Source organism: Methylobacterium aerolatum (genome assembly GCF_022179085.1).
Lineage (GTDB): Bacteria > Pseudomonadota > Alphaproteobacteria > Rhizobiales > Beijerinckiaceae > Methylobacterium > Methylobacterium aerolatum.
Genome location: NZ_BPQE01000036.1, coordinates 1 through 57,671, shown reverse-complemented (window position 1 = coordinate 57,671; position 57,671 = coordinate 1). Strand labels below are relative to the sequence as shown.

Below are 57,671 nucleotides of genomic sequence, written 5' to 3'. Positions count from 1 at the left end.
GATGCCCGGCCGCGGCAAGAGTGACCTGCTGCAAGCCCGCCTGATCGGGCTCACGCCTCCATGTTCAGCGAGAGTGGATCAGAGCCGAAGTTGCACGCCGAAACACATCCACGAACGTAAACACCCCGCCGAAACGCCTCTATTATAAAAGGTGAAAATGCGCACTTATATTATAGTTCATAGTGCCAAGTAATCTGTCCGCTTGTCGTAATGTTGAATTTTTCTATTATTTTTGCGATAATTCATGATATAAATCAAATTTCATATTTCTAGTAATATCGTATCATCGTAATCATGTTTATAGCTACGCATAGCTTCCTTACCAATATATTTTTATATAATAATTCATATAAGATTTTTCGTTGTCGATAAGACGGATTGCGCGGACGAGCGCGGGATAATCTTGGCCGTATCAGCGGAAGACAGTGGCGTACGACGATGGTCGACATGAGGATGGGTGAGACCATCGTAAACGAGGCGATTGCCGAGGGGTCGACGGGAGCGGCCTCGTCAACGGCGACAGCCTCTCCACCGCGGAGATCACTGCAAGCGCGACAGGCGTTTCTGCGATCACCCGGGGCTCGCTGGCGGCCAGCGACAACGACGCGCTTAGCTATATCGGCGCGGGTCTGACCGTTACCTTGTTCGAGACATCACTCCGACCGAATATCGGCTACGACGCGCCGAACACGGCCTCCCACCGACCCAATACGGCCGTCCAGTCCGCCGTGAGCGGTTTCCGAAAACGGCCATTCGCCGGCTGTCCAGGAGCGGTCGTCCCTCAGCCGGCTTGGCTGCCGCCTGACACACTGCCGACCCGTTCCGCCGCGAAGCGCTCGCGGAGCCAGGCCGCGGCGGGGCCGCAGGGGCGTTGCTTGTGCCAGACCAATTCCAAGGCGATCGGCCAGTCGCCTTTGTCGAACTGCAGATCCGGAGTGACGAGGTATGGCGCGGTCAGGGACGCGGCGATGACGTGATCCGTGACAAAGGCCCAGCCGATCCCGTGCTTCACCATTTCCAGAATGACCCAATGGCTCTCCACCCACCACACCTCGGCCGCCACACGCAGACGGCGCTTCTCCGGCCCGTCGCTTCGCGCGGCGACGAGGATCTGGCGGTGGCGCTTGAGCTCCTCCCAATCGACACGCGCCTTCGCCAGCGGATGATCGCGCCCGCAGACGAGCTTCAGGGGCACCCAGCCGATGGTCTGAAAGCCGAGTTCTGTGGGCAGCACCTCCTGACGCCACATCACGCCGAGGTCGGCGGCTCCGGATTGGACCATGCGGCTGACATCCTCCATCAGCGGGAAGAGCAACTCCAGTTCCACGAAGGGGAAGCGCGCGGCGAAGTCGGCGAACAGAGCACCGAGGGCATGCTCGGGATAGAGTTCGTCGATGGCGACGACCAGCCGGTTCTCCACCCGCTGTTCCAGGCTGCTCGCCACGCCGATGAAGTGCTCCCTCCGGTCGAGTACGATCCGCGCCTCCAGCAGCAGCCGCTCCCCTGCCGAGGTAAGCACTGGGTTCCTGCCCGTCCGGCTGAACAGGGTGACACCCAGATCCGCCTCAAGGTTGGCCACCTGTGTACTGACAGCCGACTGCGCCTTGCGCAGCACCCGGGCCGCCCCGGAAAACGATCCGGCCTCGGCCGCCGCCACGAAAGCCTGAAGTTGGTCGAGAGAAACGGCCACCTATCTGTTTTCCAGATGCCTTCCAACTTGCTGGTCGACGTATCACAGATAGAAGGCAGCGAACCAGATACGTCTTTCAGGAAAAATCATGCGCAGCACACGCGACCGTATCCGCCACGCCATCCTGTTCGAGGTCGTCGGACTCGCGCTCATCATTCCGCTCGGGACCATGCTGTTCGGCCTGCACGCCTCCGACATGGGCGTGATCGGCATCGGCAGCGCCCTTGTGGCGACGGCGTGGAACTACGCCTACAACCTCGGCTTTGACCGGGCGATGCAGCGGCTGGTCGGGCACACGCACAAGAGCCTCGTCCTTCGGGTCGGTCACGCCGTGCTGTTCGAAGCGGGGCTGCTGCTGATCCTGCTGCCCCCGATCGCTTGGTACCTCGGCATCGGCCTCTTCCAGGCTTTCGTGATGGATATCGCGATCGCGGCCTTCTACGTGGCCTATGCTTTCCTCTTCAACCTCGCCTACGATCGAACCTTTCCCCTGCCGGACTGGAGCGCGGTCACAGCAGAGCCTTCCCGCTGAGCAAGCTCGAAACGCATTCGCTGCCCAAAAAGCAGACGGGCCGAAAGCCACCCAACCCGGTGAGCATTTGCGGTCGCCCGATGAGGGCAGTGCGGACGACGTGCGCGGTCGTGGATGCGGCCCATCGCGACCACATCACGGCCGGTCTCGCGCCCCTCTGACAGCGATGCCACACGATCCGCGACCGGCCGGGGCATCGGAACGTCATAACGGTGCTGGGGATGGTCGCCGGGACGGAGCGCGCGTTCATCCCGGAGGATCAAGCGGGCCGGGATCGAGGCGGAGAACGCTGCCGGGGTCTATGCGGTTAGGGGACCGGTGTCGACGATCCCTCACGATGAGATCCAAGCCCGGCACGCCGAATGCGAAGGACCGGCCTCCATCGACCGTCAGGTCGGCGTGTCGCGGATGAATGTCTACCGGACTTTCAGCTCGCTTCCAGTCAGTGGACAGGTCGGCCTGCCGACGGCTGACCGACCTTAGATTGTCTTCGAGGTTTCATCCGGTGGAGGTCTGCCAGTGCTACCCGTCGTCGCCGGAGGAGGGCGACTGCCGGAAGCAGGAGGGTGGTGTCCTGCACTTAGTTTGCTGGGTTGAAATCCCCGATCAACCGAGGGGCTGGATGCTTCGCAAACTGTCCGCCAACCATCGCTCCTTCTTTCATTCGATAGACCCGATCTCTCTGGCGAGTATCAGGGCTCTGGCTCACTCCCGCTGACGATGGAGGCGTGAGGCCGATCAGGCGGGCTTGCAGCGGGTCACTCTCGCCGCGGCCGGGCATCCGATTTGGCCCGCTCAGCGCGTCGACGCCGCGTCGCCCATTCCCCGACCACGCGCAGCGATCCTCGGAAGCCCTGTCCGTTCGCCCTGCGCCACGGCTCGGTCGCGGTGCGGTTGCCAGCCTCCCACTCGGCATCGAGCCAGGGCACCCAAGCGTCGAGCCAGCTTTGGCGGACCTGGAAGACGTCGGCACGCTCGCCGCGCAGAATCGCACTCAGCCCATTGCGGCAAGGCGTCGGCGATGGCCTTGCCATATCCAACCCCGCGGTCGCGGGCGACGATCCGCTCCAGCCACGAGGGGCGCCGGGCGAGAGCAGGCAGGACAGAGAGGGTCGGGGCATGTCTGCCCCGACTCTCGTCGTGACCGTCAAATCTGAAGCCTAAGCCGGTGCTGGACCTGACTCAGCCCCAATGGCGGTGCCAACCCCACGGCCGGTGCCAGCCCCAACGCCGATAGCCGTATCCGTAGTAGATCGGCCGCACGGCATAGGGCCGGTACACCACATTCGGACGGCAGAAACCGTAATAGGTCCGGTGGAAGCCGAAACCGCAGCCACCCTGAGCCTGCGCGCCGCCGACGCTCCCCGCGAAAGCCCCCACGGCCAGCATGGTGGCGCCGATGAGTTTCATACGCATTCGGAATCTCTCCTCGGAATACGTGTTGCGATGGGGGAGAGACTAGCCGCCGCTTCGTGTCAGTGGATCAAGTTGTGTGACGTTTTGTGTCATTCCGGAGGTCGTCGTTACGATCTGCAGTGTCAGCTTTCCAGTATTCGCCCGCGATCAGCACAAACCATCGCTTCACTAAAGTGTCCGTGCTCGCCGGTCATTTCGACTTTAGCAGCGATGTCTCGGCGAATACATAGTTTTTATCGATTCAAAACTCCCGACCCCCATGTTCCGCCAAACAGGACTTCTTGATCATCCGGAAGCCATGACCTACTGCCGGGGCACGGCGCACGGTGGGTGCGCGAAGGGAAGTGCGTCCTTGCCGAGCCTGCGATCCATCCTGTTCCGGCTGCATTGGGCGCTCGGCCTGACGGCGGGCCTCGTGCTGGCGGTGATGGGATTGACCGGCGCCCTGCTGAGCTACGAGGACGCCGTGACGGCCTGGGTCAACCGCGACCGGCTGGCCGTCGCCCCGCGCGAGGCTCCGCACCTGTCACCCGCCGCCCTGACGGCGAGCCTGGAGGCACAGCGGCCCGGCCTGCGGGTGGCGCGGCTGACGATCGACGAGGCCCCCACCGCGAGCGTCACCGCGCGCTTCGCCAGGGCGCCCGGTTCCACGGAACGTCCGAATTCGGTCTTCGTCGATCCCTACGATGGCGGGATCGTCGGCCCCGTCCGGGGGGAGGGCTTCTTCGGCACCGTATTGGCCCTGCACCGCTATCTGCTCGTGCCAGGGGACGGCAAGGGCTGGGGGCGCCAGATCACGGGGGCCTGCGCGCTGGCACTGCTCGTGTTCCTCGCCACCGGCCTCTACCTGCGCTGGCCGTCCATCCACCGCTGGCGGATCTGGCTGCGCCCCAACCTGTCGCGGCCGGGCCGTATGCGGTGGTGGTCGCTCCACGCCGTGGTGGGAACGTGGCTCCTGCCGGTCTATGCGTTGATCGCCCTGTCGGGCCTGACGTGGTCGTACGACTGGTTCAAGGACGGGGCGAACCGCATCCTCGTCGGGGCGGCGGCCTCCGGCCCACGCATGGCCGCCAAGGCGGCCCCCGCGATGGGCGGAGGCTCCGCCCTCGACACCGCCTGGGCCGATTTCCGGAGCGGGGAGGGGCGCGGGGCGGGCCTCTCGCAGATCACGATTCCCGAGGGCGGCCGTCAGGCCATCCGCATCCGCTGGTTCGCCCGCGATGACATGCGGCCCTCCATGCGCAACGAGGCGCACTACGATGCCGGGACCGGTGCGCTCCTGTCGGCCGAGCGCGCGGGCGCCCTGCCACTGGGCAAGCAGATGGCGGGCAACATGCTGGAGGTGCATCGGGGCCGCTTCTTCGGCGAGGCGGGAGCCCTGCTGTTCTGCCTCGCGGCCCTGGCGATGCCGGGCTTCGCCGCGACGGGACTGGCCCTCTACGTCCTGCGCCGGAGGGCCGCCGGGCGAAGGGGCCGCGTCGCGGACGGGCAGCACGGCAGTGAGATGCGGCAGCGCCCCGCCTCCCGCATCGATCCTGACAGTGGCGTCAGCCGAGCCTGAAGGACGGATGCGTAAACAGGGAGATTGTCTCCGCATCGATCTTTCGGCTGTTCGCCGACGCCCCCGTTCGTAACGCCACTCTAGATCTTGGCGCGGATGGCCGCCAGGACCGAGAAGGGCGCACCCGGTGTATTGCTGAATTGATTGAACGGCTGCTCGATGTAGCGGGCGTCCGTCAGATTGCGCATGTTCACGGAGAGCCGCCACCGCTCATCGAAATCGTACCAGACGGCCGCATCGACCCGCGCGTAGGCGCCGACCTTGTAGCTGTTGTTGAGGTCGCCGGTCCGCTCGCCGACATAGGTGACGCCCGCCCCAAGGCCGAGGCCCCGCAGCCATCCCTCCCGGAACTCGTAGGTGGACCACACGCTGCTGCTGAAGGTCGGCACGCCCACGAGGCGGTTGCCCACCGCGAAGACCTTGTCGCGGGTGATGCTCGCGTCGATAAAGCCGATGCCGCCGATAACGCTCCAGCCCGGCAGGATCTCGCCCGCCAGATCCGCCTCGAAGCCCTGGGCCTGCTGCTGGCCGGTGATCACCGAGAAGCCCGTGTTCACGGGATCATTGGCGGCGACGTTGTTGCGGGTGATACGGAAGCCGGCCATCGACAGTGTGAGGGTCGGCAGGATGTCGAGGCGCGCTCCGGCCTCGACCTGCTCCCCCGTCTCCGGCGCCGGGTTCGACACGTTCAGCACGTTCGCCGTCTGGGGCGCGAAGGAGGTCGCGTAGCTGGCGTAGAAGGTCAGCGGATCGAAGGGCCGGTAGATCAGACCGACGCGGGGCGAGGCGCCGAACACGTCCTGATCCGGCGGAATCGTCCGCGACGTGCGGGTGCGGCTGAAGTAGAATTGCGTTCCGAAGTCGAACCGCGCGCCGAGGACGAGTTGCAGCTCCGGCGTCAGGGCGATCTGGTCCTGAAGATAGACCCCGAAGAGTTCGAGCTTCTGCTTCAGGTCGGCTTGCAGGCTCACCGCGACCGGCCGTGCACCGAAGACGGGATTGCGGAAGCTCACCGACGGCAGGGCACCCTCCTGCGAAAACGGGTGCCGGAAGCCGTTCGAGTACTCGAAGCCCGCCAGGACGGTGTGGGCGAAGCCGAACGTGTCGAACTTCAGCACCGCCTCCGACTGCGTATCGACGGCTGCGAAGACGGAATCCACCGTCGATTCCCGCCGGGTGACTTGGGTGCCGGCGGCATTCACCCCCGTGGCGCGGGCCGCGAACACGTTGAACTCGCCCCACTGGACGTTGACAACCTGGCGGAGGGTGAGGTTCGCGTTGACGTCGTGTTCGACGCGTAACGTCATGTTGTTGAACGCGCCGTAATAGCGGGACCACGGCTCGCCGTAGAACCGCTTGATGTTGTCGAGGGGCACACGGCCGCGGAACGCGGGGAGCCCCTCGTCGTATTGCGAGTACTGGCTGGAGAATTCGGCGTTGAAATAGACCCGCGTGTCGGCGGTGGGCACCCAGCTGAAGGCCGGGGCGACGAAGTAACGAGAATTCGTGTTCCGCCCGATGTCGCGGAAGGTGGGGTCCTCCTGGGCCGCGAAGCTGATCCGGCCGGCGACCGTGTCCGAATCGAGCACCCGGCTCGAGACCGAGCCCTGCAGGCGGCGAAACCCGAAGCTGCCGCCCAGCACGCTCATCTCGCCCGACGGTTCGAGGGTCGGCCTGCGGGTGACGATGTTGACGACGCCGCCGGGATCGCCCCGGCCGAAGAGCACGGAGGCCGGTCCCTTGATCACCTCGACGCGCTCGGCATTCGCGAGGTCCCGCTCCACGGGCACGAAGGTGATGGCGGGGCTTGTGAGCACGCCGTCCACCGCGAAGACCTGGGTGCGGAAGCCGCGGATCACGTAATTCTGCGAACGCCCCTGGACCGTGCCGCCGAGCTGCACGTTGCTGACATTCTGCACGGCATCGCCGAGGCGCACATCCGCTTGGTCGGCGAGGACCTGCCTCGGGATGACGTTCACCGTCTGGGGCGAATCGCGCAAAGCCGTGTCGGTCTTCGTGCCGGTGGCCGAACGGGTGGCGCGGTAGCCCACCACCGGCCCCGTGGCGCGCTCGGTGACGGCTCCGCCCTGGCCGACGACACTTAGTTCCTCGAGCGCCACCTCGTTCGAGGCATCCTGCGCGCGCGCGGGTCCGAGGCACCAGACGGCGAGGGCGAGCCCGACGGCTCCTCCCCCGTTCCGGCGGCCCCGCCACGACATGCGGGGCTTGCTGCGGACGGTCATCATTCCCTTGCGCCTCTCGCGGCGCAACACGCGCGCCCAGGGCCTCTTCGACGAGGCTTTCGCCGCAATCAACGTGCCTGCCGTCGATGTCCTTGGGTTTCCCTTGATTGCCGCCATGTGTTCCTGAAACACAACAGGATTTGATTATATCAATTCTAAGCTGCAATACCTGCGTGTGCGCCTGTCGGATGGACCTTTCATTACGCAATCACAGATGGCTGACATCGAAACCGATTGCGCGCAATTCGTTCGGACGACGGTCCCGCAGCGGAAACAACGGCTTCACGGTGGCATCCCTGCGTCCGCGGCGGCGCTCCGCGCCCACTTGAGCACGGCAATCGCAACCGCTACCTCAGGGCGCGCGTGTGCGGTCGCCACCGTGTCGCCGGGGACCGCCCGGCCTTTCGCGGCCCAGGGAGCAACCGTGGTGTCGAGTCTCCCGCCGATCCCGCCCCTGGTCCCGGAGCCCGCGGCCGCCCCGAAGCGGCGCGTCAGCGCCCGTGGCCGCCTGCGCACCTACTTCCTCACGGGGATCATCGTTGCCGGGCCCCTGGCCATCACGGTCTACATCACGTGGTGGATCATCGCGTTGATCGATTCCTTCGTGAAGCCGCTGATACCGGCGAGCTACCTGCCGGATCATTATCTGCCCTTCTCGATTCCCGGCATCGGCCTCGTCATCGCCTTCGTCGCGGTGACGCTGCTCGGCTTCCTGACGGCCAACCTCGTCGGGCGTTCGATCATCGAGTTCGGGGAGGTGCTGCTCGCCCGCACGCCGGTCATCTCGGGGCTGTACCGGGGCCTGCGCCAGATCTTCGAGACGCTATTCTCCGCCAACGGCACGTCGTTCCGCACGGTGGGACTCGTGGAGTTTCCGGTGAAGGGCACGTGGTCCGTGGTCTTCCTGTCGGCCCCGGCCGCACCGGAGGTCGAGGGGGCGCTGCGGGCGCGGGAGGCCGGGACCAAGGATCTCGTCGGCGTCTTCCTTCCCTGCGCGCCGAACCCGACCACCGGGTTCTTCTTCTACCTGCCGCGCTCGGAGGTGGTGGAGGTTCCAATCAGCGTGGACGATGCGGCCAAGCTCGTCATGTCGGCGGGCGTGATCCAGCCGGAGGATCCGCAGACCCGTCTGCACTCGATGGCGGCAAGCCTGCGTGCGGCCCACGGCCCCGCCGCGGAGAAGCGCGAGACGGCACCTGAAGAGGCGTGAGCGACAGGAACTGCGCCAACGCCGTTCCGGTCGGATCAGGATCACGCCTCTCCATCGTTCTTGCGAGAGCAGCGAAGCCATCCAGGGCGGCGGGACGATGCCGAACGGTGCGCATCGCTGAATTGCTTCGCTGCGCTCGCGATGACGGGGAGCGGGGCGATCCGGGATACCTCGATGACGCGCAAGCATGGAGGGTGCGAGCGGGCGCAGCGGGGCACGCAGTCGCCATCACGGTGCAAGGCACCCCAAACCTTGAAGCCGCCTGTCGCGCGCGAAATCTTACCGGATCTCCGTGCGTGGAAAACGACTGCGGCTCCCGTGACTGCCTCGTGCCACCGTCACTGCGGACGGTGGGAAGCAATCCAGGGAGCCGCCACGTTTCGTGAGGGCCAGATGTCTCGGACCGTACCGATTTGCCCTTGGGACGGACAAGCGATTCAGGGTGGGTGGGGCTGCGCCTGGCGTCCCGGCTTAGCGGCTCAGGGAAGCCGTCTGCGGCGCCAGGGTCGGCGGGCTCGCCTGCGCGACGGAGACCGGCGCGGGGGCGTGGGGGGTCATCCAGCCGGTGCTCGCCTGGATGGTCAGCGCGAGACCCAGGGCCACCACCAGTCCGTTCGCGGCGATCCAAAACGGCCGCGCCGCCCGCTTCACCGCCGCCTGCAATTCGTCCGCAGTCCGGTTCGAGGCCGACTCCCGATCGGAGATGGGCATCAACCACGGCTCATTGGCGAGAGCGAAGTGACCGGCCATCTCGTTGGAGCCCGGCAGGTGCTGGAACAGTCCGTTCGACATGTCCGTCCTCCAGATTCGTCCGTGACGACCCGGGGTACCGGGCCATTCGTTCATCTGCAGTTAAGGGGCGATTGTGTCCGATGCAAGGTGCGAGGGCTGCGGTGTCTTGTGCGCCCGACATCTGCCCTCCGCTTATCTGCCCTTAAATCATTGTTCTCCTTGATGTTTCTCGCGGCTGCGGCGATCTGCGCAGACTCGCCGGAATTATTTTCTCCCGCAGACTCACCTGTCGCTTTCCTGAACGGACCCGTTCATCCGGCGCCGATCAGGCGGATCGCGGCTTCGCGTTCGAACAGGTAGAGCAGCACCCTGAGGGCCTGCCCGCGCGGCGTTTCGAGCCGGGGGTCGCGCTCGACGACGAGGCGGGCATCGTCGCGGGCCGTCTCCAGCAGGTCGCCGTCGCTCTCGATCCGCGCGAGGCGGAAGGCCGCCATGCCCGATTGGCGTGTGCCCAGCACCTCGCCCTCGCCGCGGAGCTTCAGGTCGGCCTCGGCGATCCGGAACCCGTCCTCGGTCTCCCGCATCATCTCCAGGCGCGCACGGGAAACCTGCCCGAGGGGGCCCCGGTAAAGCAGCAGGCAGGAGGACGCCTTCGAGCCCCGCCCGACGCGTCCGCGCAACTGATGCAGCTGTGCCAGACCGAAGCGCTCGGCATGTTCCACCACCATGATGGTCGCCTCGGGCACGTCGACGCCGACCTCGACCACCGTGGTGGACACGAGGAGCATCGTTTCACCCGCCGCGAAGCGGGCCATGGCCGCGTCTTTCTCGGGCCCCGGCATCTTGCCGTGGATCAGCCCAACGGCATCCCCGAAATGCTGGCGCAGGTCCTCGAAGCGCTCCGCCGCCGCCGCGAGGTCGACGAATTCCGACTCCTCCACGAGCGGACAAATCCAGTAGACCCGCTCGCCGCCCGCCATGGCCCGGCCGAGGCCGGCCACGACCTCGTCTAGGCGCTCCGTCGAAAGGGTCAGAGTGCGGATCGGCTGCCTCCCGGCCGGCTTCTCATCGAGGACCGAGACATCCATGTCGCCGAAGAAGGTGAGCGCCAGGGTGCGCGGGATCGGCGTCGCCGTCATCACCAGGAAGTCCACCGCCTCGCCCTTGGCACCGAGGGCGAGGCGCTGATGCACGCCGAAGCGGTGCTGCTCGTCCACCACGGCGAGGCCGAGATCGCGGAAGGCCACGGCTTCTTGGAACAGGGCATGGGTGCCGACGAGGATGTCGATCTCCCCCGACGCGAGGTCGGCGAGGGTCGCCCGCCGCTCCGCCGCCCGGTCGCGGCCGGTCATCAGGCGCAGGCGCAGGTGCCCGGCCAGCGGCGCGAGGCGCTCGAAGTGCTGGCGCGCCAGGATCTCGGTGGGCGCCATCAGGGCCGCCTGCCGCCCGGCTTCCACGGCCGAGGCCATGGCCAGCAGCGCCACCGCCGTCTTGCCCGAGCCCACGTCGCCCTGGAGCAGGCGGAGCATCCGGCGTGGGGCGGCGAGGTCGGCGCGGATGTCGGCCACCGCCCGGCGCTGCGCCCCCGTCAGGGCGAAGGGCAGCCCGGCCTCGATCCGGGCGGTGAGCGCGCCGTCGCCCGCATTCACCCGCCCCGCCTTGCGGCGCTGGCGGGCGCGCGTGAGGGCCAGGGCGAGCTGTGAGGCCAGGAGTTCGTCGTAGGCGAGGCGGCGCCGGGCGGGGCTGGCGGGCGGCGGTTGCAGCGGGTCGGCGGCGCGGGGAGGGGCATCCTCCGGGCGGTGTTCGGCGCGCAGGGCCTCCCCGAAGGCCGGGAAGCGGCTGCGCGCGATCCAGGCGGGGTCCTGCCACTCGGGAAGGGGAGCGAGGCGATCGAGGGCCGCCACGGCGAGCTTGTTGATCGCCCTCGAGGTCAGCCCCTCCGTGGCCCCGTAGATCGGCTCGACGGCGGGAAGGTCGGCGAGGCCTGCCTCGTCGAGGATGCGCGAGGGATGCACCATCTGGCGCAGACCCTCCCACAGGTCGATCTTGCCCGAGATATAGCGATGGGCGCCCAGGGGCAGCATCTTCTCGATCCGGGCGCGGGGCATTCCGAAGAAGACGAGGGTGATGTCGCCCGTCGTGTCCTCGACCACGACCCGGTGCGGCCGCTTGCCCGCGCCGACCGTGGCGGGGCGGTGGGCCACCACGGTGACGCCGAGGGTCACGGGCTCGCCCGCCGGGGCCTCCGCCACCGAACCCACGAGCTTGCGCGCCACGCCGCCCTGCGGAAGGTGGAAGAGCACATCGACGATGCGGGCCTCCCGCTCGGGCGTGCCGAGGAGCTTCTCGATCAACGGCGCGATCTTCGGGCCGACGCCCGGCAGCGTCCGGGCCGGGGCGAAGAGCGGATCGAGGAGGCTCGGGCGCAGGCTGGTCTCGGTCATCGCTGTCCCGCGGCGCCACCGGCACCCGCGCCGGCCCGCCCTCGCTCATGCCTTTTCCATGACCCGGGCGCCGGGCGCAAACCCGGCCCGCCGCCGCATCGTCGCGGCCTCAGGCCGAGGCGGCACGCAGGGACAGGGGTGCCCACCCGGCCTCCTTCGCGTGGTTGGCCGCCGCGAGACAGATCCGGTCCCGGCCCTGCCGCTTTGCGGCATACAGCGCCTCGTCGGCCGCGTTGAACCACGCGCGGGAGGGGACATTCGGCATGTGGCTGCCATGGGCGAGGCCGCCGCTCACCGTGAGGATCCCCTTGGGGTGCTGGGCGTGGGGCATCGCCAGGTCCGCGACGGCCGCGCGCAGGTTCTCGGCGAAGACGAGCGCCTCGGCATCCGTGCAGGGGACCAGCACCGCGAATTCCTCGCCCCCGATGCGGTAGGCGCTGCCGCCGTGGCTCGCGGCCCGGTCCATGAGGACGCCGGCGATCCTCTGCAGGACGATGTCGCCGGCGGAATGGCCGTACACGTCATTGTACCCTTTGAAGCAGTCGGCATCGAGGAGGAGCAGCGCCCAGCCCTGCCGCTCCCCGGGCTTCACCCACAGTTCCAGGGCCGATTCGAAGCGGCGCCTGTTCCACAGGCCCGTCAGCGCGTCGGTGGCGGCCAAGCGCTCGGACTCGGCCTGTGCCGCCACCGCCCGCTCCTCGGCCATGACCCGGCGGGTCAGTTCCTCCTTCAGGACGAACAGGACGGCCAGGATCGCCAGGGTCAGGCCGAAGGCGATCGACAGGCTCGGCAGGATGCGTGGCAGCCAGGCGGCGCGGATCGTCTCGGCGGGCACGGAGACGACGATGCGCAGGGGCAGGTCGCCGACCTGCGTCGAGGCGCGGAAACCCGACACCTCCGGCTCCAGGGACATCATCAGGTCTGGCGCGAGGTCGGCATTGCTGACGATGACGTTCCCGTCGATGAATTCGAGGCCGATCGTCAGCCGCGTGTTGCCCCGCAGGCGGTCGAACATCCGGCGGAAGTAGTCGAGCTCGATCGCCCCGACGATGACGCCGGCGAAGGCCCCGTCCGCATAGGCGAGGCGGCGGCTGAGGGGGATCATCGTGAGACCGCTGATCCGCGTCGTCCACGGCCGTCCGACGAACAGGCCCGCATGCGGATCGTCCCGGTGGGTCGTGAAGTACAGGCGATCCGAGCCGTCGAGACGGCGGGGCACGATGAAGCGGGAATCGAGATAGGCCTGCCCACGGTCGTTCAGCACGAAGATCGAGCCGTAGCCCTTGGCCTGGGAAATCCGATCGAACAGGGCGAGATGCCGCAACTCGGGGTCGGTCTCCTCCAGCACCGGCTTGTTCAGGCGGTCCGCGACGGTGCGCAGGGAGGAATCGTAGATCTCGAAATCGCGGGCGAGGGCCTGCCCGCTGATCTCCAACAGATTCGCGGCATCGTGGCGAACGGCCTCCTTGGCCCGCTCCCGCGCCTCGAAGATCGACCACCCCGTGTAGGCCCAGAGGGCGCCGAGCAGGACCGCTCCGACCACGAGGAGGAGGCACCGGGACAGCGCGAGATCTGAAGATGAACTGTCTCGCATGAGTCTCTCGCGGGGATATCTCCGGATTTCACCCCTCTCCATGATCGGTGAAAACCGGTTTAGGAAGCCTTTCAGCGGGCGATACGATTGATCAGTCCGTCGTGCCCGGCGGCTCGACGGACGGCGACCTCCAGCAACTGCCGTCGCGATGAGGCGGAAGCGGGCGGGCGCGGGATCGAATCCCACGCTCCACTCCCGCGCGGCAAGGTTCCCCATGGGCCGGCCGAGTCCCCCTCGGAAGGCCGAGCCCCTGTGACAGGCCGAGCCCCCTTGGCAGGCCGAGCCCCCTTGGCAGGCCGAGAGCTCGGGAACAGATAGGTGGCACTGGCCCACACGATGGCGGGGAACGACGGACCGTGACGGATTCCACATCGCAGACGACGACGCCGCGCTTCGAGGTGGCGGTGGTGGGCGCCGGAGCCGTGGGCCTCGCGGCGGCGCTGGCGAGTGCGCGGGCGGGGATACCGACGGCGCTGATCGGTCGCCATGCCCCGCTCGCGGACGGGCGCACCGTGGCCCTTCTGGACGGCTCGGTCCGCTTCCTCGGGGCCCTCGACGCCTGGGACGAGATCGCCCCGAAGGCGAGCCCCCTGTGCCAGTTGCAGATCATCGACGATACCGGCAGCCTGTTTCGTCCCCCACCGGCCCGGTTCCGCTGCGGCGAGATCGGTCTCGAGGCCTTCGGCTGGAATGTCGAGAGCGCGCATCTCGTCGCGGCCCTTCGGCAGCGGGCCCGCGCGGAACCCGGGCTGACCCTGTTCGAATCGGATTCCGCCGGTGCCGAGGCCGGCGCGGACGCCTCCCGCGTGTCCCTCGCGGATGGCCGGACCGTCGAGGCGCGGCTCGTGGTCGCGGCCGACGGCGGACGCTCGCCGCTGCGTGCGGCGAGCGGCATCCCGGTGCGCGAATGGGACTATCCCCAGGCGGCGGTGACGACGATCCTCGCCCACACCCGCCCTCACGACGACATCTCGACGGAGTTCCACACCCGCTCCGGCCCCTTCACCCTCGTGCCCATGACGGGGGGGTTCCGGTCGAGCCTCGTCTGGGTCGCCTCGCGGGAGGAGGCCGAGCGGCTCTCCGGCCTCGACGACGGGGCGCTGGCCGCCGCCGTGGAGCGGCAGGCCCGCGGAATGCTCGGAGCCATGCGGATCGACGGCCCGCGCGGTCTCGTCCCGATGCGGGGGCTGCTCGCCTCCCGGCCGGCCGCGAACAGGCTGGTCCTCGTGGGCGAGGCCGGGCACGTCTTCCCGCCCATCGGCGCCCAGGGGCTGAACCTCGGCCTCCGCGACGCCGCCGCCCTGCGGGACCTGCTGGTCCGCGCCCGCCGGGACGGGCGCGATCCGGGCGGTCGCGGCCTGCTCGACGCCTTCGCCCGCGGGCGCCGCCTCGACGCGGCCGCCCGGACGGCGGCGGTGGACGCCCTCAATCGTTCCCTGCTGACGGCCCTGCTGCCCCTCGATCTCGCCCGGGGGATCGGCTTGCTGGCGATGACCCATCTCGGCCCCCTCCGCCGCATCGTGATGCGCGAGGGCGTCCTTCCGCGCTTCGGCGCGCCGGAACTGATGCGGGCGCAGGCATCACGGCCCGCCGCTTGATTCTTGGAGGGGGAAGGGGCAGTTCGCCCTCGGAAAGAGGGATGAGCGCCCTCGCTGTCGTGGCGAGCGAGGGGCGGTGATTCAGGACAGTACCGCTCCCCGCGGGGAGACGCCGAGCGCCTGAACCGCCCTGGTCGACCCACGCATCCACATCATTGCGTCGCTGCGCTCGCAATGACGACGAGAAATTGATCGACGGGTGTGGCTCAACCCGATCCGCCACGGCTACAGACGCGCGGCTCTATACTCCGCTCGCAATCGGAAAGCATTGACGGTGATGCTTCAGTAATCCGGCTTGGCGGCAACGCAGGCGCCGAGGCGCATGGCGAGATCGACGGGGGCTCCGCCCCTGCCGTCGCCGTTTTCGCCGATCAGGATCACGGGGATGCCCTTCTCGCGCATCCGGGCGCGGAGGCGGGCGGCGCGTCGGGCATAGGCCGGGTCCCGACGGGCAGGAGCCTGGACGAGGACGGCGGCGGGCGGCGCGATCACGGCGAGGACGTCGTCGGCCGCTTCGAGCGACGCGGTGACACTCGCGTAACCGAGGCCGGCGAGTTCGCCGGAGAGCGAATGGTCGACAGCTCGTACGCCATCGTCCACCACCAGGACTTGCTGCAGCGCAACCATTAGCTTGAGCGATACCCCATCGGTTGCGGCATGGAAAGATAGCCGCGCCCAGAAACCTCTCTGAAACCCGCGACAAGCCGGTTTGGATCCCGGTCCATCGAAGGAAGAAGGGGTGTCTGAGATCGCCTGAGCGGTCGCTGAATGGGGTCGGTGCGTCAGCTAGCCGATGGGCACCACCGCGAGTTTATCCCCCGCGTAGACCGAACGGTAGGTAGTTTTCTTACGGGAAAGCCCATCCGTGAGGTTGTGTTCGCCGCAGTGCAAGGGTGCGGCGCGGGAGGCGACTCCGTCGCAGAGGAGGCGACCGTCCGGCAGGCGGGTCAGGATCGGCCCGCGCTCGTCCGACAGCGACTCGCCCTCGCCCCCGGCATCCACAGGAATGTCCCACCGCCCCCTCGGCCGCGTGACGACCGCGTCCTCGTCGAGGACCAGGACATCGAGGCGCGGCGGGCCGGTGAAGTCCTTCACCTTGGGCTCGGGCAGGTTGGCGGGGGCACGGTGCACCACGTCGATCGCGCGCACCGTCCAGGGGAGCGACATGGCGGCCACCGCCTCCTCGAAGGGGGCGGGCACCACGAGGCGGGTGGGAACCGGCCGGGCCAGCGCGATCCCGAAGGCTCCCGAATCGAAGGGGATCAGCGTCTCCAGAAGGCTTCCCGTCGCGAGGGCCGCGCCGAGCCCGGTGACGAGGCCGCGCAGGTCGTGGGGCGGCAGGAGGGTGAGGATCCGATCGGTGGCGGGCAACCGCTCGACATGGGCGGCGATCGCCGCGTCGAGGGCGGCGGCCGCGCGGTAGACCGGCCTCCTCGGATCGCCGCCGACGAAGGTCACGACGCCCCGGCTCGGCTCGGGCTCGGCGATCCCGCGTTCCAGGGCGAGGGCATCGAGGCTGATCACCCCGTCGGGTAGGCTGGGGCCGAAGGCGGCGATGAATCGCAGGCCGAAATGGCGGATCGCGGCCTGGGCCAGTTCGTCGGCCGGGCGGCGCGGTCCCCTGCGTCCCTCCGACAGGACGGCCGAAAGCTTGGCGGTCTCGATGGCCGCCGACAGGGCCTCGACGTCCCAGACCGGCGAGAGCAGGCAGGGGATGTGGCCCGCGGCCTCCACGGCGAGATGGGCCAGGGTGGCTTCCGCCCCCCCGGCGTAGCAGAGTCCGATCCGGCTTCCCGCCGGCAGACGCCATGCGGCGATCCCACGCGCGAGCCGTCCGACGATCTCCGCCGTGGCGTCGTAGGTCCAGGTGATGGCGGGTCGGCCGTTCCAGGCCCGGCGGTCGCCGGCGTCGCGCAGGGCCGAGCGGCGGGGATGGCGACCGGCGCCCGCGAAGAGGGCAGCCGCGAGCCCCCCCGCACGGGCAGACGGCGCGTCCGCTTCCCGATCCTGCGCCGCGTGCGCGTTCACTCGATCCCCCGCAAGGCTCGCTTCAGCTCCGCACACTCGTCGGCCATGGTTAATCCGAGGTTGACGATGGCGGGGAGCCCCCCCTTGCGGCCCGGCCCGGGGGGGCCTAGGGAGGCGCCGGCCGGTGTGGCTTCTCGGCATCGGCGTCATTCCTTCGCCTCAATCGGAGGGAAAGCAGCCGCCCGACTGTCCGGGTGGATCCTTCCCCTCCGCTGCGGTCGGTGGCCTGAGAGAATCGAACCGGTTTCGTACGGCGAGCCCGCTCGCGGCGCGCCTCAGGATCGATCGACGGTTGGCCGCGCAGGTTCCACGTCAGAAGTCTCGAACGTCTAGGGATTCAGAGCCGATGTCCTTCACCCGCTCCTCGCCGTTTGCGCGCGCCGCACTCCTCGGCCTTGCGGGCCTCGCGCTGGCGGCCGCCCCGGCCGTGGCTCAGCCCAAGAAGCCCGCCGCCGCGCCCGCCCCCGCCGCGCCTGCGCCTGCGCCCGCGCAGACCCCGGCTGCCCAGACCCCTGCCGCCCAGACCGGTCCGCAGATCGTCGCCCTCAAGTCGGAGCCGAGCCAAGCCGACTGGACCAAGGTGTGCGGCAAGGATCAGAACTCGGGCACCGACATCTGCTACACGACTCGCGATTTCGTGTCCGACCAGGGCCAGCCGGTCCTCGCCGCCGCGATCTACGACATGAAGAACACCGCGCAGAAGCAGGAAGTGCGGGTGGTGCGCTTCCTCCTGCCGCTGGGCCTGCTGCTGCAGCCGGGCATCCGCTTCAGCATCGACGGGCAGGCCGCGACCGCCGGCCGTTTCGCGGTGTGCTTCCCGAACGGCTGCTTCGCCGAGGCCCCCGGCATCGATGCCGGCGTGCTGGCCGCGATGAAGAAGGGCACGACCCTCAACGTCTCCGTGCAGAATCAGACCCAGCGCGAAGTGACCTTCGCCGTGCCGCTCGCCGGCTTCGGCAAGGCCTTCGACGGCCCGGCCATGGACCCGAAGGTCCTTGAGGAGCAGCAGAAGAAGCTCCAGGCCGAGTTGGAGAAGCGCAGCGAAGAGATGCGCAAGAAGCTCGAGACCCAGCAGGGCCAGGCCCCCGGCGCTCCGGCCGCCACCCCGGCCCCGGCCGCGAAGTAAGCATCACGGAACGAGAAGGCTTCGTGCGGGAGCGCCTCCGGGCGCTCTCCGGTACGCAAAAGGCCGGGCAGCGATGCCCGGCCTTTTGCGTATCAGACCCCGCGAAGGGATTTTCGCAACGTCACGCCGGGCGGCGGCCCTCAGTTCGTCGCGCGGTCACGCATCCGGTAGGTGCCGCTCGCGTCGCGCTCGAAGATTTCCTGAATGCCCGTGTGCCGCAGGGCCTCGCCGGAATGATCGGGCAGGAGGTTCTGCTCCGAGACGTAAGCGACGTATTCCGTCTCGGCGTTCTCGGCGAGGAGATGGTAGAACGGCTGGTCCTTGCGCGGGCGCACCTCCTCGGGGATCGCCAGCCACCACTCCTCGGTGTTGTCGAAGACCGGGTCGACATCGAAGACGATACCGCGAAACGGGTATAGCCTGTGGCGCACGATGGCGCCGATGCCGAACTTCGCGGTCTTGAGTGTGGTATCCGTCATATCACGTTCCGTCCTGCCGGACAGATAAGCGCGTCTGCGGACGATGTCACCGTGGCGCTCCGCGGGGGCCGGCTCATTGGCGGCCATCGGCGTCCTGGCCGAATCGTTGGGCGAAGGCCCGCGCCGTCTCCGTCCGGCGGGCGATGAGCGCGGCGTTCTTTTCGCGGACGGAGGCCACGGTCTCCGCCGAGGCGGTGTGCGGGCTCCCGCTGTCGAAGGGCGGCTCCGGGGCGTACTGGATCATCAGTTGGATCGCCCGTGCCGTCTCCTCGCCCCGGAGGTCGGCGGCGAGGCGCAGGGCCCCGTCGATCCCGGCCGTGACGCCGGCCGCGAAGATCCAGTCGCCGTCCCGGACAACCCGCTCGTCCACCGGAATGGCGCCGAAGGACGAGAGCAGGGGGAAAGCGCTCCAGTAGGTCGTCGCCCGCCTGCCCCGGAGCAGTCCGGCCGCACCGAGGATGAGCGCGCCGGTGCACACGGAGAAGACGGCCTTCGCCCCGCCCGCCTGCCGGCGCAGCCAGGACAGCACGGCCTCGTCGTGCATCACGTCCTCCTGTCCGGCACCGCCGGGAACGTGCAGCACGTCGAGTTGCGGGGCCTCCGCGAGGGTGGCGTCCGGCGTGAGGCGCAGGCCCCGGACATCCCTGACCGGCGCCATGGTCTTCCCGTAGATCCGCACCGAGGCGTTCGGCAGCCGGGCGAAGACCTCGTAGGGCCCGGTGAGGTCGATCTGGTCGATCCCCTCGAACAGCAGCGAGCCGATGGTGAGCGGCGTGTCGTGGTCGATCATAGCGGACCCCCGGTCTGAGCGCGGGAGGTCCGTAACACGGTCTAAGCGGGCAGCGTGAGGACGCCCGCCTGCCCGTCGGCGCAGCCAAACAGCAGGCGGCCGCCGCGTCCGTCCCAGGCGAGGGCGGTGATGCCGCTGCCCGCCACCGCCGGGCGCACCAGCAGCTCCGCCGCATCGGTGAAGCGGACGAGGAGGATGCATCCGTCCTCGTAGCCGATGGCGAGGACGGGGGCCTTCGGGTGGAAACTCACGCGGGAGACGCGGGCGGGCCGGACGCCGCACTCGCGCGGCGGCTTGCCGGTCGGGCCCTCCTTGGAATCGAAGGGCCAGACGATGGCCGCCTCGGCGCCGCCGGTGGCGAGCCAGTTCCCGTCCCCCGACCACGCCAGGGAGCGGACCTTGCCGGGGTAGCCCGACATCCGCATGTGGCCCCGGTCGGGCTGGAGGCGCCAGCCGTGCAGGGCATTCTCCTGCATCGTCGTGACGACGAAGCGCCCGTCGAGCGACCACGTCACGTCGATGTGGGAGCCCTTCCAGGCGAGGGGGTCGGCCTCCTTGTCGAGGTTCGGGTACCAGAGGCTGACGCCGTTGTAGTGCGCCACGGCGAGGCGGTAGCCCTTCGGCGCGAAGGCGAGCCCCCGGGCGGTAGTGGGGGCCTGGAAGGTCCGCTCCCGGCCCTTCGCATCCCGGGCCACGACGTTGCGCCCCGACGAGTAGGCCACCGATCCATCGCTGTGCAGGGCCAGGGCGTCGAGCCAGCCGCCGCCGGGGGCCTTAGCGATCTCGGCGCTCGTGCCGTCCGAGCGGGTCTCGACGACGCGGCCGTCGTCCCCGCCGGTGACGATCCGGGAGGAATCCGCCGCCGCGGCGAGGATCGCGCTGTCGGGATGGGCGGGAACGTGGGTCGCCGCGCCCTCCCGGATGAAGGCGACCTGCCCGTCGGCCAGGGTCAGGCAGGCCACGTCCCCGAGCCAGTGGGCCGACACCGCGTGCGCCCCGGCCTCGACCGGGACGACATGGCTGGTGAGCGAGGCGGTGGAGAGGGGCGAACTCATGGAAGGGCCTTTGCGGGCGGGCCGGGCGACACGTGGGGACCGACCTATCCGGGGAGTGCGGCGAGTACCAGCCCCGGACCGGTCCGGGGCCCCGAGTCCCCGCCGGTCCCGCGTCCGGTGGCACCGGATTACCGCGGAGCGAACTCGTCCGGTAGTTGTATCAACCGTTCATTAACCATTTCGACGCCTCCGTTCACCGGGACAGCGACGGGGTTAACACCCTGCTCACCTAATCTCGGCAATTCGATGCAAGTCCGGCGAACGTTGCGGAGCGGAGGCCTGTTTCTCCTGCGATCCGTCAGCGGGGCGGTTGCCCCCGTCGGATGAGTTGGAGTTGCGTCATGATTCCCTACGCCTACGCTGTTCCGGCCGTCCCGCATTTCGCCGCCGCCCCCACCACCGTGCTGGTGGTGGAGGACGAGCCCTTCGTCTGCGAGCTCGCCACCGAGGCGCTGCTCGATGAGGGCTACCGGGTGCTCACCGCCGCCGACGCCTGGGAGGCCGAGGCGATCCTCTCGCGGGAGAGCGTCGACCTGCTGTTCACGGATATCGACCTCGCCCGCAACACGAACGGGCTCGTCCTCGCGCGCCATGCCCGCGAGACGTGCCCCCACCTCGCCGTGGTCTACACCTCCGGCGGCCGGACCTGCCTCGCGGGCGGCGAGGCGGTGCCGGATTCGCTCTTCGTTCCCAAGCCCTATCGGCCGAGCCAGCTCGTGGCCCTGACCAACGATCTCCTCCGCCGAACCTCCCTCCACCCCGTCTGACTGGAACCAAGACCCATGCGGCCCTGCCTGCTCGCCCTGTTCGGCCTGACGTTGGGCGCCCTGATGCCCTGGGCGGATGCGCAGGCCGCCTGCGACGTTAAAGGCGCGCGGATCGAAGAACAGATCGCCGCCAAGCCGGAACTGCAGCAGGACGCGAACGCCCAGACCGTGCGGGATCTGCGCACCCTGCGTGACGCCGCCATCGTCCTCGAAACCTACAAGTATCCGGGCGAGTGTGAGGTGCTGCTCGGCATCGCCCGCTCCCTCCTCTCCGACCCGGCCAAGACCATCGAGCAGGGTGGCGACACCGACGAGGACAAGGCGGAGTCCATCGTGGAGGCGCGCAAGCCGAAGGGTCAGTCGGAGAAGCCGCCGGCCGAGAAGGCGCCTGCCGAGAAGCCGAAGGCGCAGTAACCGGCGCCGCCATTCGCCAAAGCTGTCATTCCGAGCGGAAGCGAAGCCTCGGTTTGACGTGGATCGCAACGTTTCAACGGTGAACGCGGGCTCCTTCCCCCTTGTGGGGAGGGGGAGGAGAGCCCGTCGCGGTCTGCAATTCAGGTTCGACCAAAGCACCCTAATGAAAGTCCCGGCTCCGGTACGGCGCCCGGTGGCTCGGCGCCGAGAAGTCGTTGGTGTCCGGCGGAAGGGGCAGGCCGCCCTCGCGCAGGTCGCGAAGCGAGGCGGTGAGATCGCGAAATCCCTCCGCGACGAGGTGGACCACTTCGCCCGCCCGCTGCACCCGGCCCCGCACGGCCAGGAAGCGGGCCTGCATGGCGATGCGCCGGTTCGCCTCGAAGACCGTCTTCCAGACGATGATGTTGGCGATGCCGGTCTCGTCCTCCAGGGTCAGGAACACGACGCCCTTGGCCGTCCCCGGCCGCTGGCGCACCAGCACGATCCCCGCCACCGTCACCCGCGCTCCCTGGGGCAGGGCGGGATCGAGGTGGGCACGGGTGGTGATGGCGCCGATCCTGGCGAGGCGCTCGCGGAAGAACGCCACCGGGTGCCCCCGAAGCGACAGGCTGGTCGCGGCGTAGTCGTCGGCCACCGTCTCCGAGGCCGCCATGGCGGGAAGCGATGCCTCGGGCTCGTGGCGGAACAGGCCGTCGTCGGCGTGCCATGCAAAGAGGGGCAGGGGGGCGGCGAGCAGATCGGCCCTCCTGTCGTCATTGCGAGCGTCGGCGAAGCACTCCAGGGATGCGCCATCTTCTGGAGTGTCCCGTTGCCCTGGATTGCTTCGCTCCGCTCCCGATGACGAAGTGCGCCGTGACAACCCCTCCAGCGCCCGCACCGCCCAGAGGGCGGCCCGGCGGTCGAGGCCGAGGCTGCGAAAGGCATCCGCCTCGGCGAGGCGTTCGAGCACGTTGCGGGGCAGGGCCAGGGCCGCCTGTAAGCCCTCGATGCTGGCGTAACCGTTGGCCCGCAGGCGCACGAGGCGGCGCATGGCGGCCTCCGGCAGGCCGCTCACCTGCCGCAGGCCGAGGCGGACGGCGTGCAGGCGGGGGTTCCCAGCGGGCTCCAGGGTGCAGTCCCACTCGCTGGCGTTGACGCAGACGGCGCGGACCTCGACCCCGTGGGCGCGGGCGTCGCGGACGAGTTGAGCCGGCTGGTAGAAGCCCATGGGCTGCGCGTTGAGGATCGCGGCGAGGAAGACGTCCGGGTGGGCGCACTTCATCCAGGCCGAGGCGTAGACGAGGAGCGCGAAGCTCGCCGCGTGGCTCTCTGGGAAGCCGTAGGTGGAAAACCCCTTGATTTGCGCGAAACACCGCTCGGCGAAGTCCTGCGGGTAGCCGCGCCGGGTCATCCCGCCAACGAACTTCTCCGCGAACCCGCCGATCGACCCCACATGCCGGAAGGTCGCCATGGCCCGGCGCAGTCCGTCCGCCTCGGCCGGCGAGAAGCCCGCCGCCGTGATGGCGATCTGCATGGCGTGCTCTTGGAAGAGCGGCACGCCGTAGGTCTTCTTCAGCACCTCCTCCAGCTCGTTGGCTGGCCCGTGGTCGGGATGCGGCGCCGGATACTCCACCGGATCCACCCCAGAGCGGCGGCGGAGATAGGGGTGGACCATGTCGCCCTGGATCGGGCCGGGGCGCACGATGGCGACCTGAACCACGAGGTCGTAGAACTCCTGCGGCTTCAGCCGGGGCAACATCGACATCTGCGCCCGGCTTTCGACCTGGAACACGCCGACGGAATCGGCCTTCGACAGCATGGCGTAGGTGGCCGGATCCTCCGGGGGCAGGTCGGCGAGGGTCTCGTACTCGATCCCGTGGTCGCGCTTCAGGAAGTCGAGGCCGCGCTTGAGGCAAGTGAGCATCCCGAGCGCCAGCACATCGACCTTCATCAGGCCCAGCGCATCGATGTCGTCCTTGTCCCATTCGATGAAGGTGCGGTCGGGCATGGCCCCGTTGCCCACGGGCACGGTCTCGTCGAGGCGCCCGCGCGTCAGCACGAAGCCGCCCACATGCTGCGACAGGTGGCGGGGGAAGCCGATCAAATCGTGGGCTAGAGTCAGCGCCCGGCGCAAGGATGGGTTGGCGGGGTCAAGCCCGGCTTGCCTCACGTGCTCGTCGGGCAGGTCCTTGCCCCAGGACCCCCAGACGCCGTCGGCGATGGAGGCCGCCACGTCCTCCGACAGGCCGAGCGCCTTGGCGACCTCGCGGATCGCCATGCGCGGCCGGTAATGGATCACCGTTCCGCACAGCGCCGCCCGCTCGCGGCCGTAGCGGGCGTAGAGGTGCTGGATCACCTCCTCCCGCCGCTCGTGCTCGAAATCGACGTCGATGTCGGGGGGCTCGCCCCGGTTCTCGGAGATGAAGCGGGCGAAGAGCAGCCGGTGCTTGGACGGATCCACGGCGGTGATGCCGAGGCAGAAGCACACGGCGGAGTTGGCCGCCGAACCCCGGCCCTGGCAGAGGATGCCCCTGTCCCGGGCGAAATCCACGATCTGGCTGATGGTCAGGAAGTAGTGGGCGAATTTCATCTTCGCGATGAAGCCGAGTTCGGTGTGCAGCGTCTCCTCGACGGCTTTCGGGATGCCGTCCGGGTAGCGCCAGTAGCGGGCCCGGTGCCACGTCTTCTCCTCCAGATACTCCTGCGCCACGCGGCCGGGGGGCACCGGCTCGTCGGGATACTCGTAATGGAGCTGGGCGAGGTCGAAGGTGCAGTGCTCCGCGATCTCGACGGTGCGGGTGAGGGCCTCCGGGTACTCGTGGAACAGCCGCGCCAACTCGGCGGCGGGCTTTAGGTGGCGCTCGGCGCTGGCCTCCAGGCGGTAGCCCGCCGTCTCGACGGTGCAGCCCTCGCGGATGCAGGTCAGCACGTCCTGCAACGGGCGCCGGTCGGGGTGGTGATAGAGGGCGTCGGCGACCGCCACCATCGGCGTGCCGAGGCGGCGGCCGGTCTCGTCGAGGAGGCGCAAGCGCAGACGCTCGTCCCCCCGGCGGCGGTGGCTCGCCCCGAGCCAGACCCGGCCGGGGGCCGCCGCCGCCAGCGCCTCGCAGCGGGCGAGGAAGGCGGCGGAGGGCTCCGGCCGCCGCCCGGTGGGCATCGCGACGAAGACCTGCCCCTGCGCGGCCTCCAGCATCTCGGTGAAGCTGAAGCGGCACTCGCCCTTGCGGCTGCGCCGGTTGCCGGCGGTGAGCAGACGGCAGAGGCGGCCCCACGCCTCCCGGTCCATCGGATAGGCGAGGGTCTCGAATCCGTCCTCGGTGACGAGGCGCACGCCGGGCAGGAAGCGGATTGGAGTGCCCTCGGCCTCGCTCTGCCGGGCAGCGGCATGGGCGCGGACCAGCCCCGCGACGGTGTTGCGGTCGGCAACGCCGATCCCCACGAGGCCGTAGGCCGCCGCCTGCATGACGTATTCCTGCGGATGCGAGGCGCCGCGCAGGAAGGAGAAGTTCGTGGTGACGCCAAGCTCGACGTAAGCGGGCTCGGTCACGGCGAGATCTCCTCTCACGGGAAGATCCCGTGGACGAACCACGCCGCCGGCCTGTCGGCCCGGTACGGCCCGTCGCGGTAGAGCCACAGCCGCCGCCCGGCCTCGCACTCGATGCGGTAGTAGTCGCGCGGCTCCCCCTGCCGGTGCCACCATTCGGAGGCGATCCGTTCCGGTCCCTCCGCGCGGGCGACCCGGTGCTCCTGCCGCCGCCAGCGGAAGCGATGGGGCGGGCCATCGGGGGCGAGGGCGAAGACGTCCGCAGCCGGCTCGGCGCGGGCGAACAGGACCAGGGGGCGGACCGGGAGATGGTCCGGGTAGGGCAGGGCGGGGACCGTCCAGGGCACGGCTCCCTCGGCCCGCTCGGGCTGGTGGCTCTCCTGCGGCGCGAGGCGCACCAGCTTCCGGCCGATCCGCTGGGCGAGGATGTCGGCCAGCGTCGCGATCCGCTCGCCCTGCCCGGATCCGGCGAGTTCCGTCTGGGTCGCGGGCATGATTTCGGCTCCGGTGACGGCGAGGGCCACCGTCTCGAAGCCGAATCCGGCTTCCAGGGCGGCCCCGAGGCGTTCGAGCCGCAGGGCGACCAGGGAAGCGATCCGCGTGGGGCAGCGGTCGGGCCGGGACAGGCCGATCTCCAGGCTGCGCACGGCGCCATCGACCCGGTGGAGGGTGAGGCGCAGGGCGGTGGCGCCGAACCCGGCCCGCTCCAGCCGCGGGGCGATCTCGCCCATCAGCTCGCGGGCGGCGGCGACCACGTCGGATTGCCGCCCGATCGGATCGAGGAAGCCCCTCGCCGCCGAGAAGCTGTCGGCCTCCGCGAGCGGCGCCAGGGGCTCGGGCCGACGCCCATGGGCCTGGTCGAGGCGGAGCAGCAGCGGGAGGCCGAACCGGCGGGCGAGACCCGACCGGGGCAGGGCCTCGACATCACCGATCCGCTTCAGGCCGAGCCGCCGCAGTCCGGCGGCGATGCCGGGATCGAGCCGCAGGGCCTCCACCGGCAAGGGGGCGAGGCGGGCGGCGGCCTCGCCGGGGAGGATGAGGAGGGGTGGAATAGGCTCTCGACCCGTCATCCCGGGGTCGTGTGGCGGAGCCGGGGATCCAGACACCCCGACTGTGCCGAGCGGGACTCCGCTGGCGGTTCTGGATTCCGGCTTCGCCTGCGGCGCCCCGGAAAAAGGGCGTCCGTGCTTCGTGAGCATCTGAGGCGAAACCGTGTTTCCGAACCCGGCCACGGCGAAGGCCGCCCCCGGCGTGTCGGCGAGCGCGATCCGCGCAGGGATGTCGGCCCGGTCGAGGCGCTCGGCGAGGTCGGCGATGAGGGCCGCCTCGCCCCCGAGGAGATGGGCGGCGCCCTGGATGTCGAGGTAGAGGCCGTGACGCCCCTCGGCCGGGCCGAAGGGCGCGACGGCGGGAGTGTAGCGTGAGGCCCAGCGGCACAGGCGCAGGAGCGCAGCGCCGTCCGCCTCGGGATCGTTGGGGTGGATCCGCAACGGCACGCCGACCCGCGCCCGGACGCGGCCGAGGAGTTCCCCCGGCCGCAGGCCGAGGGCCCGCGCCTCCCCGTTCAGGGCGACGAGGCGCAGGCCGCCGGAACCGGCGGCGGCCACGGCGTGCGGTCCCGGCTCAGGGGCGAGCCCCGCCCGCCGCAGCCGCGTCACGGGCCAGTCGCTCAGGCAGACGCAGACGATGCGCGGCACTGTCCCACTCCAGAAGCCATGCCCCGCCGCGTCCGTTGCGGCACCGGTCGAGCCGCGCCCCCCACCGGGGCGTGGCGAGGAGTCCGAAGCGGTCCAGCCCCCCCGGCGCGGAGGCGATCGACCAGCGTGTCGCGGCGCCGTTGGGCGTTCCCGGTCCCGGCGGCCGCAGGATGAGGACGAGGGGCGGTTCCCCTCCCTCGGCGGCGAGCTGGAGCCGCCGCCCCGCCTTCAGGGGAAGCCCCCCGCCCACGAGCCCGACGAGGACCGCGAGGCAGCGGGCGTGGAGCGCCGCCTCCAGGGCGCGATAGACCTCCCCGTCGCCCCCCGCCTCCATCAGGAGCACCCGTCCGGGATCGAGCCCGAGGGAGGCGAGGCCGTGGCCGTAGGGCAGGGGCTGATCCGGCCCGGCGGCGATCAGCGCCTCGCCCTTCACCCCGGCGAGCCGGATGGCGGACAGGGCGAGGGCGAAGGCCAGGGCCGCGGCCGCGTCGCCCGGCTCGGCGGGCGCGATCTCGTGGGGCGGCCCGAGGGCGAGTCCGCCGCCGGGCAGATGCGCCTCCAGGGCGGGCAGCCCCAGGGGCATCCCTGCCCGGTGCTGCGCCTCCCCGGGTGCGAGCAGGATCCGCAGCTGCGCGAGGGCGGTCCTCTCCGGCCCCGGGGGCGGCCCGGCGCGTGAAAGCGTGCCGGGACCGGGGCCCGGGACCGATTCCGACACTGGAACACCGGGGACCCGCCCCCTGCGTTCCTGCACCGTCCCCTCCGGTGGCTCCTGCATCGGTTTCCACGACATCCCCGCTTGCCCCGTCTCGCCCCGAGATAGGAACATAACAGGAACAAACTCAACAGGATCCGAAAGCGATCTGGATTAGACCGCAGCCGCAACGGCTTGGCCTGTGGACTGGTGTGGATGAGTGGGGAGATGGGGTCGAGACTCAATTGAAACCAGAAATCACAACGAGATTACAACCTTCATGCCGTTCTCTGCAGCGCATCGGCACAAGGGTCGCAAACCGGAGATCATCGCGGGAATCCGGGGCTCTGACGAAGATCGACGACTGAAAGCGCAGTCCCTTATAGATTTCATTAGCCTCAGGGTAATGCGATCGGCCTGATAAGATCGCGAAAATTGATGCTAGCGCGCCAAATGCAACAAAATTTACGATGAACCTCGGCTAAAATTGACAAGTTTCCTGCCGAGCGCGAGAATGCAAATATTAGCAGAGGACAATGCAATGGTCTCCGACGAAGTCGTACGGGACATCCTTCGGCAAAACGAGGCGATGTCGAATCTGGTCGATACTCTCGGCGAGGACGATGATCTGTTCGAGAAGGGGCTGGACTCCTTCGGGTCGGTGCAGCTGATGCTGGCCCTGGAGGAGCGCTTCAATGTCGAATTCCCCGATTCGCTCCTGAACCGCCGGTCCTTCTCCACCATCCGCATCATCCGCGAGACGGTCACGAGCCTGACCCTCGGAGAAGCCGCGTGACCCAGGACCTCGTCCGCCGGGCCAAGCGCGTCGCGGCCGTCGCCGCCCAGCACGCCGATACGGTCGATCGCGAGGGGCGCTTCCCGGCCGAGGCCGTGGCGGCGCTCAAGGCCGAGCGCCTGCTCGGCCTGCAGGTTCCGACCCAGTACGGCGGCGAGGGCGCGGGCCTCGCTCTGATCGCCGAGGTGTGCTGCACCCTCGGCCAAGCGTGCAGCGCCTCGGCGATGGTCTTCGCCATGCACCACATCAAGCTTGCGAGCCTCGTCACCCATGGGCTCACCAGCGATTGGCACTGCGGCCTGATGGCCAAGGTCGCCAACGAGCAGTTGCTCATCGCCTCCTCGACCACCGAAGCGGGCATCGGCGGCGACCTGCGCAACAGCCTCTGCGCCGTCGAGGCCGATGGGGACCTGTTCAACCTCGGTAAGGACGCCAGCGTCATCTCTTACGGGGCCGAGGCGGACGTGATCCTCGTCACCGCCCGCCGCAACCCGGAGGCGCCGACCTCCGATCAGGTCCTCGTCGCCCTCATGCGCGACCAGATGAGCCTGAACCGGACCTCCACCTGGGACACGCTCGGGATGCGCGGCACCTGCAGCGAAGGCTTCCGGCTGGAAGCCCGGGGCGTGCCCACCGTCCAGATCCTGCCGAAACCCTTCGCGGAGATCGCGGCGCAGTCGATGCTCGCCTCCTCGCACCTCCTTTGGTCGAGCGTGTGGTTCGGGATCGCGACCTATGCCGTCGATCGCGCCCGCAGCTACGTGCAGGGCGAGGCCCGCCGCCGCCCCGGCACCGTGCCGCCGAGCGCGCTCCGCCTCGCGGAGGCCGCCAACGCCCTCCAGGCGATGAAGGCCACCGTCCTCTCCGGCCTGCGCAAGTTCGAGGGCGCCCAGCACGAGCCAGACGAACTCTCCTCGATCGGGTTCGCGGTGAGCCTCAACAACGTCAAGACGACCTCCTCCACCATGGCCGTCGATATCGTCCAGCGGGCGCTCGGGATCGTCGGCATCTCCGGCTACCGCAACGACACCCCGTTCAGCCTCGGACGGCCGCTGCGCGACGTGATGTCGGCGCCGCTGATGATCGCCAACGACCGCATCCTCTCCAACACCGCCAACCTTCTGCTGGTGCAGAAGGGCGGCGGCCAGCTCCTGAGCGCCTGATGGACAGCCTGCCCGCCCTCGACCGCGACGCCTCTCCCGAGGCGCTGCCGGACTCCCCCGCCGCGGAGGCCCCCACCTTCCTCGATCGGCTGTTCGACGCCGGTCTCCTCGTGCGCACCGGCGTGGACGGCCTCTACGGCCGGAGCGGCGCGTTCGAATCCGTCGTCGAGGCCCTGGATCGCCTCGTCTCCCGCCTCGGCGCCGACGACAAGGCCGAGGTGATGCGCTTCCCGCCGGGCATGAGCCGCTCGACCTTCGAGCGCAGTGGCTACCTCAAGGGCTTCCCGCACCTCGCCGGCACCGTGCACAGTTTCTGCGGCAACGAGGCGGACCACGCCCGCCTCCTCGCCTGCGTCGAGGCCGGCAAGGACTGGACGGAGAAACAGGCCGCCACCGACATCGTGCTGACGCCCGCCGCCTGCTACCCGCTCTATCCCACGGCCGCCGCGCGCGGTCCGCTCCCGCAGGGCGGTCTGCTGTTCGACCTGCAATCCTACTGCTTCCGGCACGAGCCCTCCCTCGAGCCGACCCGGATGCAGCTGTTCCGGATGCGCGAATACGTCCGCATGGGCAGCCCCGACGAGGTCCTGGCCTTCCGCGAGGTCTGGCTCGACCGGGGCACCAAGATGATGGCCGGGCTCGGCTTGCCGCTGGCGGTGGACCTCGCCAACGATCCGTTCTTCGGCCGCGCCGGCAAGATGCTCGCCAACAACCAGCGCAACCAGAACCTGAAGTTCGAACTGAACGTGCCGGTCAACAGCGTCGAGAAGCCGACCGCCTGCCTCAGCTTCAACTACCATCAGGACCATTTCGGCACGACCTGGGGTCTCACCCAGGCCGACGGCAGCGTCGCCCATACGGCCTGCGTCGGCTTCGGGCTGGAGCGCATCACCCTGGCGCTGCTGCGCCACCACGGCCTCGACCTCGACGCCTGGCCGGCGGACGTCCGCGCGACCCTGTGGGGCTGAGAACCGTGAGCGCCGCCCTCGCCCTGACGGACACGTCCAGCACCGCTCCCGCCTACGCCGCCCATCGGCTGCACGGGCAGGACAGGTCCTGGCCGGAGACCAATTGCTACGTCGATCTCTGGATCGAGCTCCTGCACGTCAGGGGGCTCGCGCCGGAGGCGATGCTGGGCTTCACCGTCCGCCAGGATTTCGAGGGCGACCAGTTCACCTTCTTCAAGCCGTCCATGGCCGAGATCGAGGATCTGTACGGCCTCCGGCTCGACGAACTCGCGATCTACGACGGCCTGGAAACCCACGCGGTGATCCAAGCCGCGCGCGGCAACGTGGTTCTCGTGGAGGTGGACGCGCTCCACCTCCCCGACACCGCCGGCACGACCTATGGCCGCGAGCACTCCAAGACCACCATCGGCATCCTCTCCCTCGATCCGGCCGCCAAACACCTCGACTACCTGCACAATGCCGGGCGTTTCACCCTCTCGGGAGCCGATTACGACGGCATCTTCGCGCAGACGGACCTCCCGCCTTACGCGGAGTTCGTGCGCGCGGTCGCGGAGCCGCTGCCCGGCGACCGCCTCTCGCAGGCCGCCCTCGGCCTGCTCCGGGCGAACCTCGCGCGGGCACCCCGGCGCAACCCGGTGAGGGCCTTCGCCGTCGCGCTGACGGAGACCGGCGACGCCCTGGTGCAGCGCCCGCTCTCGGTGTTCCACAAATACGCGTTCAACACGACGCGCCAGCTCGGCGCGAACTTCGAGATGCTGGGGAGCCACCTCGCGTGGCTCACCGCCTCCGGCGCCGGGGATTTCACCGCCGCGGTGCAAGCCGCGACCCGTCTCGGGGCCGAGGCCAAGGCGTTCCAGTTCCAGCTCGCCCGCGCGTTCGCCAAGCGCAGCGCCGCCGGCCTGCCGGAGAAGCTGGAGCGCCCCGCCGCCACCTATGAGGACGTCCTCGGCGCCCTCCGCGACGCGCTGGCCTGAGGGGAAGGTGGCCCGCATCCGAGCCCTGGACGGCACCGCGCCCCGCGCCGTCGAGGGCCCGTGGCGACTGCTGACCACCGCCCCCGGCGCCTGCGCCGGGCCGGGCGACCTCCCGGCCGACGGAAGCTGGATCCCCGCCGCAGTGCCGGGCACCGCCGCCGCCGCCTTGAGCGAGGCCGGCCTCTGGTCCGAGTCCGAGCCTGCCCCCCTCCACGACAAGGACATCTGGTACCGCACCCGCCTGACGGGCACGGGCCGGGAGCGCCTGCGCTTCGAGGGGTTGGCGACGCTCTGCGAGATCTGGCTCGACGGCGTAAGGGTCGAAGTCTCCGACTCGATGTTCCGCGCCGTCACGGTCGAGGCCGAGTTGACGGGCGAGGACGACCTCGTCCTGTGCTTCCGCTCCCTGGCGGCGGGTCTCGCGCGCCCGCACAAGCGCGGGCGCTGGCGGCCCCGGCTGGCGACCCCCGGCTCGCTGCGCGTCCACCGCACGAGCCTGCTCGGCTTCATGCCCGGCTGGTCCCCGGTGATCGACCTCGTCGGCCCCTATCGGCCCGTGACACGCGCCCGCGCCGCAGAAGGGGCCGTGGAGGCGGATCTCCGCGCGAGCCTGGAGGGCACCACCGGCCTCCTCGTCGCCCGGCTGCGTCTGCCCGGCCACGAGGCCGAGACGGCCACCCTGCGCTGCGACGGCCGCGACGCGACGCTGATGCGGAGGGAGCCCGGCCTCTACGCGGGCGAACTGGTCCTGCCCGGTATCGAACCCTGGTGGCCCCACACCCACGGCGAGCCGCGCCTCCACGCCGTCGAGGCGGAGGTGGGCGGCGTCCGCTACGTGTGCGGGCGGGTCGGATTCCGGAGCCTCGCGCTCACCCGGCCCTTCGAGGAGGGCCTCGGCCTCGCCGTCAACGGCGTGCCGGTCTTCTGCCGGGGCGCCTGCTGGACGCCCGCCGACCTCGTCGGCCTGTCGGGCACGCCCGCCAGCTACCGTCCGATGCTCGACCTCGCCCGGGAGGCCGGGGTGAACATGCTCCGGGTGCCCGGCATCACCCTCTACGAGGCCGACGCCTTCCACGACCTCTGCGACGAACGCGGCATCCTGGTCTGGCAGGACCTGATGCTCGCCAACTTCGACTATCCGCACGACGACCCGGCCTTCGCGGAGTCCCTCGCCGCCGAGCTCGCCGACCTCCTCGACCGGACCCAGACCTCGCCGTCCCTCGCCGTCGTCTGCGGCGGCAGCGAGGTCTGGCAGCAGGCCGCCATGCTCGGGCTGCCCCGCGAAGCGTGGTCCGGGGGGTTCCCCACCGCGACCCTGCCCGACCTCGTCGCGGCCCGGCGGCCCGACCTGCTCACCGTGCCGAACTCGCCCTCCGGGGGCGACCTTCCCTTCTCGGTGCGGGCGGGCGCGACGCACTATTTCGGCGTCGGCGCCTACCTGCGGCCCTTCGAGGATGCCCGCCGGGCGGAGGTCGGCTTCGCGAGCGAATGCCTCGCCTTCGCCAACGTTCCCGAGCCCGAGAGCCTGCGCCGGGCGGCCCTCACCGACCCCGCCGACCCGCGCTGGGCCATGGGCGTGCCCCGCGACCGGGGAGCGGACTGGGATTTCGAGACCGTCCGCGACCATTACGTCGCCACCCTCTACGGCGCCGACCCGGCCCGCCTCCGTCACGAGGACCCCGCGCGCTACCTCGCCCTCGGGCGGGCCGCTGTCGTGGAGGCCATGGAGGCGACCTTCGCCGAGTGGCGGCGCGACCGCTCGCGCACGGCGGGCGGCCTCGTCCTGTCCTGGCGGGACCTCGCGCCGGGCGCCGGATGGGGCCTGATCGCCCATGACGGCCTGCCGAAATCGGCGTGGTATGCCCTCAAGCGTGCCTTCCGCCCGGTGCAGGTGCTGCTCACGGACGAGGGGCTCGACGGGCTGCGCGTCCATGCGCTGAACGAGACGCCCGAAACCGTCACGGCGAGCCTGCGCCTGACTGTCCTCGACGCCACGGGCAAGGCGGTGGCGAAGGCCGAACGGTCCGTCACCCTGCCGCCGCGCGGCGCGCTCGCCTGGAGTTCCGCCGAACTGCTCGGCCGTTTCTTCGACGCCACCTGCGCCTACCGCTTCGGCCCGGCGATCCACACCCTCTCGCACGTCGCGCTCATCGACGGCACGGGTACGGCCCTGGCGGAGGCCTTCCACTTCCCCCTCGGGCGGGACGTCGCGCCCACCGCCCTCGGCCTGATCGCCGATCTGAGCGAGGCCGAGGGTGGCTTCGTCCTGCGCCTCTCCACCGAGCGTCCGGCTCTCGGGGTCGCCATCGACCTGGAGGGGAACGGGCGCCCGACCGACAATCATTTCCACCTCGTCCCGGGCTTCGCGCGATCCATCTCCCTCGTCGGCACACAAGGCCGACCGGGTGGAACCGTCACCGCGCTGAACGGCGGCGACCTCCTTAGGTTCTGAGCGATGACGCTGGCCGTGAGCAACGCCGCCCTCGACGGGGCAATCACGATGCCCGCCGAACCCGTGGCCGTCGATGGCCTGTTCGGATGGTACGGCCCCGGCGTGTCGCGGCGCGGCGTCGTCCTGTGCGGGACGCTGGGCTACGAGCAGATTTCCGCCTATCGCGGCTGGCGGCGGCTCGCCGCCGACCTCACCGCCGCCGGCCATCCCACCCTGCGCTTCGACTATCCGGGGGAGGGGGATTCCGCCGACCCCGAGGGCGCCGGGGTCGAGACCCACATCGCCGCGATCCGCCGGGCCGTGCGCTTCCTGCGCGAGGTGGCGGGGGCCGAGGAGATCGTGCTGGTGGGCCTGCGCCTCGGCGCGACCTTCGCGGCGCTCGCCGCCGAGCAGGAGGGAATCGACCGCCTCGTGATGCTCGCCCCCTTCGCCTCGGGCCGCGCCTACCTGCGCGAGATGACGATGCGGACGAAGACCATCGACCAGTTGCCCGACGGCCGGCCGTTCCCGCAGGACCCGGCCGCACCGGTCTTCGGCGGCTTCCGCCCCCCCGCCGCCCTCCTCGCCAGCCTTGGACGCCTGGACCTGACGAAAGTCCCCCCGGCCCCGGTTCCCCGGATCCTGCTGCTGGGCCCGGATCCGGCCGGACTCGCCGGGCGCCTGCGGGATGGCGGGTCCGCCGTGACGACGGGCGCCTTCCCGGGCCTCGCGCCCTTCCTCTCCAACGCCCTGATCTCGGTGACGCCGGACGAGGTGTTCGCGCAGGTCCTCGCCTTCGTCGCGGAAGACGAGGCGTGCCCCGTCGCCGACCGGGCGCCGGGCCTGCCTCCGGCCCCGATGCCCATCGCAACGCCGCAATGGAGCGAGGAGGTGATCCGCTTCGGCGGCAATGTCGGGATCGTCTGCACGCCCCACGCACCCGCGCCCGACACGCCGGCGCTGCTCTTCGTCAATTCGGGGGTGAACCCGCGCTCCGGCTACGGACGACAGACCAGCGACCTCGCCCGCGCCCTGGCGGGCCGGGGCGTGCGCTCCTTGCGCATGGACCTGCGCGGCGTAGGCGACGGCCATGACCGGGCCGACGGCGCTCCGCCCCTCTACGTCCTCGACGCCGTCGATGAGATCACCGCCGCCCTCGACCGTCTCGATACGGGCAGCGGCGTCGTGCTGACGGGAACCTGCAGCGGCGCCTATCTCGGTTTCCACGTCCTGTGCCGGGACGCGCGGGTGCGGGCGGGCATCCTCGTGAACCTGTATTGCTTCGACTGGGACCCGAAGGCCGACCTCGCCACGGCCCTGAAGCCGAAATTCCGCAGCGCCGCGAGCTACGGCTCGCTGATGCGCCAGCCAGATGCCTGGAAGCGCGTCCTGCGCGGCGAGGTCCGGGTCGGGGCGATCCTGTCGCGACTTGCGGGAATGGCCTTGGGGCGCCTGCGCGGTGCCGCCTTGAAGCTCCTGCGACCGTTCCCGTCGGCCACATCGGTCGCGGGTCGCGTGGCCGCTATCCGCAAGCGCGGCGCCAAGCTCGTGCTGGTCTTCAGCGAGGGCGAATCAGGGATCGGGGAGGTCGTGACCCATCTCGGCCGCGGCCCGGACCTTCAGGCCCGCCGCCTCGGCCACCCGGTCGTCCTCCTCGAGGACACGGACCACAACCTGAGCACCGAGGGCGCGCAGGACCGGCTGAGGGAGATCCTGACCGGCGTCCTTACCGAGGCGTCGGCGGGCACGCCGGCCTACCGGCGGACGCGCGCGGCCGACTGAACATCGCCGCCGAGTGCGGGCACTGAGAAGCGGTCCGGGCGGGAGCCGCAGCGGATCGCATCGAGCGATATCCGGCGATTGACCCATGGAGCGTCCCCGCGCGCGAGCCGGGGCGACCCAGGGACTTCTACGACCGGTGCGCACCCCGGGACGGCTTCGCCCAAACACGCCCCGACGGCGCAAATTTCTGGCGGCGAGCGTAGGCCGCTCGACAACATCGGGAGGCGGCCGAGCGAACCCGGCCGCCTCCCGGTGTGGCGGGAACCTAAATCTGACCGCAAAACCAAAGTATCCTAGTCAAATTATCCGCGCATAAGCCCGCAGTCGACATGCACGATTGACCGCAAAGTTGGTCCTGCGCCCAATAAAAAACCTCGCCCTTTCGAGCGAGGTTCGTGGGACAAACTGCAAATATTATAATAAATCGCTTCGTCGGAAGAAGCTTGCTTTCACGATGGAGGGGTCGAAGGCGGGTAGTATGCCGCGGCTACGTAGATCCGCCGCGACCTTTGCTAAACCGCCTTGTCCAAAACCGGCAATCTCTTGAAGAGAAATGTATTCTTTCTTGAAATAGTCTAACGTTTCATGCGGTACGATATCGATCATAGCGTGTGTTGTCGGATTCAAGACACGTTGCACCGGCAGAATTCCGTTGTCGAGCAGCGCCTTCATGACCGTATGACTGGTGCGGAGGGCCGTTACGACCTGGCTCGATGATAAGCCTGGCATCTCCGGCTCCCGCAGGAGCGACCGGACCTCGCCGATGTCGACGGCGAAAGCCTCCAATCCCTTCCCGTCGAGCCTCCCCACCCAGGACAGTTTGTGCCCCCTGATCAGCGCTGCGATCGCGACGGTGCTACGGCAGGTCGCCCGGGCGGCACCTCGGATGGTTCGAGCGTTGGTCGGCATCGTGTCCAACCGGATGGCGTTCTCGGCGAGACTTTTCAGGAAGCCGTCGACGGCCCGGCGGGGGATGCCGTTCATGCCGATGCCGCGGGCGGTCCCGTCCGCCCTGATGGAACGGGCGATCAGGCCCGCATCCACCAGGGCGTGCGCTGTGGACATCCCGACGCCGAGTAGCTTCGCCGCCGCGGCCAACGAGATGGTGTCCGTCGCGCCGGTCAGCGTCGGCTCGGCGGTCTCGGCGTCGAATAGGACGTGGTGGTCTAGGAGTCCCTCGTGGCCCTGAGGGAGCAAGTTCGCGGCCGCGAGGACCTTGCGCAGCCTCTTGGGATGCGTGCCGGTCATTAGGGACGCCGTACGTATGGAATGCAGGCGGCGCACCGGGAATGCACGCCCGAAGAGTGTGTCATCCGGCCCGACGGGGAACGTGGCCTGCACGTGGCGGAACACCAGGTCCCGCACGGGGTCGAGGTCGGGATGCGAGTGCCTGGCGGCGAGCCAGAGGTGAAAGACCCCGTAGGTCGCCTGGACCCCCTCGTTGCCGCTGGAGGCCGACGAGTATTCGCGCCGCAAGTCCCCCAGGAACGCTAGGATGGCTGCCTCGCCACCGCTCGCGACCTCGAAGCCTGCGGCTCCGGCTCGATGCCAATCGGCATCCGTCAGCAGGCGCGGGCGCGCCTTGCGGCCGAAAAGCATGACGACGCCGATCATCTCGGCCGTCCGAGCCGCCGCATGCCAGGCGAGCCCGTCCAACCACCCCAGGCGCGCAGGGGCCCCGGCAAGGCGCGCGTCAAGGTAGTCTTCAAGGCCCGACCCCGCGAGGGTCTCCGTCTCCTCGGCGAGGCGCCGAATACGGTCGAGCTCTCCGGAAGCGAGGAGGGCGAAATCGTGCGCGAGGTGGGGCCGGGCGGATGCCGCGTTGACGACGGCCGTGCCGTGGCAAGGGCACCTCCTCAGCGGTTCGAGTTGCCAGCGCGCCCGGCCGTACACCGCGCCGAGACCTGGCCGAACGGGCGCCGCCCGGTCCGCCAACACGCAGGCGGGGCAGACGCGCAAGCCGGAGCGCACCAGCGCGGTCGGGGCGAGGCGCTGCCCTGCGAGGGTGAATACACTTTCGCCGCGCCGGAATGCCCCGGCAGCCAGTTCGGCGAAAGGCACGCCGGCGAGGTCCGCCAAGGTATGCAACTCCGCCTCCTCCCCATCCACGATGCCCTGGAACGACAAGCCCATGTCGAGGCAGAACTCTCGGGCCGTCGCAGCCCCGTGGAACGGGGCCAGCGCTGACACGTAGCTGGGCGGCGTCTCACCCGGGGCCAGCGGATAAAACGGGTACAGTCCGGGCATGCGGCCTCCTATCGCTTCCTGTTCGCTGGTTTCCTGGGGAGACGCGGCAGGGCGTCGGGCTCGTTCTTCGTGCGCAGGACCTTCTTGCAGTCGAGGCGCCACCATTCGGCCGCGAGGAACGGGTTGGCGTCCGGGCCGCATGCGGTGCGCTCCCGGTAGGCGGCGGCGAAGGCCGCGCGGGCCACCATGCCGTCCTGCAGGATCCCCTCATCCTCGTCGTCGACGGGCTCCAGGGCGGCCTCGACCGCCTCCGCCGCGAGTTCCAAGGCGGTCCCGAGCTGGTAAAGGGCGGCGTGCGCCAGGCGCGACGCCACGTCATTGCCGAAGGACGGATGGAGCTCTAATCCCGCAGCCTTAGCAATGTCCCCGACCGCCATGGTAATCATTTCGAGATCCGCGGGCACCACCAGGGCGGTGAGCTCGACGACCCTGCACCGCCGCCGCAACTCGGTCTCGCGGTCGGCCGGTGGCGGGTCCAGCGGAACCACGTTGCCATCGTCATCGAGGGCGTGGAGCGACAGCGTCTCCAGGAATTCGGCGATCCCAGGGAGACCCGACACGATCAAGCCGACCGGCCAGGCGGGGTCGACCAGCAATGCCTTCAGCGTCTTCCGGATCCGGCAGACGTCATCGCTGTTGGCGGCGTCGAGGAGATTGTGAACCTCGTCGAAGTGCAGCACGACGGTACCGGTCGTCCTCAGCTTGAGCCGGACCCGTTCCCAGATGAGATGCTCCTTCATCTCCCTCTGAAGCGGATAGCCCAGTGCCGCGAGGGTCCGCCGGCCAAGTTGCAGCAGGGTGCATGGCGACGGCACGTCGACCGACACCAATGTGCAGCCAGACCCTTCGATGCCGTAGCCCGGGAAGGCGGGGTGGGCATGGAAGGTTCGCCGCAGCAGCCGCGTCTTCCCCGCCCCGGATTCCCCGACCACGACGACGCAGCGAGCCTCGCGCCTGTTGCCCGGGCCGAGCGGCAGCGACGGGTCGGCCCGCATCAGCAGGTTGCGGAGCAGCCAGCGCAGCTTCTTCGCGACGTCCTCGTCGCGGTCCGTCTCCAGAAAGCACGCCTTCGCGCGCTCGACGGCCCGGAGGCGGGCGATCTCGTCCGGATCCAGGGTGGAGGCGAGCCACGCCAAGGCCTCGTCGCCCGGATGTCCCGTCATTTGTCGCTCATCCTGAAGCGCCTGCGCGGCGGCGGCGGGGTGGGTCGGTCCGGCGGCCCGGGGGGCACATCCGGATCGCCGACGGGGCCACCGGTCGCAAAGCCGCCGAGCAAAGGGTCACCGGGGCCGGCATCGGCGCCGACCTCGGCGACAGGGTCGGGCGGAAGCTCGAAGGCGATGCCCATCTGCCGGTCCAGCCGGTCGAGCGCCTCGGACGTCGGCGCCAGGGCGGCGATGCCCGCCCGCACCACGGCCGCGTCGCTGATCGCCTGGATGTCGCGGATCGCCGCCAGGGCGACCGGCAGTGACACGCGCGCCAGGTCGGCATAGCGGCGGCGCAGGTCCTCGGAGGCCCGCAGCCACGCGTCGACGGCGACCCCGTCGAAAGCCTCCCGGTGGCAACGCAGGGTCAGCCAGCCACCTTCGATGAAGGCGCTGACGTAGCCGAGGTCCAGCGGATCGACGCGCACGTCCACCTCTACCGGGCCGGCGGCGCGGAAGAACGTCTGCAGCCGTTCCGCGTTGTAGCGCAGGCCCATCACCCGCACGCCGTGGCCGCCGACTGTCCGGCGCAGGCGGATGCCGAAGACCTCGCGCAGCGTGTGGCGGTCGGCCGCATCCGTCGTGCCAACGGTGCGGTTGAGTTCCACCCACCTGTTCCTGGGCGTGTCGCCGCCGAGCGCCTCGTGCGGCCAGTTGTGGTAGTGATCCACTGCGTGCCGGACCATGACCTCCGCCCACTCCCCGACGGTCAGGCTGGCGTCGGTGAGCGGGTCGTAGTTGCCCTTCGCCACCACGTGCTCGTGAGTCTGTCCCGTAAACCTTCCGGCCAGGCGCGTGCGCAGGCTGCCGAAACCGCGCTCGATCATCCCGCGCAGGTGCGGCAGCCCCGTCGGGGGCATGTACGGCTCGCCGCCGAGGGCGAGCACGCCCGATTGGAAGTTCTCGTCGACGAAACTCGCGCCCGTGTCCGTGACGACCATCTCCAGGCCGCCATACATGTCCCACGGCGTCGCCGCCCCGACGGCACGGGCGTAGGGGGTCTTGTCGACGCACGCCATGTGCAAGGCCTGCATCGCATTCTCGACGCAAGCGGTGGGACGCAGGCTCAGGCCCACGTAGCATCGGCTCGCCCCGTCGAGCGCCGCGCACAGCGCGTAGCGGACGCGCGTCACCTTCTCGCGCATCTGCGGGGCCATGTGCTCCCAGACCCCGCTCTCGACCGCGAGCTTCTGCAAGTCCACGGTCCACTCATCGATCTCGATGCGCTCGAAGGGTCTGCTCACGTCCGGCCCGTAGGAAACCACCTGGAAGCGGCGGCGGGCCGCCTCCAAGCCGTGCCGGCCGGCATAAACCTCGAATTTACTCAGGCCGGCGATGACCTTGGACAGAGCCTTGAGGGAGGGACAGGCGACAGGCGGCCGGCCCTCGCCCTGCCGGCGCTCGTTGATGGCGGCGACCGCGATCAGCAGATCCTCGTGGAGCCGACGGATCTTCGGCCGCGTCCGGGTCGCGTAGCGGCAGGCGACGACCTGGAGGGCGAGGTGCACCTCAGGGTCGAAATGCGCGCGGCGGTAGCCGGACCGGTAGGTCCGCTTGCGCAGGGCGAGGGGATCGCACCCCCCTTCCTCGAACCTCTTGATCCACGTCCGCAGGGCCTTCGGTGCGGGGGGCTGCCTGATCATCAGCACGCGCCCCGCCCTCGCCTTGGACCGCGCCGCGGCGGTGGCGCGCCGCGGCGCGTTGCGCGCGGACCCGGCCTCGCTGCCAAGGCGCGCACAGTCCAGCCCGGCGATGCGCACCCGATGCCGCCTGACCACGGCGCGCAGACCCTCGTCGGAGCGGGACCCTTCGCCGGCGTCCGCGTCCCGCATCGCCGCCCGGACCCACTCCAGGCGCCACAGGATCTGCGACCTCTCCCAGGGCGCCAGGTGCGTCAGGCTCGCGACGCCGGCGAGATGGCGGGCCTTCACCTTGCCGGGCTCGTAGTAGCCCCGGTCGTACCGGAAACCCGGGACCCCGCGGGCGCGATGGTAGGCCTCGTGCGTGAACCCCTCTGCGGCCTCGCTTGCGTCCGTGCGGACGAGCGTGTGCCCGACCTCGTCGCTGCCGCCGCCGCGGTACTCGACGCCGGCCATGACGACCCGGTCGTACGGCCCGATGACCCGGCGCGGGACGGCCGCGGTGGATGCAGCGTCCGCGCTCACGAGCGGCCACCGTCGGCGAGGGACCCGGCGCGCACGACGGAGGCGCCGTAACCGATGCGCCGGCCGCAGACCACGCGCAGTCGCCCGTCGTCGACGGCGCGGACCACGGACCGGAAGGCTTGGGCGCCGAGGCCGCTGACGCGCACGATCTCGGCGACAGTCATGCGGCCGGCCATGCCGTCGACGATGGCGGCCACGGCGGTTTCGGCAGGTCGGTGCCGGTCCCGCCGCACGACGCGGATCAGCCTGGCGTCGTGGACGGCGTCGCGCGTCAGGACCCGCTCGCCCAGATGGACGACCCGGTCGGCAACGCCCTGGGGGACCTGGCTGGCGATGGTGCCGAGCAGGCCGTTTAGGCCGATCCGCTCGGCGATGTCCTCGGGCTTGACCTCGACGAAGACGCGGCGCCCATCGCGCATCGTCGCACGGAAGTCGAAGGTGTGCTGGTGCCGCTGTCCGGCGTCGTCCACGTAGGACACGGCGGCCGGTTGCTCCTGCACGTCGACGACGTCCCGCCGGGCGAGCAGGATCTGCGCGGCCTTGTATTCGAGGCCGCTCTCAACGCGCATTTCGTGGCGGTCGCCGTCGGCGACCAGCCGCGCCCGCGCCTGCGACGCGGACCGGAGGCTCGGGATACGGGTCCCGCGGGGCGGAGCCGGGGGGACGCGGAAGATTTCCCGCTCCCCGTCGGGGGCTGGTGAGGAAGTCATCTCGTGTGTCTCCGAGGGTAAGGCGGCCGGCGGACGCCACGGGCGCCCGCCACTTCATTCCGGTCGGGCCATGGCCATGCCCTGGCCGCTGACGTCAGCGCCGGCGCAGCATCCGGCGCGCCGCGGCCTCACCGTAGCGCCCGGCCACCAACAGCCGCCGGTCGACGGAACGGATGGCGCGGCCGAGGGTCGAACGCGACGGCACCGCCAGTTCCTCCAAGCCTTCGTCCGCCCGGGCGGCGTTCAAGGCCAGGACTGCGTACTGGAGCCTATCGTAGCACTTGGCCATCGAGGGCCGCTCCTGGCTGGCATAGGACCGGACGGCCGCGGTCAGCGCGCGCCGCACCTCGACCGGGAGCCGGCTGCCGACGGCAGGTGCGCGGGTCGCGAGGCCGAGGTCATGGAATCCCGACGCCTCGTACCGATGCAGCCATCTGCGTAGCGTCGACGGGCTCGGCCGGGGGAACGAGGCGACCTCGGCCTCCATGGACCCCGACGCGAGCCGCGCAATGGCCTCGGCCATCGACGCCGAAGTGCGCTCGGCCTCGCCCTGCGCTTCCAGTCCGAGGAAGCCGTCGCAATAGGCGCGGCGGCGTACCAAGTCCTGGCGTTCCGCGGGCGACATCACTGCCACGGCGGGGGAGGCGAGCCGCATCCGGTTCTCCCGCATCGCTGTAGCGACGGTCGGCCGGTCGACGAGGAGCATCGGGCCGTGACGGGTCGGCAACAGCGTCAGGCCGGTCGCCCCCCACGCCATCACCATGTAGCTGACACCGTCGAGGAGGAGGGTGATCCCAACGCGGGGATAGAAGGTATCGGGCATGCGTTTCTCCTGGGTTGGAGCGCGCAGCGGCCGAGTTTGGAGGACCCCCGCTTGACAGGGGGGGGTGAAATTGCTCCAATAAGACCCCGACGGCTAAAAGCGCTATCTCGTAGTGCGATAGTTCCAATGGGTTTGGGTCTATGTGCTGTCTCTGACCGCTGCTTTGAGCGGCGGCGGTCAACTAGTCTCGCAAGGACTGGGTTTAGGTAGACGTCATCCTCGGAGTCGCTTCCGAGAAGGTGGTAGTCATCGCAGGGCGCTTCGGGCCGTCGAACCCGGGGCGCCCTTCGCGTTTGGGCGTCGCCTATCCCGGGTATTTGGCGGTTCGGGTTACTCTCAGGCCGTCGAAGCCTTCGCCCTAGCCGACCGGCACTTCCTTCACATCACGCACCTCCTTTCGCGCGCCGCAGACGCTCGGCCTCGACGTCCGGCGGCCCGAACTTCGCCGCGTACCACCGCTGCGCCCGGAGATCGTGCCCGACGACACCCTCCCTCTTGAGGGCGGCCTTCGCCTTCTCGGACGTGTCGCGCGACATCCCCGCACCCTCGATGAGCGCGTTGACCTCGACGGCCGTGAGCCCATTCTCGCGCGCACCTTCCAGCGCCTCGATCATGAGGCGGCGGGCCGGGCTGCGCTGGCGCGCGGCCGCCGGGACGGACGTTTCCGCCTGCCCGGGCGCAGCGATGTCCGCGGGATCGGTGGCCGATGCCATCAGGATGCGCAGCGTCGCGAGGGCCGCATCGGTCGCGACGATACGCTCCTCGGCGAGCAGGGCCTGCCCACGGAGACCGGCGAGGAGGTCGGCCTGGAACCGCCGCACCTCTTCCATCTCCGCCACCAAACGGACCACGTCCGCACGCTGCATGCCGAACCCCCTAGGCGCACACCGGTCACCGGCGCAAACCGGCATATAGCCAACCGGTAACATACCGACAACCCCATGACCGAAGGAATCTGCAAACGATCCTTCGCCGGGGATTGGGGCAACCCCCTCGCGGAGGGTAGAGCCGGATGCGGTTTCTGGGGACGAGCGGGTAGTGATGCCTCGCGCCGGAGCCGCATAATATGCGCGCTTCTACGGACTGTGACAGCTTATACAGCAATCAGTGTCGAAAGTCAATCGAATGCGGAGATATCGCGCATCGACATAAGCATGAAGCCAAACGTTCGACAGTCATTCTCGCTGCAATGAGCTGTCCGGCCAAAGCGCCCCCATCATCTTCTGCGGCAGCGATGACTACCGGTCTGAATATGGCTTTCATTGCGCGATAGGTTTGGCGGAGGCCTACGCCATCGAGCCGGAAACCGCGGGACTGCCCGAACCGCATGCCCCCGAGCCCGCGAGGCCGCGTTGAGCGGCCTGCCATGCCGAAGAGGCCTCGACCCACCGCCCGACCACATCACGACCGATCCCGCGCCGAGGCCACCCCTATACTGCTACCGACAATGCGTGCAGAGTTTTCACCATTATCAACAGGTCAATCCAAGTAATAATTATTGACTTTCTGCCTTTCTACCAGTATGGTGGCGACTCTTGCGGACCAGTTCCGCAGCCCGACCGGCGCGATGCCGACCGAACCGCCGCACCGTCGGCGGCGGCGATCCTCGGTCCCGCCCCCCTCCCACGCACGCATAAGCGGAACGGCTCACGCCGTAGCCGCGACGCGCCCGGAGATCCCCCATGCTGATCGCCTTCGCCGGCGCCTCCGGGCGCACGGACGCCGTGCACGCGTCACTTCTCGCCGCCCTCGCCTTCGCCGCCGCCGACCGGGTGGCCACCTACGTGGCGGCGGACGACAACGTCGCGCGCCCGGAGGGCTCGACGCTGCGCGTCGTCCCGGTCGCGGCCAGGGCCTCAGCCGCCGTCTTGGCGGAGGTCGCCGCGGCCTGCCGGGCGGACAGGAGCGTCGGTTTCGTCGCCGTCGAACCCGGGGTGCTCTCGGAGGCCGCCGCACGGGCCGCCATCGACGTGGCGGTCGTCGCGGTCGGCCCGCACCTATCCGACGAGCGCGCGGCGTCGCGCATCGGCAAGGCAAGCCCGGCGCCGACCTGGCATCTCGGATGCCGCCGCCCCGGCGGGGAACCAGCCGCGCGACGCTTCGCGGCCGGGATGGCCGAATTGGATCGGTTGGCCCGGACCCTTCCGTGCGTGCTGCCGCCGTTCGGCCGGGCCGAGGCCGAGGGCTTGCTGCACGGTCGGCCGGGATGCAGGGCCTTGGAGGCCGGCGTTCGGTTGCTGGAGGCCCTCCGCCCGGTTGCCGGCGCCGCGGGCGCGGGTCTCACCCTGGCCGCAGGCGGTCGTACCCGCGGGAAGGGTGCCTCGACGGCACCCGACCAGCGCGGCCTCGCCGACCGGCTCCGCGAACTCGCCGACGACATCGAGGCGGCGGAGGCAGGCCTCGCACCCAGCGCGGCCGACCTCGCGGGCGCCCCGGTGCTTGACCGTTGGGACTACGCGGTGATCCCGACGCCGGTCCTGACCGGACTGGTAACCGGCCACCCGAACATCGCCGACAACCGGCCCGCCCGGACCACCGAGGTGTTCCTCACGGACCGCGCCACCTACGCGCGAACCCTCTCGCGCTGGTACGCGCTGCGGACGCCCGCCGGGACGGCCGCGCCGAACCTCCAGTAACGGCTGCCCGCGAGCGGCGGGCCTGCTCGTCCACCTTCACATCAGTTCGAACCGCGCCGGACCCGGCGGCGGAGGAGGAGTCGTGCGCATGCGGGCCTGGATCTTCTCGGACCTCCACCGCGATGTCGTCCCCTGGGAGCCGAAGGCGCTCCCGGAGGCCGACGTCGCGCTGGTCGCCGGCGACGTCGGCGAGGGCGTCGAGGCGTCGCTCGAATGGCTGGCGCGGGCGGTCCGCCCGCGCATGCGGACCGTGTTCGTGGCCGGGAACCACGAGTTCTACCGCGGCACGCACCCCGACGAACTCGCGCGCGGCCGATCCCTGGCGGCGCGGCTGGGCATCGACTTCCTGGAGGACGAGGCGGTGTGGACCGGCGACGTCGCCGTCGCCGGGTGCACGCTCTGGACGGACTACGCGCTCGACGGCGACAGCCGGGTCGGGGCCGCGATGGCCGCAGCCGGGTCGGGGATGACGGACCACCGCCTGATCGCCCGGACGTCGCGCTCGTGCCCCGAGCCGTTCCGACCGGAGGACGCCGCAGCGGTGCACCGTGCCAGCCGCGCCCGGCTGGAGACGCTCGCGCTGATGCCGGCCTGGCGCCTGGCGCGCGCGCGGATCGTCGTCACGCACCACGCGCCGGCGGCGGCCTCCCTGGACCCCCGTTTCGCCGGCAGCCGGTTGAACGCGGCCTTTGGCTCGCGCCTCGAACCGCTCATCGGCCGGCTCGACGCGGACCTGTGGGTGCACGGCCATGTCCATGCCGGCCGCGATCACGTGGTCGGCCGCACGCGGGTGCTGTGCAACCCGAGGGGCTACGGCCGGGAGAACCCCGGCTTCGACCCCGCCCTGGTCGTCGAGGTCCCCGACCGGATCGCACCGTGACGAAGGAGGAGCAAGCCATGGAGAACGCCTTGCAGGAAGTCCCTCCCGCGACCGCCCGTGCCATCGTCCTCCGGCACCTGCCGCGCCCGTTGCGCGCCGGCCTTCAACACGACGTGGCCGACGGCCCGCTCCCCGCCGAATTGGCCGCCGACGCGGATGCGGCCGTGCCGGGCCTCGGTGCCGAGGTGGCCGATTGGATCCGGGCGTGGTCCGGACGATGCCCTGGCCTCGACCGTTGGCCGGAGCGGACCTCGCCGGCTTACCCAGCCCACGCGTCCGGGCCCGGGCGCGGCGGTCTGGCAGCGCTCGACCGGAGCGCCGCCACGAGAGACGACGCCGTGCTGCGCGACGTCGCGGACGCGCTCGTGCTGATCGGCGCCTTCGACCACCTCGCCCCCCTCGCCGGGCGCGCCGCCGCCGCCGTCTGGGCGTGTCTCGACCGGCTTCCCGAAGCCGGCGCGACCCTGCACCAACTCGCCCTCACCTCCGCGGGGACCCAGGCGCGGACGTCCGCGCCCGATGTGCCGTGGCCGGACCTCGGCCCGGATGGCCTCGGGCCCGTGGCGGCGGCCGATGCGGAGACCGTGGATGCGGCCGCGGCCGCGTGGCGGACCGCCATCGACGCTGCCTTCGCCGAGTTGGCCGCCGAGGCGCGCCTCCTGGTCATCGGCCTCTCCGCGGTCGCTGGCGGGCGCCCGGTCCACACGTGGCGGCAGGATACCCTGGCCGCGGTCGCGCTCGGCGTCGGCAAGGCCGCCGTCGAGCCGCTGACCCTGGCGGCCGCCCGGGATGGCCGCCGGTACGGCGAGGAGCGGGCTCGACACCGCGTCGAGGACCTGCAGGAGCAGTTGAGCGCGCTGCGGGCCGGTCCGGCGGACGCCGCCGCGGGCGATACCCCCCTCGACGTGCCGCCCGGTCACGTCATCGTCTGCCCGACCATTGCCAAGACGGGCCCCGGCAAGGGGAAGGAGCTGACGCGCGGCTACGAACACGTCGTCGGGGTCGCGCTGCCGCTGGTTCCCGTGCCCGACCTCGCGACGGTTCGCGATGCCCTGCTCCCGGAGTTCCCGTACGCGCAGTCGGCGGTCGACGCCGTGCTCGGCGCATTCGCCGGCCGTCCGCACGTCCACGCCCCGCCGCTGCTCGTGGTGGGACCACCCGGCTGCGGCAAGTCCCGCTTCGTCCGCCGTGTCGGCGCCGCGCTCGGCGTAGGCGTCCACCGCGTCGACGGGGCGAACGACGGGGGCGGGAGCTTCGGCGGCACGGAGCGTCGCTGGTACTCCTCGGAACCGTGCAAGCCGTTCATGGCGGTCGCCCGGCACGCCCAGGCCAATCCGCTCGTCTTGGTCGACGAGATCGACAAAGCGCCAACGCGATCCGACTACGGGCGCCTCTGGGATTCGATGCTGCAGGTGCTCGACCCCGAGAACGCGCGGCGCTTCCCGGACCCGAGCCTCCAGGTCGAGCTCGACCTGTCCTGCGTCACCGTAATGTGCACGGCCAACAGCGCGGCCCCGCTGCCCGGCCCTCTGCTCGACCGCATGCGGATCGTGCGCTTCCCCGAGCCGGGTGCGCAGCACCTCGACGCCCTGCTGCCGGGCGTGCTGCGCGAGATCGCGGTCGATGCCGGGCTCGACCCGCGGTTCCTGCGACCGCCGGACGGGGTTGAGCGGGCCGCCCTGGCCGCGCGCTGGCGCGGCGGCTCGGTGCGGCGCCTGCGCAGGGCGGTCGAGGCGGTCCTGCGCGTGCGCGAGCGCGCCCTCGCCGGGAAGCTGCAATGAACCGCCCCTTCCGCGTCGGCCGGTCCGCCGACCGCACCGAGGCCGAGCGTGTCGGCCGCTGGCACGCGCCGGGCCTGCTGGCCGGCCTCATTGCCGGCCCGTCCGCGCCATGCCCCGGACGGGCTCCGCCGCGCCGGTTCTGGGTCATGTCGGACCTGAGGCTCGACCGCGACCCCCTCCCGGCCCTCACGCCGCCGCCGGACATCGACGCCGTCCTGGTGGCGGGTAACGTCGCCGAGGGCATCCCGGAGGCCGTCCGCCTGCTCGACCGCGCGTTGGGTGACCGCGGCGGCGGCCGCCCGGTGTTCCTGGTGCCCGGCAACGTCGAGTACCGCTCCGATGTCCCGATGGGCGAGGCCTTGGCCCGGGGCCGCGAGGCCGCGGCCGCGGCCGGCATCGACCTGCTGTCCGACCAGACGGCCAGGGTCGGGCCGCCGCACGGGGACGGCCTTGTCGTCGTCGGGGCGACCCTTTGGACCGACTGGCAGCTCCGGGCCTCGCCGGAGCGCCCCCGCGCCCGGATCGCCGCCCGGAACTCCTGGGAGGACGCTGGCAGGATCGAGCTGCGCCGCGGCAGGAGGCTCACGCCCCTCGACAGCCTGGCGATGCACGCGCGTTCCCGCGCCTACGTCGAGGACGCCCTTTTGAGCGTCGTCATCGGCTCCCTAGGCCTGCCGAACGGCCCGAACGCGTGCACCGACGTGGCGCGCCCGGGCGACGCCGCCGTGGTCCTGACCTGCCATGCCCCGACGCCCCTCTCGCTCCCCCAGGACTGGGCGGGGTGGCACGCCGACGCCTGGGTCGCCGCCTCCCTCGCCTCCGAAGCGGCCGAGGCGATGGAGGCCTGGGGCGCCCCGAGGCTGTGGGCGCACGGCAACGTCCCCCGCGGCGCCGACCACGTCGTCGGCCGAACCCGCGTCGTCGCCAACCCCCGTGTCGGGGAGCGAGGCCACGCCTTCGACCCCGCCCTGGTCGTCACGGCCTGAACTCGCCGGCGCGGCACGGCCAACAACCCGAAACGAACTCCAACGGAGAAACCATGCGCACAGTCCCGATCCACGCTGCGGCCACGGCGCGCGGACGCCCCGGGCGCGGCTGCCCGCTGCCCCTTTGGCGAACCCGCCTCCCCACCGACATCTCCGAAGCCGAGCTCGCGGCGGTCACGCGGGCCGTCTCGTCGGCCGCCATCCTGCACGAGCGCCGGTGGCCGGCCGCCCGCTCCGGGGACGCCGCCGCGGCGGTGGCGGTCGCCGTCGGGCGCCTGCGGGGCCCCGGCCCCGAGGGGGCGGTATCGGACCTTGTCATGTCGAACCTGCTGCTCGTCGCCCGCCGGGACGGGGACCCGGCCGCGCGCATGGTGCTGTCCCACGCCCTTAGGGCACTGGCACGCCGGCGCGGGCGGGGCGCCGGCCTGGTCCGTCTCGCCGACGCCTGGTCGCGGCGCCCCGCCGGCGGACCGCGCCGTAACCATCAAAGGAGGGGTCGATGACCGACGGACACGACGGCGCCGGGGGCGCGGGCAATCGCCGCCCGCCGGGGCGCAAGACGGCGGGCGCCGCCCGGACCTTCCTGGCGGCGCTGGGGCGCCCCACGGGCACGTCGACCATGGACGAGGCTATCGATGAGCTGCGCACCGGACCGCGCGTCTTCCGCGCCGACCTGGTCGGGGCGACGGTGGCGCTCGGGGACGCGGTGGACGCGGCCGGCGGGACCGAGGCGCTCCCGCGTCGCGGGCCGGCCATCGTGCTGGTCGAGGTCCCGTCCCAGGCCTGGGTCAGGTCGGTGGCGGCCGTGGCCGCATCGTGCCTCTGTCCCGTTCCGGGGTCCGGTGTCCTGCCCGGCCACTTACCCTGCCTCGTCCTGGATGCCGACGGGACGCGGAAGGACCATGCGCCCGGCACCCGCAACGCGGAGGTCTCCGATGCCCTGATGGAAGGGGAGGTGGTGATCGGCGTCTCACAGGACCCGGGCCGGTACCTGCCGGCGGACCTCGTGCGCGGAGCCGACGTCCGCCTCGAACTGTCCGGCCTCGACCGGGACGGGCTCGCCGAAGTCGTCCGGGCGGTGACCGGGGCCCGCCCGGCGGCGCGCCTGCCCGAAGGCCTGGCCACGCGGTGCGATCCCGCCGATCTCGCGCTATCGGTGCATCCCGGCCGCGGGACGGAGGGCAGTTGGGTGCGGCTGGCGGGTATCCTGGAGGGGAAGCTCGGCCGGGCCGAGGACGGGCCGCGGGTCCACGAACTCCATGGGTACGGCGCCGCACGAGACTGGGGGATCGCGCTGGTCGCCGACCTGGCTGCATGGCGGAGGGGCGGACGCGATGCGCCGCGCTGGCGGGACATCGAGTCGGCGATCCTTCTGTCCGGCCCCCCGGGGGTCGGGAAGACGGCGTTCGCCGCGGCCCTGGCGCGCAGCGCCGGCGTGCCCCTGCTGGCGGGATCCCTCGGCCTGTGGCAGTCCGCCCGCGACGGCCACCTGGGGCACACGCTCGGCGCGATGCGGGCGTTCTTCGAGGAGGCCCGTCGGGCGCCGTGCGTGGCGCTGATCGACGAGCTCGACAGCTTCGGCGACCGTGCCGCGTTCGGCGGGGAGCATCGCGATTATTCCACCCAGGTCGTCAACGCCCTGCTCGAACACCTCTCCGGGGCAACGCCCCGGGAAGGGGTCGTCGTGGTGGGCGCCACGAACGCGCCTGACCGGATCGACCCCGCCATCCTGCGGTCCGGACGCCTTGAGCGCCACGTCCGGATCGACCCGCCGGACGAGGCGGACCGCGCCCGGATCCTGGGGCACTACCTCGGCGGCGAGCTGCCCGGCCTCGATCTCCGGCGCCAGGCCCGGAACCTGGCCGGCATGACTGGCGCCGACATCGAGGCGCTGGTCAGGCGGGCCCGGGGCGCCGCACGCAGGGCCGGCAGGACGCTCGACCGCGCCGGGCTCGCGGCCGCGGCGGACGAGGCGCGGCCGGCGATGCCGGTCGCCCTGCGCCACCGGATATCCGTCCACGAGGCCGGTCACCTCGTGGCCGCGCTCGCCACCGGCGCGCCGGGGCCCCTCGCCGCATCCCTGGATCCCGGCGGGGGCTACGCGTCGGTCGGGGCCGACGACGGGGCACCCGGGACCGAGGCCGAACTCGACGACCGGCTCGTGGTGTTGCTCGCCGGCAGGGCGGCGGAGGCGAACGTGTTCGGGGACGTCACGGCCGGCGCCGCCTGGGACCTCGCCGCGGCGACGGAGTTGGCCCTGGCCATGGAAACGCGCTTCGGCTTCTCGCGGCGTACCCCCCTGGTCGCCCGTCGCGGACCGGTCGACCTCGATCCCGACAAGTCGCCGGCGACGGCGCACGCGGTCGAGGCGCGGTTGTCGGCTGCGTACGAGCGGGCCGGCGCCATCGTGTCTCGGCGACGCGCGGTCCTCGACGACCTCGCACGGGCGCTGCTCCGGCGGGCCGCGCTCGACGATGCGGGGATCCGCCGCATCGCGGACGGCCCGAACGCGCCCGGGTCCCGGAACGGGGGCAAGTCGCCACGAACCGGCTCGGCGGGACGGTTCCGAGGCGCGCGATCCGAACCGCCGCGAACCCAATCCCGTGGGGATGGGTCCGTCCCGACATAGCTCGGGGCGGCCTTTTGGCGGGATTGCGGAAACCGAGCTGTGGAAAACCTTGCATAATCCCGCCCGGAACGGTGCCCATTCGGTCTCCGGTCACCCCGCTGATTCCGCGTTATCAAACGGATGTTCGTGAATCCCGACGCAGAACCCAACTGTAACCCTTCGCACGGCCAGAACGGCCGTAGAGTGCTATATTCTCATTTTTCGATAGACAACATTTCGAATTACGGTAGTGGGCGCCGCAGATACGCTTAAGCGCGGCGCGCGTACTGCCACGATCATTGCAACTACGTTTTCTCCGGTACCTAGACAAGCCTTTATTTTAGGACTTACTCAAATATAGCGCCTCGCAAAATCTTTATAAATCCCTCCGTCAACCAGTCGTATACCCAAATTGACGGCAGGTTGGGTCGCCTGCACCGCCAAATGCAGACTTGCGAGACCTCACGCGCTATATTTCGCTTATTGGCGAAACAGCAAAAAAGGAGGTTCACGTTGATCAGCATCGCTTTCTTCTCCGACGACCCGGTCGGACTTTCGTGCGCCCATCTGGTCGCCCAAGCGCTCGCCCACGTCGATGCCCGCGTGGCATTGGTCGATGCCCGGGACGGCGCCCCGCCGCCCTCCGGCGACGCCTACGCCGTGACGTCGGCGCCCCTGCACACGGTGGGGGACGAGGCGTTGCGCGCCCGGTTCGACGTGGTGGTGACGGTCGGCGAGGGGGGCGCCTCGGCCGGCAGGGCCTTGCGGGCCGCGCGCTACGACGCCGCCCGGACCGGCGGGACCGGGCCGACCCCGGTCTGGTTCCTGCCTCTGTCCGACCAGTCCATCTTCATGACCAAGGCGCGGCTCGCCTCCGCGCACGGGCCGCGCCTGCCGTTCGGGACCCGTGCGCTGCCGGTGATGCTGCCGCGGATCGGGGCCGGGGCCAGGAGCCGGCTGCTGGCCGGGCGACCGGACGACGCCGTTCTCGCCTCGGGGACGCTGCTGGCCGCCCTCGTCCTCGCCGTCGGTGCCGACCCCGCGGCCGCCGGCCTCGACGCCGCGGGACTGGCCGTCCTGATGGCCGGGGGCGACGGGCCGGGTCGGCGCCTCCTCGCCGGCCATCTCGTCGCCCTCGCCGACGCCTACGCGCGGCTGTCCGGGCGCGGGACGGACGCCGCGGGGCCGACCGATCAGGCACGGGCCATCGAGCGCCGCCGCCCCCACGATGGGCGCGTCGACGGGCATCGGGCCCCGCGGCGGCGCGACGGGCTGCGCCGGTCCGCCTGAGGCCACGCCCCCCGGACGGCCGGCGCGCGAAATCCTCTCACACAGCCAATCCAACCGAAGGACGAACGTCATGGGTACGAGTACGGTCAAGAAGGTCGTCACCGCGCGGGAAGGGTGCTCGTACGGCACACCCGCATCCAGGCGGCACCGCGGCCTACCCGGCCGCCGGAGCATGGGCCGGTCGGCTCCACCCCGGAGTACCCCGCGCATCGTCCCGACCGTCGGCGTCGCCGTCGGGGCATTCGCCGCCCGCCACGAGGTGGAGCTTGAGCTCGACCCGGGCTTCGACGACCTCGACGGTCTCGACGGACAGGTGGACGCGATCTTCTCGCTCAGTCGCCGCGAGGCGGTGGGGACGCGTTTCGCCGACGACGGGGACGCCGCGTGAGCCGCGGCGCCACCGACGCCGCCGGGGATGCGCAACGCGGCCGACGGGCGTCGCCCTCGGCGCCGCGCCTATGTGGCTCGGGTGGCGGACGGTTTCGCCCGGGCGCCCGGCACGCTTCGCCTCCCGCCGGGACGGCCGCGCACGAAGCGCTGCTGGTCCTGGACATCGAAACGGTCCCGGACACGGATCTCATTCCGTCTGACTGGCCCTCGGATCGCTTTCCGAAATGCGCGTGGCACAGGATCGTGACCATCTCCTTCGTCGAGGCGGAACTCGCCCGCGCTGGTGGGGCGGAGGTCTACGCCGTCGCCGAGTGCCGCAGCGGCGGCGAGGCCATCCCCGACGAGCGCCGGCTGCTGGCCGCCTTCTGGCGATTCTTTGCCTCGCGGAGGTTCCGGGTGGTCACGTGGAACGGCCGCCGCTTCGACATGCCCACGATCTTCGCGCGCTCGCTCATGCACGGCCTCGACGCCTCACCCTGGTTACTCCAGGGCGACCGCTGGAACGGGTACCGTCACCGCTACGGCGGCGATTGGCACGTCGACCTGATGGACGCCATGTCCGAGCACGGCGCCACGCCGGCGCTCACCCTGGAGGAGGCTGCCGCCGCCCTCGGGCTCCCCGGGAAGCTCGGCGAGCACGGCTCGAAGGTCGCGGCGATGATGGAAGCCGGCGAGGTCGGACGGGTTCGGGCATACTGCGAGACGGACACCCTGAACCTAGCGGTACTGTACATCCGCTGGGCCTTCCTGACGGGCCGGACCGACGCGGTCTCCCATGACCGGGCCGTCGCGGACATGATCGCGTACCTCGAAGCCGAGCGTGCGGCGCGCCCGCACCTCGGACGCTTCCTGGACGAATGGCGCGCGATGGCCGGGCGACGGCCGCCGTTCGTGGGCGCGCAGGGGTGACAGGCGGAGGCTGGACCGGTCCCTCGGCTTCGGGCAAGGGGGTGTTCGTCGGCTCCGGTCGAACCCTCCATTCAGGGGCCTGTTGCGGCCCGCACCCCGGCGTCCGCGGATGTCACGCAAGCCCGAACCGAACGTCGCTGTGGACCTCGACAGCCTCGCGGACCGCCTCGACGCGCTCGGCCACGTCACCCGCCTGCGTATCCTGGCGGAGCTCTGCCGCGCCGGGCCGGACGGGCTCGCCGTCGGCACGCTCCAGGACCGCCTCGGCATCGGGGCGGCCTCGACCCTGTCGAAGCACGTCGCCCACCTGCTGACCGCAGGTCTCATGACCCAGGAACGCCGTTCGACGGTTCTCCTGTGCCGGATATCGGACGGTGCCCTGGCGAACCTGCGTGTTGATCTCGACGCAGTGCTCGGCGGAGGAACGTCGGACTGAACGCGGCAAGGCGCAGGCGTTCAGTGGGTCGGACTTGGCCCCGACAGAAGCAACGGGGCAATCGACCGACGGGAACCGGGTCGACCGGGGAAGGCATGCCGTCGCAGCGGATCCAGACGGTGGGGCAGTGCGAACTGATGCATGCGGCCTCCGGCGGGGGAGGTCGGATCGGGCCCGTGGCCTGGACCTTGATGGCGGCACAGGAAAGTCGTGATCCAGTCGGGTGATCAGGGCCAGGAAGCTCGCCTCGCCGCGTTAACGCGACAGGGTGTTTCCCAGGACGGATGAGACGGCCTCATGCGGCTGGACCTGCCAGACATGCTCCTCGTCGCCGGCAAGCTTTCGGAGCGCCTCGCCCAGGACATCGATCTTTGTCACCCCTTTGACCAAGACGACGAAGGCGGAACCGTCGTGACCGGGCGCGTTCCCGACCTTGTCCGCGAGCACAGTCCAAACCCTCCCGGCTCTTGCTCGGGTCGCTGATGGGTGCGCGGCACTTCACGTTCGACTATGGGTCGTAGGGGCAGATGCACCGGCGGCCGCACCGTGTACGGTAGCTTGCTTTGCTCAAGAACCGCCGCGCGGTAGTAAGAATTTGACGCTCTAATACTCATTTGTGCGCGTCCGCTGAGGGTGGGAAGCAGCTTGGCTGCTTTCGGTCGCAAGACGTTCTAAAGCGGACCTAGGCTGAATCGCCGTCTCCGGATGGACGGTCCAACCCATCTCAGGGTCGAAGTTCGTAAAAGCCGGATGCCGTTTTCATCAGAGGCGATGCGACCGACGCGAAAGTGCGTTGCCTTGGGAGACAGAGTGATTCACGATCGCAAAGCCCCAATCACGCGACGTCTCGTGCTGGTCCGGCATGGCCAGAGCGTAGCCAACCGATCCGGTCTGTTCACGGGATTGCTGGACTCGCCCTTGACCGAGCAGGGTCGGATAGAAGCCGTGGCAGCCGGGCGGCGTTTGGCCGAGCGCAGCTGGCGCTTTTCCGATGCCTTCACCTCGACGCTGACGCGGGCCGTCGTGAGCGGCCGGCTTATCCTCGATACGCTCGGGCAACCCGGATTAATCCCTCAACGCTTCGCCGCGCTCGACGAGCGAGACTACGGCGACCTCAGCGGGCTCGACAAGACCGCCGCCGATGCGCGCTGGGGGGCGGAGCGGATCGAGACCTGGCGGCGCTCCTACGCCGAGGCGCCGCCGAACGGTGAGAGCCTGCGCGATACCGTCGCCCGCATCGTGCCATGCTACCTCCGATCCATCCTACCGGCGGTCATGGGCGGGGACGTGCTCGTCGTCGCCCACGGTAATTGCCTGCGGGCGCTCGTTATGGCGCTCGACGACCTCAGCCCGGCGGAGGTCGAGCACCTCGAACTCGCGACGGGCTCCGTCAGGATCTATGAGTTTGCTGCGGACACGACGATCGAGGCCCGATGGATCGACGGTTGAATCCGCCTGTAGGCCCCCAAGAATGGGTCGCCTCACGCTTCGAAGGGATCCCCATTTGATCTAATTAAGTGATGGGAATTATCTAATCATTCCGTTGGAGTGAATGAAAGGGAAGTGGGATTCTCCGGCATCACATCGGAGCCACCCATGTCCGCCCCCAGACTTGTCTCCCACCCTCGATCGATGCGTGCCCTGGCCGGCACGAGAGCCATCCTTCCAGGACTGGGCCTCTGCGTGGCAGTTACCGCCGCAGCGGTCGGCTTCGAAGCCGTCGAGACGCACCTGTTCGGTCGCGCTTGGCTCGAAGCCCTGGTGCTGGCGATCCTCCTCGGGAGCGCGATCCGCACCGCCTGGACCCCGTCGCAGCGTTTCTTTCCCGGCATCGCCTTCGGGGCCAAGACCGTGCTGGAGATCGCGGTCGTAATGCTAGGCGCGTCGCTCAGCCTCGCGACGATCCTCGCCGCCGGCCCGGGCCTGCTCTTCGGCATCGCGGGCGTCGTCGTGGTCGCGATCCTGTCGAGCTACGGCATCGGCCGGGCGCTCGGACTGCATTCGCGCATGGCGATCCTCGTCGCCTGCGGCAACTCGATCTGCGGCAACTCGGCGATCGCCGCCACCGCCCCGGTGATCGGCGCCGACGGCGAGGACGTCGCCGCCTCCATCGCCTTCACCGCGGTGCTGGGCGTGCTGGTGGTGCTCGGCCTGCCGCTGCTGGTGCCGCTGCTCGGCCTGTCGCCGATGCAGTACGGCGTGCTCGCCGGCCTCACCGTCTACGCCGTGCCGCAGGTCCTCGCCGCCACCGCGCCGGTCGCGGCGCTCAGCGTCCAGGTCGGAACCCTGGTGAAGCTCGTCCGGGTGCTGATGCTCGGGCCGGTCGTTCTGATGCTCTCGCTCGGTGCGAGCCGGCTGCGCGAGGAGACCGACGAGGCCGCCCCCGGCGTCACCGCCGGTGACCGCCCGGCCCGCGGCGGCCTCGCGATCCAGCGCCTGGTGCCGTGGTTCATCCTCGCCTTCCTGGCGCTCGCGGGACTTCGCTCGGCCGGGCTGATCCCGCAGATCGCCCTCGCGCCGATGTCGGAGACCGCCAACGTGCTGACCGTGGTCTCGATGGCGGCGCTCGGCCTCGGGGTCGACGTGCGCAGCGTCGCCAAGGCCGGGGCGCGGGTGACCCTCGCTGTAATCGCCTCGCTCCTTGCCCTCGGCGCCGTCAGCCTCGGCCTAATCCATGTGCTCGGCCTCGTCTGATCTGCGCTAAGGCATCGATCCCACCCCTTGATGGAAGAATTGCCGTGACACGTTCGTCCCAATCTTCATCCGAGGCAGTCGCGCAGGCAACGGGATGGTTGATGGGGCCGGGTCGCGAAGCGGTGGACGCGGCAGCCCTTCTCGATGGGTTCAGTGCGTGCCTCTCGGGCCAGCGGCAGGCCGAGCCCCGAGAGGCACGCACTGAAC

45 protein-coding genes and 2 pseudogenes (1 of these 47 running past the window's edge) are annotated in these 57,671 nt (G+C 70.3%); 26 read left to right on the top strand and 21 right to left on the bottom strand.

Annotation, left to right across the window (positions count from 1 at the left end):
- A pseudogene (locus MFF06_RS20940) lies at positions 1 to 15 on the top strand (ISL3 family transposase) (its annotated part extends 207 nt beyond the left edge of the window); the annotation flags it as partial.
- A 766-nt stretch (positions 16 to 781) separates the two neighbouring features.
- On the opposite strand, the gene MFF06_RS20935 reads toward MFF06_RS20940, so the two are convergent.
- Positions 782 to 1,690 (bottom strand): LysR family transcriptional regulator, encoded by a 909-nt coding sequence (locus MFF06_RS20935; protein WP_238207756.1) that lies wholly within the window; start codon positions 1,688 to 1,690, stop codon positions 782 to 784.
- Positions 1,691 to 1,778: 88 nt separating this feature from the next.
- On the opposite strand from MFF06_RS20935, the gene MFF06_RS20930 reads away from it, so the two are divergent.
- The gene (locus tag MFF06_RS20930) at positions 1,779 to 2,222 is read left to right on the top strand and encodes a PACE efflux transporter (RefSeq protein ID WP_238207754.1); all 444 of its coding nucleotides are present in this window, start codon (positions 1,779 to 1,781) and stop codon (positions 2,220 to 2,222) included.
- A gap of 767 nt (positions 2,223 to 2,989) precedes the next feature.
- Here MFF06_RS20930 and MFF06_RS20925 read toward each other — a convergent pair.
- Both MFF06_RS20925 and MFF06_RS20920 read right to left on the bottom strand, forming a co-directional pair.
- Positions 2,990 to 3,214 (bottom strand): annotated as a pseudogene (locus MFF06_RS20925) (ISL3 family transposase); the annotation flags it as partial.
- A gap of 190 nt (positions 3,215 to 3,404) precedes the next feature.
- Complete coding sequence (locus MFF06_RS20920; protein WP_238207752.1) at positions 3,405 to 3,638, bottom strand: GCG_CRPN prefix-to-repeats domain-containing protein; 234 nt, start codon at positions 3,636 to 3,638, stop codon at positions 3,405 to 3,407.
- Positions 3,639 to 3,936: 298 nt separating this feature from the next.
- On the opposite strand from MFF06_RS20920, the gene MFF06_RS20915 reads away from it, so the two are divergent.
- Positions 3,937 to 5,199, top strand: coding sequence for a PepSY-associated TM helix domain-containing protein (locus tag MFF06_RS20915; RefSeq protein ID WP_238207750.1), 1,263 nt, complete (start codon positions 3,937 to 3,939; stop codon positions 5,197 to 5,199).
- Positions 5,200 to 5,279: 80 nt separating this feature from the next.
- Here the strand turns inward: MFF06_RS20915 and MFF06_RS20910 are convergent, their stop codons facing one another.
- Positions 5,280 to 7,445: a TonB-dependent siderophore receptor gene (locus tag MFF06_RS20910; RefSeq protein ID WP_373323147.1), complete on the bottom strand. Its 2,166-nt coding sequence runs from the start codon at positions 7,443 to 7,445 to the stop codon at positions 5,280 to 5,282.
- A 421-nt stretch (positions 7,446 to 7,866) separates the two neighbouring features.
- On the opposite strand from MFF06_RS20910, the gene MFF06_RS20905 reads away from it, so the two are divergent.
- On the top strand, positions 7,867 to 8,652 hold the full coding sequence (locus MFF06_RS20905; protein WP_238207748.1) for a DUF502 domain-containing protein: 786 nt from the start codon (positions 7,867 to 7,869) through the stop codon (positions 8,650 to 8,652).
- Between the two features lie 471 nt (positions 8,653 to 9,123).
- Here the strand turns inward: MFF06_RS20905 and MFF06_RS20900 are convergent, their stop codons facing one another.
- The 3 genes from MFF06_RS20900 to MFF06_RS22730 all read right to left on the bottom strand — a co-directional run bounded on the left by MFF06_RS20900 (position 9,124) and on the right by MFF06_RS22730 (position 13,422).
- Positions 9,124 to 9,444: a hypothetical protein gene (locus tag MFF06_RS20900; RefSeq protein ID WP_238207746.1), complete on the bottom strand. Its 321-nt coding sequence runs from the start codon at positions 9,442 to 9,444 to the stop codon at positions 9,124 to 9,126.
- A 251-nt stretch (positions 9,445 to 9,695) separates the two neighbouring features.
- Positions 9,696 to 11,828 (bottom strand): ATP-dependent DNA helicase RecG, encoded by a 2,133-nt coding sequence (gene recG / locus MFF06_RS20895; RefSeq protein WP_238207744.1) that lies wholly within the window; start codon positions 11,826 to 11,828, stop codon positions 9,696 to 9,698.
- Between the two features lie 109 nt (positions 11,829 to 11,937).
- A complete protein-coding gene (locus MFF06_RS22730) occupies positions 11,938 to 13,422 on the bottom strand; it encodes a GGDEF domain-containing protein (RefSeq protein ID WP_283207301.1) in 1,485 nt (494 codons plus the stop codon).
- Positions 13,423 to 13,778: 356 nt separating this feature from the next.
- On the opposite strand from MFF06_RS22730, the gene MFF06_RS20885 reads away from it, so the two are divergent.
- Positions 13,779 to 15,020, top strand: a complete 1,242-nt coding sequence (locus tag MFF06_RS20885) for an FAD-dependent monooxygenase (RefSeq protein WP_238207735.1) — start codon at positions 13,779 to 13,781, stop codon at positions 15,018 to 15,020.
- Between the two features lie 282 nt (positions 15,021 to 15,302).
- Here the strand turns inward: MFF06_RS20885 and MFF06_RS20880 are convergent, their stop codons facing one another.
- Both MFF06_RS20880 and MFF06_RS20875 read right to left on the bottom strand, forming a co-directional pair.
- The gene (locus MFF06_RS20880; RefSeq protein ID WP_238207733.1) at positions 15,303 to 15,647 is read right to left on the bottom strand and encodes a hypothetical protein; all 345 of its coding nucleotides are present in this window, start codon (positions 15,645 to 15,647) and stop codon (positions 15,303 to 15,305) included.
- Between the two features lie 159 nt (positions 15,648 to 15,806).
- Positions 15,807 to 17,048: an AMP-binding protein gene (locus MFF06_RS20875; RefSeq protein WP_238207731.1), complete on the bottom strand. Its 1,242-nt coding sequence runs from the start codon at positions 17,046 to 17,048 to the stop codon at positions 15,807 to 15,809.
- Positions 17,049 to 17,394: 346 nt separating this feature from the next.
- Between MFF06_RS20875 and MFF06_RS20870 the strand changes: the two genes are divergently transcribed.
- The gene (locus tag MFF06_RS20870) at positions 17,395 to 18,174 is read left to right on the top strand and encodes an invasion associated locus B family protein (RefSeq protein ID WP_238207721.1); all 780 of its coding nucleotides are present in this window, start codon (positions 17,395 to 17,397) and stop codon (positions 18,172 to 18,174) included.
- 140 nt (positions 18,175 to 18,314) lie between these two features.
- On the opposite strand, the gene hspQ is transcribed toward MFF06_RS20870, so the two are convergent.
- The 3 genes from hspQ to MFF06_RS20855 form a co-directional block, all read right to left on the bottom strand.
- Entirely contained in the window at positions 18,315 to 18,653 is a 339-nt protein-coding gene (gene hspQ, locus MFF06_RS20865; protein ID WP_238207720.1) for a heat shock protein HspQ, read from the bottom strand.
- Positions 18,654 to 18,726: 73 nt separating this feature from the next.
- Positions 18,727 to 19,443, bottom strand: a complete 717-nt coding sequence (locus MFF06_RS20860) for a DJ-1/PfpI family protein (protein ID WP_238207718.1) — start codon at positions 19,441 to 19,443, stop codon at positions 18,727 to 18,729.
- A gap of 41 nt (positions 19,444 to 19,484) precedes the next feature.
- On the bottom strand, positions 19,485 to 20,498 hold the full coding sequence (locus tag MFF06_RS20855) for a WD40 repeat domain-containing protein (protein ID WP_238207716.1): 1,014 nt from the start codon (positions 20,496 to 20,498) through the stop codon (positions 19,485 to 19,487).
- Positions 20,499 to 20,839: 341 nt separating this feature from the next.
- Between MFF06_RS20855 and MFF06_RS20850 the strand changes: the two genes are divergently transcribed.
- Positions 20,840 to 21,265 (top strand): response regulator, encoded by a 426-nt coding sequence (locus MFF06_RS20850; protein WP_238207714.1) that lies wholly within the window; start codon positions 20,840 to 20,842, stop codon positions 21,263 to 21,265.
- A 15-nt stretch (positions 21,266 to 21,280) separates the two neighbouring features.
- Entirely contained in the window at positions 21,281 to 21,679 is a 399-nt protein-coding gene (locus tag MFF06_RS20845; RefSeq protein WP_238207712.1) for a photosystem reaction center subunit H, read from the top strand.
- Between the two features lie 160 nt (positions 21,680 to 21,839).
- Here MFF06_RS20845 and MFF06_RS20840 read toward each other — a convergent pair whose 3' ends face one another.
- The 3 genes from MFF06_RS20840 to MFF06_RS20830 are packed head-to-tail and all read right to left on the bottom strand — an operon-like array spanning position 21,840 to position 27,482.
- Complete coding sequence (locus MFF06_RS20840) at positions 21,840 to 25,205, bottom strand: error-prone DNA polymerase (RefSeq protein WP_238207710.1); 3,366 nt, start codon at positions 25,203 to 25,205, stop codon at positions 21,840 to 21,842.
- A 14-nt stretch (positions 25,206 to 25,219) separates the two neighbouring features.
- Positions 25,220 to 26,899 carry a DNA polymerase Y family protein gene (locus MFF06_RS20835; RefSeq protein ID WP_238207708.1) on the bottom strand — a complete coding sequence of 560 codons (1,680 nt, stop codon included), beginning with the start codon at positions 26,897 to 26,899 and terminating at the stop codon, positions 25,220 to 25,222.
- Positions 26,826 to 27,482, bottom strand: coding sequence for an ImuA family protein (locus MFF06_RS20830; protein ID WP_238207706.1), 657 nt, complete (start codon positions 27,480 to 27,482; stop codon positions 26,826 to 26,828). Before MFF06_RS20830 ends, MFF06_RS20835 begins: the two co-directional genes overlap by 74 nt.
- A 622-nt stretch (positions 27,483 to 28,104) precedes the next feature.
- Between MFF06_RS20830 and MFF06_RS20825 the strand changes: the two genes are divergently transcribed.
- The 6 genes from MFF06_RS20825 to MFF06_RS20800 are packed head-to-tail and all read left to right on the top strand — an operon-like array spanning position 28,105 to position 35,704.
- Positions 28,105 to 28,386, top strand: coding sequence for an acyl carrier protein (locus MFF06_RS20825; RefSeq protein ID WP_370876580.1), 282 nt, complete (start codon positions 28,105 to 28,107; stop codon positions 28,384 to 28,386).
- Complete coding sequence (locus MFF06_RS20820; protein ID WP_238207696.1) at positions 28,383 to 29,549, top strand: acyl-CoA dehydrogenase family protein; 1,167 nt, start codon at positions 28,383 to 28,385, stop codon at positions 29,547 to 29,549. The genes MFF06_RS20825 and MFF06_RS20820 overlap by 4 nt, the downstream gene beginning before the upstream one ends.
- Positions 29,549 to 30,517 carry an amino acid--[acyl-carrier-protein] ligase gene (locus MFF06_RS20815; protein ID WP_238207694.1) on the top strand — a complete coding sequence of 323 codons (969 nt, stop codon included), beginning with the start codon at positions 29,549 to 29,551 and terminating at the stop codon, positions 30,515 to 30,517. The genes MFF06_RS20820 and MFF06_RS20815 overlap by 1 nt, the downstream gene beginning before the upstream one ends.
- Positions 30,518 to 30,522: 5 nt before the next feature.
- The gene (locus MFF06_RS20810) at positions 30,523 to 31,491 is read left to right on the top strand and encodes a DUF1839 family protein (RefSeq protein ID WP_238207692.1); all 969 of its coding nucleotides are present in this window, start codon (positions 30,523 to 30,525) and stop codon (positions 31,489 to 31,491) included.
- 7 nt (positions 31,492 to 31,498) lie between these two features.
- On the top strand, positions 31,499 to 33,943 hold the full coding sequence (locus MFF06_RS20805; RefSeq protein ID WP_238207690.1) for a glycosyl hydrolase 2 galactose-binding domain-containing protein: 2,445 nt from the start codon (positions 31,499 to 31,501) through the stop codon (positions 33,941 to 33,943).
- Positions 33,944 to 33,946: 3 nt separating this feature from the next.
- The gene (locus MFF06_RS20800) at positions 33,947 to 35,704 is read left to right on the top strand and encodes an alpha/beta hydrolase family protein (protein WP_238207688.1); all 1,758 of its coding nucleotides are present in this window, start codon (positions 33,947 to 33,949) and stop codon (positions 35,702 to 35,704) included.
- Positions 35,705 to 36,118: 414 nt separating this feature from the next.
- Here MFF06_RS20800 and MFF06_RS20795 read toward each other — a convergent pair whose 3' ends face one another.
- The 6 genes from MFF06_RS20795 to MFF06_RS20770 form a co-directional block, all read right to left on the bottom strand.
- Entirely contained in the window at positions 36,119 to 37,951 is a 1,833-nt protein-coding gene (locus tag MFF06_RS20795) for a TniQ family protein (protein ID WP_238207686.1), read from the bottom strand.
- A gap of 8 nt (positions 37,952 to 37,959) precedes the next feature.
- Positions 37,960 to 39,114 (bottom strand): ATP-binding protein, encoded by a 1,155-nt coding sequence (locus MFF06_RS20790; protein ID WP_238207684.1) that lies wholly within the window; start codon positions 39,112 to 39,114, stop codon positions 37,960 to 37,962.
- A complete protein-coding gene (locus MFF06_RS20785; RefSeq protein ID WP_238207682.1) occupies positions 39,111 to 41,321 on the bottom strand; it encodes a TnsB C-terminal domain-containing protein in 2,211 nt (736 codons plus the stop codon). The genes MFF06_RS20790 and MFF06_RS20785 overlap by 4 nt, the downstream gene beginning before the upstream one ends.
- Positions 41,318 to 42,031, bottom strand: a complete 714-nt coding sequence (locus tag MFF06_RS20780; RefSeq protein ID WP_238207680.1) for a TnsA endonuclease N-terminal domain-containing protein — start codon at positions 42,029 to 42,031, stop codon at positions 41,318 to 41,320. The genes MFF06_RS20785 and MFF06_RS20780 overlap by 4 nt, the downstream gene beginning before the upstream one ends.
- A 94-nt stretch (positions 42,032 to 42,125) precedes the next feature.
- A complete protein-coding gene (locus MFF06_RS20775; RefSeq protein ID WP_238207678.1) occupies positions 42,126 to 42,854 on the bottom strand; it encodes a DNA-binding domain-containing protein in 729 nt (242 codons plus the stop codon).
- Between the two features lie 383 nt (positions 42,855 to 43,237).
- Positions 43,238 to 43,720 (bottom strand): hypothetical protein, encoded by a 483-nt coding sequence (locus tag MFF06_RS20770; protein WP_238207676.1) that lies wholly within the window; start codon positions 43,718 to 43,720, stop codon positions 43,238 to 43,240.
- Positions 43,721 to 44,536: 816 nt separating this feature from the next.
- Here MFF06_RS20770 and MFF06_RS20765 point away from each other — a divergent pair.
- The 12 genes from MFF06_RS20765 (at position 44,537) to MFF06_RS20710 (ending at position 57,464) form a co-directional block, all read left to right on the top strand.
- Positions 44,537 to 45,490: a DUF6634 family protein gene (locus MFF06_RS20765; protein ID WP_238207674.1), complete on the top strand. Its 954-nt coding sequence runs from the start codon at positions 44,537 to 44,539 to the stop codon at positions 45,488 to 45,490.
- An 88-nt stretch (positions 45,491 to 45,578) separates the two neighbouring features.
- Positions 45,579 to 46,370 (top strand): metallophosphoesterase, encoded by a 792-nt coding sequence (locus MFF06_RS20760; RefSeq protein WP_238207672.1) that lies wholly within the window; start codon positions 45,579 to 45,581, stop codon positions 46,368 to 46,370.
- Positions 46,367 to 48,151, top strand: coding sequence for an AAA family ATPase (locus MFF06_RS20755; protein WP_238207670.1), 1,785 nt, complete (start codon positions 46,367 to 46,369; stop codon positions 48,149 to 48,151). The genes MFF06_RS20760 and MFF06_RS20755 overlap by 4 nt, the downstream gene beginning before the upstream one ends.
- On the top strand, positions 48,148 to 49,137 hold the full coding sequence (locus MFF06_RS20750; RefSeq protein ID WP_238207668.1) for a metallophosphoesterase family protein: 990 nt from the start codon (positions 48,148 to 48,150) through the stop codon (positions 49,135 to 49,137). The genes MFF06_RS20755 and MFF06_RS20750 overlap by 4 nt, the downstream gene beginning before the upstream one ends.
- Positions 49,138 to 49,636: 499 nt before the next feature.
- Positions 49,637 to 51,766: an AAA family ATPase gene (locus MFF06_RS20745; protein WP_238207666.1), complete on the top strand. Its 2,130-nt coding sequence runs from the start codon at positions 49,637 to 49,639 to the stop codon at positions 51,764 to 51,766.
- A 492-nt stretch (positions 51,767 to 52,258) separates the two neighbouring features.
- A complete protein-coding gene (locus MFF06_RS20740; RefSeq protein ID WP_238207664.1) occupies positions 52,259 to 53,035 on the top strand; it encodes a hypothetical protein in 777 nt (258 codons plus the stop codon).
- Positions 53,036 to 53,105: 70 nt separating this feature from the next.
- Positions 53,106 to 53,423: a hypothetical protein gene (locus MFF06_RS20735; RefSeq protein WP_238207663.1), complete on the top strand. Its 318-nt coding sequence runs from the start codon at positions 53,106 to 53,108 to the stop codon at positions 53,421 to 53,423.
- A 149-nt stretch (positions 53,424 to 53,572) separates the two neighbouring features.
- On the top strand, positions 53,573 to 54,334 hold the full coding sequence (locus tag MFF06_RS20730) for a ribonuclease H-like domain-containing protein (protein ID WP_370876591.1): 762 nt from the start codon (positions 53,573 to 53,575) through the stop codon (positions 54,332 to 54,334).
- Positions 54,335 to 54,443: 109 nt separating this feature from the next.
- Complete coding sequence (locus MFF06_RS20725) at positions 54,444 to 54,770, top strand: ArsR/SmtB family transcription factor (protein ID WP_238207659.1); 327 nt, start codon at positions 54,444 to 54,446, stop codon at positions 54,768 to 54,770.
- Positions 54,771 to 55,067: 297 nt separating this feature from the next.
- Positions 55,068 to 55,253 carry a hypothetical protein gene (locus MFF06_RS20720; protein ID WP_238207657.1) on the top strand — a complete coding sequence of 62 codons (186 nt, stop codon included), beginning with the start codon at positions 55,068 to 55,070 and terminating at the stop codon, positions 55,251 to 55,253.
- 351 nt (positions 55,254 to 55,604) lie between these two features.
- Entirely contained in the window at positions 55,605 to 56,219 is a 615-nt protein-coding gene (locus MFF06_RS20715) for a 2,3-bisphosphoglycerate-dependent phosphoglycerate mutase (protein WP_029358184.1), read from the top strand.
- A 183-nt stretch (positions 56,220 to 56,402) separates the two neighbouring features.
- Positions 56,403 to 57,464, top strand: coding sequence for a YeiH family protein (locus MFF06_RS20710; RefSeq protein WP_029358182.1), 1,062 nt, complete (start codon positions 56,403 to 56,405; stop codon positions 57,462 to 57,464).
- Positions 57,465 to 57,671 lie beyond the last annotated feature (207 nt).

What these genes read in the sequence shown, in the direction of transcription:
- MFF06_RS20930 (WP_238207754.1), top strand. Translation starts at nt 1,779, where the DNA reads ATGCGCAGCACACGCGACCGTATCCGCCACGCCATCCTGTTCGAGGTC.
- MFF06_RS20920 (WP_238207752.1), bottom strand. Translation starts at nt 3,638, where the DNA reads ATGCGTATGAAACTCATCGGCGCCACCATGCTGGCCGTGGGGGCTTTC.
- MFF06_RS20915 (WP_238207750.1), top strand. Translation starts at nt 3,937, where the DNA reads ATGACCTACTGCCGGGGCACGGCGCACGGTGGGTGCGCGAAGGGAAGT.
- MFF06_RS20910 (WP_373323147.1), bottom strand. Translation starts at nt 7,445, where the DNA reads ATGATGACCGTCCGCAGCAAGCCCCGCATGTCGTGGCGGGGCCGCCGG.
- MFF06_RS20900 (WP_238207746.1), bottom strand. Translation starts at nt 9,444, where the DNA reads ATGTCGAACGGACTGTTCCAGCACCTGCCGGGCTCCAACGAGATGGCC.
- recG (WP_238207744.1), bottom strand. Translation starts at nt 11,828, where the DNA reads ATGACCGAGACCAGCCTGCGCCCGAGCCTCCTCGATCCGCTCTTCGCC.
- MFF06_RS22730 (WP_283207301.1), bottom strand. Translation starts at nt 13,422, where the DNA reads ATGCGAGACAGTTCATCTTCAGATCTCGCGCTGTCCCGGTGCCTCCTC.
- MFF06_RS20880 (WP_238207733.1), bottom strand. Translation starts at nt 15,647, where the DNA reads ATGGTTGCGCTGCAGCAAGTCCTGGTGGTGGACGATGGCGTACGAGCT.
- MFF06_RS20870 (WP_238207721.1), top strand. Translation starts at nt 17,395, where the DNA reads ATGTCCTTCACCCGCTCCTCGCCGTTTGCGCGCGCCGCACTCCTCGGC.
- hspQ (WP_238207720.1), bottom strand. Translation starts at nt 18,653, where the DNA reads ATGACGGATACCACACTCAAGACCGCGAAGTTCGGCATCGGCGCCATC.
- MFF06_RS20860 (WP_238207718.1), bottom strand. Translation starts at nt 19,443, where the DNA reads ATGATCGACCACGACACGCCGCTCACCATCGGCTCGCTGCTGTTCGAG.
- MFF06_RS20855 (WP_238207716.1), bottom strand. Translation starts at nt 20,498, where the DNA reads ATGAGTTCGCCCCTCTCCACCGCCTCGCTCACCAGCCATGTCGTCCCG.
- MFF06_RS20850 (WP_238207714.1), top strand. Translation starts at nt 20,840, where the DNA reads ATGATTCCCTACGCCTACGCTGTTCCGGCCGTCCCGCATTTCGCCGCC.
- MFF06_RS20845 (WP_238207712.1), top strand. Translation starts at nt 21,281, where the DNA reads ATGCGGCCCTGCCTGCTCGCCCTGTTCGGCCTGACGTTGGGCGCCCTG.
- MFF06_RS20830 (WP_238207706.1), bottom strand. Translation starts at nt 27,482, where the DNA reads ATGCCCCTGGGGCTGCCCGCCCTGGAGGCGCATCTGCCCGGCGGCGGA.
- MFF06_RS20825 (WP_370876580.1), top strand. Translation starts at nt 28,105, where the DNA reads ATGCAAATATTAGCAGAGGACAATGCAATGGTCTCCGACGAAGTCGTA.
- MFF06_RS20815 (WP_238207694.1), top strand. Translation starts at nt 29,549, where the DNA reads ATGGACAGCCTGCCCGCCCTCGACCGCGACGCCTCTCCCGAGGCGCTG.
- MFF06_RS20800 (WP_238207688.1), top strand. Translation starts at nt 33,947, where the DNA reads ATGACGCTGGCCGTGAGCAACGCCGCCCTCGACGGGGCAATCACGATG.
- MFF06_RS20795 (WP_238207686.1), bottom strand. Translation starts at nt 37,951, where the DNA reads ATGCCCGGACTGTACCCGTTTTATCCGCTGGCCCCGGGTGAGACGCCG.
- MFF06_RS20790 (WP_238207684.1), bottom strand. Translation starts at nt 39,114, where the DNA reads ATGACGGGACATCCGGGCGACGAGGCCTTGGCGTGGCTCGCCTCCACC.
- MFF06_RS20780 (WP_238207680.1), bottom strand. Translation starts at nt 42,031, where the DNA reads ATGACTTCCTCACCAGCCCCCGACGGGGAGCGGGAAATCTTCCGCGTC.
- MFF06_RS20775 (WP_238207678.1), bottom strand. Translation starts at nt 42,854, where the DNA reads ATGCCCGATACCTTCTATCCCCGCGTTGGGATCACCCTCCTCCTCGAC.
- MFF06_RS20770 (WP_238207676.1), bottom strand. Translation starts at nt 43,720, where the DNA reads ATGCAGCGTGCGGACGTGGTCCGTTTGGTGGCGGAGATGGAAGAGGTG.
- MFF06_RS20765 (WP_238207674.1), top strand. Translation starts at nt 44,537, where the DNA reads ATGCTGATCGCCTTCGCCGGCGCCTCCGGGCGCACGGACGCCGTGCAC.
- MFF06_RS20760 (WP_238207672.1), top strand. Translation starts at nt 45,579, where the DNA reads ATGCGGGCCTGGATCTTCTCGGACCTCCACCGCGATGTCGTCCCCTGG.
- MFF06_RS20750 (WP_238207668.1), top strand. Translation starts at nt 48,148, where the DNA reads ATGAACCGCCCCTTCCGCGTCGGCCGGTCCGCCGACCGCACCGAGGCC.
- MFF06_RS20745 (WP_238207666.1), top strand. Translation starts at nt 49,637, where the DNA reads ATGACCGACGGACACGACGGCGCCGGGGGCGCGGGCAATCGCCGCCCG.
- MFF06_RS20735 (WP_238207663.1), top strand. Translation starts at nt 53,106, where the DNA reads ATGGGTACGAGTACGGTCAAGAAGGTCGTCACCGCGCGGGAAGGGTGC.
- MFF06_RS20725 (WP_238207659.1), top strand. Translation starts at nt 54,444, where the DNA reads ATGTCACGCAAGCCCGAACCGAACGTCGCTGTGGACCTCGACAGCCTC.
- MFF06_RS20720 (WP_238207657.1), top strand. Translation starts at nt 55,068, where the DNA reads ATGCGGCTGGACCTGCCAGACATGCTCCTCGTCGCCGGCAAGCTTTCG.
- MFF06_RS20710 (WP_029358182.1), top strand. Translation starts at nt 56,403, where the DNA reads ATGCGTGCCCTGGCCGGCACGAGAGCCATCCTTCCAGGACTGGGCCTC.